General features: G+C 65.0%; 53 protein-coding genes (2 of these 53 cut by a window edge). 23 read left to right on the top strand and 30 right to left on the bottom strand.

Going from position 1 to position 57,671, the window contains the following annotated elements:
• The 3 genes from CH276_RS11220 to CH276_RS11210 form a co-directional block, all read right to left on the bottom strand.
• On the bottom strand, positions 1-792 hold the 5' portion of the coding sequence (locus CH276_RS11220) for a carbohydrate ABC transporter permease (protein WP_176459218.1). Its footprint begins 69 nt before the window's first position; the window shows 792 of its 861 coding nt (coding positions 1-792); it begins with the start codon at positions 790-792; its stop codon lies off the left edge, out of view.
• A gap of 26 nt (positions 793-818) precedes the next feature.
• Complete coding sequence (locus CH276_RS11215) at positions 819-1,751, bottom strand: carbohydrate ABC transporter permease (protein WP_176459206.1); 933 nt, start codon at positions 1,749-1,751, stop codon at positions 819-821.
• Positions 1,752-1,884: 133 nt separating this feature from the next.
• A complete protein-coding gene (locus CH276_RS11210; protein WP_094629190.1) occupies positions 1,885-2,793 on the bottom strand; it encodes a L,D-transpeptidase in 909 nt (302 codons plus the stop codon).
• Between the two features lie 295 nt (positions 2,794-3,088).
• Here CH276_RS11210 and CH276_RS11205 point away from each other — a divergent pair, with 295 nt between their 5' ends.
• Genes CH276_RS11205 through CH276_RS11190 form a run of 4 tightly spaced genes read left to right on the top strand, consistent with a single transcriptional unit; the run spans position 3,089 to position 6,187 of the window.
• Entirely contained in the window at positions 3,089-3,808 is a 720-nt protein-coding gene (locus CH276_RS11205; RefSeq protein ID WP_254923873.1) for a glycosyltransferase, read from the top strand.
• Positions 3,805-4,800: an acyl-CoA dehydrogenase family protein gene (locus CH276_RS11200; RefSeq protein WP_094629188.1), complete on the top strand. Its 996-nt coding sequence runs from the start codon at positions 3,805-3,807 to the stop codon at positions 4,798-4,800. Before CH276_RS11205 ends, CH276_RS11200 begins: the two co-directional genes overlap by 4 nt.
• Positions 4,794-5,543: a PIG-L deacetylase family protein gene (locus CH276_RS11195; protein WP_176459205.1), complete on the top strand. Its 750-nt coding sequence runs from the start codon at positions 4,794-4,796 to the stop codon at positions 5,541-5,543. Before CH276_RS11200 ends, CH276_RS11195 begins: the two co-directional genes overlap by 7 nt.
• Entirely contained in the window at positions 5,540-6,187 is a 648-nt protein-coding gene (locus tag CH276_RS11190) for an SAM-dependent methyltransferase (RefSeq protein WP_032396747.1), read from the top strand. The genes CH276_RS11195 and CH276_RS11190 overlap by 4 nt, the downstream gene beginning before the upstream one ends.
• A 6-nt stretch (positions 6,188-6,193) precedes the next feature.
• Here CH276_RS11190 and CH276_RS11185 read toward each other — a convergent pair whose 3' ends face one another.
• On the bottom strand, positions 6,194-6,931 hold the full coding sequence (locus CH276_RS11185) for a GAF and ANTAR domain-containing protein (RefSeq protein WP_094629187.1): 738 nt from the start codon (positions 6,929-6,931) through the stop codon (positions 6,194-6,196).
• 98 nt (positions 6,932-7,029) lie between these two features.
• A complete protein-coding gene (locus CH276_RS11180; RefSeq protein ID WP_032396748.1) occupies positions 7,030-8,055 on the bottom strand; it encodes a zinc-binding metallopeptidase family protein in 1,026 nt (341 codons plus the stop codon).
• Positions 8,056-8,277: 222 nt separating this feature from the next.
• Here CH276_RS11180 and nhaA point away from each other — a divergent pair, with 222 nt between their 5' ends.
• Positions 8,278-10,134, top strand: a complete 1,857-nt coding sequence (nhaA, locus tag CH276_RS11175) for a Na+/H+ antiporter NhaA (protein WP_094629186.1) — start codon at positions 8,278-8,280, stop codon at positions 10,132-10,134.
• 94 nt (positions 10,135-10,228) lie between these two features.
• Here the strand turns inward: nhaA and CH276_RS11170 are convergent, their stop codons facing one another.
• Positions 10,229-11,314: a DNA polymerase domain-containing protein gene (locus CH276_RS11170; protein WP_094629185.1), complete on the bottom strand. Its 1,086-nt coding sequence runs from the start codon at positions 11,312-11,314 to the stop codon at positions 10,229-10,231.
• A 2-nt stretch (positions 11,315-11,316) separates the two neighbouring features.
• The gene (locus CH276_RS11165; protein WP_094629237.1) at positions 11,317-12,366 is read right to left on the bottom strand and encodes an ATP-dependent DNA ligase; all 1,050 of its coding nucleotides are present in this window, start codon (positions 12,364-12,366) and stop codon (positions 11,317-11,319) included.
• 104 nt (positions 12,367-12,470) lie between these two features.
• Between CH276_RS11165 and lppU the strand changes: the two genes are divergently transcribed.
• Positions 12,471-13,070, top strand: a complete 600-nt coding sequence (gene lppU / locus CH276_RS11160; RefSeq protein ID WP_094629184.1) for an LppU family putative lipoprotein — start codon at positions 12,471-12,473, stop codon at positions 13,068-13,070.
• Positions 13,067-14,503, top strand: a complete 1,437-nt coding sequence (locus tag CH276_RS11155) for an MFS transporter (RefSeq protein ID WP_094629183.1) — start codon at positions 13,067-13,069, stop codon at positions 14,501-14,503. The genes lppU and CH276_RS11155 overlap by 4 nt, the downstream gene beginning before the upstream one ends.
• Before the next feature lie 14 nt (positions 14,504-14,517).
• Here CH276_RS11155 and CH276_RS11150 read toward each other — a convergent pair whose 3' ends face one another.
• The 5 genes from CH276_RS11150 to CH276_RS11130 form a co-directional block, all read right to left on the bottom strand.
• Positions 14,518-15,396 carry a universal stress protein gene (locus CH276_RS11150; protein ID WP_094629182.1) on the bottom strand — a complete coding sequence of 293 codons (879 nt, stop codon included), beginning with the start codon at positions 15,394-15,396 and terminating at the stop codon, positions 14,518-14,520.
• A 115-nt stretch (positions 15,397-15,511) separates the two neighbouring features.
• The gene (locus CH276_RS11145) at positions 15,512-16,126 is read right to left on the bottom strand and encodes an Rv1733c family protein (protein WP_094629181.1); all 615 of its coding nucleotides are present in this window, start codon (positions 16,124-16,126) and stop codon (positions 15,512-15,514) included.
• Positions 16,127-16,225: 99 nt separating this feature from the next.
• Complete coding sequence (locus tag CH276_RS11140) at positions 16,226-17,074, bottom strand: hypothetical protein (RefSeq protein ID WP_094657591.1); 849 nt, start codon at positions 17,072-17,074, stop codon at positions 16,226-16,228.
• Positions 17,071-17,958 carry a universal stress protein gene (locus CH276_RS11135; RefSeq protein WP_176459204.1) on the bottom strand — a complete coding sequence of 296 codons (888 nt, stop codon included), beginning with the start codon at positions 17,956-17,958 and terminating at the stop codon, positions 17,071-17,073. The genes CH276_RS11140 and CH276_RS11135 overlap by 4 nt, the downstream gene beginning before the upstream one ends.
• 140 nt (positions 17,959-18,098) lie before the next feature.
• Positions 18,099-19,121: an Acg family FMN-binding oxidoreductase gene (locus CH276_RS11130; protein WP_094629236.1), complete on the bottom strand. Its 1,023-nt coding sequence runs from the start codon at positions 19,119-19,121 to the stop codon at positions 18,099-18,101.
• A 258-nt stretch (positions 19,122-19,379) separates the two neighbouring features.
• Between CH276_RS11130 and ilvD the strand changes: the two genes are divergently transcribed.
• Entirely contained in the window at positions 19,380-21,095 is a 1,716-nt protein-coding gene (gene ilvD, locus CH276_RS11125) for a dihydroxy-acid dehydratase (RefSeq protein ID WP_094629178.1), read from the top strand.
• A gap of 172 nt (positions 21,096-21,267) precedes the next feature.
• Here ilvD and CH276_RS11120 read toward each other — a convergent pair whose 3' ends face one another.
• Positions 21,268-23,400, bottom strand: coding sequence for an MFS transporter (locus CH276_RS11120; protein WP_094629177.1), 2,133 nt, complete (start codon positions 23,398-23,400; stop codon positions 21,268-21,270).
• 138 nt (positions 23,401-23,538) lie between these two features.
• Between CH276_RS11120 and CH276_RS11115 the strand changes: the two genes are divergently transcribed.
• A complete protein-coding gene (locus CH276_RS11115) occupies positions 23,539-24,210 on the top strand; it encodes a TetR/AcrR family transcriptional regulator (protein WP_052049897.1) in 672 nt (223 codons plus the stop codon).
• Positions 24,211-24,295: 85 nt separating this feature from the next.
• On the opposite strand, the gene CH276_RS11110 is transcribed toward CH276_RS11115, so the two are convergent.
• Both CH276_RS11110 and CH276_RS11105 read right to left on the bottom strand, forming a co-directional pair.
• Positions 24,296-24,952 carry a hypothetical protein gene (locus CH276_RS11110; protein ID WP_032396769.1) on the bottom strand — a complete coding sequence of 219 codons (657 nt, stop codon included), beginning with the start codon at positions 24,950-24,952 and terminating at the stop codon, positions 24,296-24,298.
• A gap of 66 nt (positions 24,953-25,018) precedes the next feature.
• Positions 25,019-25,732 carry a DUF6319 family protein gene (locus CH276_RS11105; protein ID WP_094629175.1) on the bottom strand — a complete coding sequence of 238 codons (714 nt, stop codon included), beginning with the start codon at positions 25,730-25,732 and terminating at the stop codon, positions 25,019-25,021.
• A gap of 400 nt (positions 25,733-26,132) precedes the next feature.
• On the opposite strand from CH276_RS11105, the gene CH276_RS11100 reads away from it, so the two are divergent.
• The 3 genes from CH276_RS11100 to CH276_RS11090 are packed head-to-tail and all read left to right on the top strand — an operon-like array spanning position 26,133 to position 30,878.
• Entirely contained in the window at positions 26,133-28,430 is a 2,298-nt protein-coding gene (locus CH276_RS11100) for a glycerol-3-phosphate 1-O-acyltransferase (RefSeq protein ID WP_045197464.1), read from the top strand.
• Positions 28,427-29,854, top strand: coding sequence for an HAD-IB family hydrolase (locus CH276_RS11095; RefSeq protein WP_032396772.1), 1,428 nt, complete (start codon positions 28,427-28,429; stop codon positions 29,852-29,854). The genes CH276_RS11100 and CH276_RS11095 overlap by 4 nt, the downstream gene beginning before the upstream one ends.
• A complete protein-coding gene (locus tag CH276_RS11090) occupies positions 29,847-30,878 on the top strand; it encodes an adenylate/guanylate cyclase domain-containing protein (protein WP_032396773.1) in 1,032 nt (343 codons plus the stop codon). The genes CH276_RS11095 and CH276_RS11090 overlap by 8 nt, the downstream gene beginning before the upstream one ends.
• Here CH276_RS11090 and CH276_RS11085 read toward each other — a convergent pair.
• The 8 genes from CH276_RS11085 to CH276_RS11050 are packed head-to-tail and all read right to left on the bottom strand — an operon-like array spanning position 30,860 to position 38,238.
• Complete coding sequence (locus CH276_RS11085) at positions 30,860-31,921, bottom strand: MSMEG_0565 family glycosyltransferase (RefSeq protein WP_094629174.1); 1,062 nt, start codon at positions 31,919-31,921, stop codon at positions 30,860-30,862. The two genes, CH276_RS11090 and CH276_RS11085, sit on opposite strands and share 19 nt — an antisense overlap.
• Positions 31,918-32,769 (bottom strand): carbon-nitrogen hydrolase family protein, encoded by an 852-nt coding sequence (locus CH276_RS11080; protein ID WP_032396775.1) that lies wholly within the window; start codon positions 32,767-32,769, stop codon positions 31,918-31,920. The genes CH276_RS11085 and CH276_RS11080 overlap by 4 nt, the downstream gene beginning before the upstream one ends.
• A gap of 6 nt (positions 32,770-32,775) precedes the next feature.
• The gene (locus tag CH276_RS11075; protein ID WP_094629235.1) at positions 32,776-34,050 is read right to left on the bottom strand and encodes an MSMEG_0569 family flavin-dependent oxidoreductase; all 1,275 of its coding nucleotides are present in this window, start codon (positions 34,048-34,050) and stop codon (positions 32,776-32,778) included.
• A gap of 8 nt (positions 34,051-34,058) precedes the next feature.
• Complete coding sequence (locus CH276_RS11070) at positions 34,059-34,349, bottom strand: MSMEG_0570 family nitrogen starvation response protein (RefSeq protein ID WP_094629173.1); 291 nt, start codon at positions 34,347-34,349, stop codon at positions 34,059-34,061.
• Positions 34,342-35,235 carry a carbon-nitrogen hydrolase family protein gene (locus CH276_RS11065; protein ID WP_094629172.1) on the bottom strand — a complete coding sequence of 298 codons (894 nt, stop codon included), beginning with the start codon at positions 35,233-35,235 and terminating at the stop codon, positions 34,342-34,344. The genes CH276_RS11070 and CH276_RS11065 overlap by 8 nt, the downstream gene beginning before the upstream one ends.
• Complete coding sequence (locus CH276_RS11060; RefSeq protein ID WP_094629234.1) at positions 35,232-36,647, bottom strand: MSMEG_0567/sll0787 family protein; 1,416 nt, start codon at positions 36,645-36,647, stop codon at positions 35,232-35,234. Before CH276_RS11060 ends, CH276_RS11065 begins: the two co-directional genes overlap by 4 nt.
• A gap of 1 nt (position 36,648) precedes the next feature.
• A complete protein-coding gene (locus CH276_RS11055) occupies positions 36,649-37,704 on the bottom strand; it encodes an MSMEG_0568 family radical SAM protein (protein ID WP_094629171.1) in 1,056 nt (351 codons plus the stop codon).
• A gap of 9 nt (positions 37,705-37,713) precedes the next feature.
• Entirely contained in the window at positions 37,714-38,238 is a 525-nt protein-coding gene (locus tag CH276_RS11050) for an MSMEG_0572/Sll0783 family nitrogen starvation response protein (RefSeq protein WP_027495238.1), read from the bottom strand.
• A 272-nt stretch (positions 38,239-38,510) separates the two neighbouring features.
• On the opposite strand from CH276_RS11050, the gene CH276_RS11045 reads away from it, so the two are divergent.
• The 3 genes from CH276_RS11045 (at position 38,511) to CH276_RS11030 (ending at position 41,170) form a co-directional block, all read left to right on the top strand.
• A complete protein-coding gene (locus CH276_RS11045; protein WP_045197472.1) occupies positions 38,511-38,891 on the top strand; it encodes a hypothetical protein in 381 nt (126 codons plus the stop codon).
• On the top strand, positions 38,884-39,288 hold the full coding sequence (locus tag CH276_RS11040) for a hypothetical protein (RefSeq protein ID WP_032396780.1): 405 nt from the start codon (positions 38,884-38,886) through the stop codon (positions 39,286-39,288). Before CH276_RS11045 ends, CH276_RS11040 begins: the two co-directional genes overlap by 8 nt.
• 463 nt (positions 39,289-39,751) lie before the next feature.
• A complete protein-coding gene (locus tag CH276_RS11030; RefSeq protein WP_094689108.1) occupies positions 39,752-41,170 on the top strand; it encodes an HNH endonuclease signature motif containing protein in 1,419 nt (472 codons plus the stop codon).
• A 100-nt stretch (positions 41,171-41,270) separates the two neighbouring features.
• Here the strand turns inward: CH276_RS11030 and CH276_RS11025 are convergent, their stop codons facing one another.
• Positions 41,271-41,699, bottom strand: coding sequence for a type II toxin-antitoxin system Rv0910 family toxin (locus CH276_RS11025; RefSeq protein WP_032396781.1), 429 nt, complete (start codon positions 41,697-41,699; stop codon positions 41,271-41,273).
• A gap of 60 nt (positions 41,700-41,759) precedes the next feature.
• On the opposite strand from CH276_RS11025, the gene CH276_RS11020 reads away from it, so the two are divergent.
• The 3 genes from CH276_RS11020 (at position 41,760) to CH276_RS11010 (ending at position 46,556) form a co-directional block, all read left to right on the top strand.
• Complete coding sequence (locus tag CH276_RS11020) at positions 41,760-44,030, top strand: ATP-dependent DNA ligase (RefSeq protein ID WP_094629169.1); 2,271 nt, start codon at positions 41,760-41,762, stop codon at positions 44,028-44,030.
• Positions 44,031-44,258: 228 nt separating this feature from the next.
• Positions 44,259-45,473, top strand: coding sequence for a lipase family protein (locus tag CH276_RS11015; RefSeq protein WP_094629168.1), 1,215 nt, complete (start codon positions 44,259-44,261; stop codon positions 45,471-45,473).
• Positions 45,474-45,560: 87 nt separating this feature from the next.
• Entirely contained in the window at positions 45,561-46,556 is a 996-nt protein-coding gene (locus CH276_RS11010; protein WP_094629167.1) for an iron-siderophore ABC transporter substrate-binding protein, read from the top strand.
• Between the two features lie 36 nt (positions 46,557-46,592).
• Here CH276_RS11010 and CH276_RS11005 read toward each other — a convergent pair whose 3' ends face one another.
• From CH276_RS11005 to CH276_RS10990, 4 genes are all read right to left on the bottom strand, one after another.
• Positions 46,593-48,458 (bottom strand): ABC transporter ATP-binding protein, encoded by a 1,866-nt coding sequence (locus tag CH276_RS11005; RefSeq protein WP_032396785.1) that lies wholly within the window; start codon positions 48,456-48,458, stop codon positions 46,593-46,595.
• Between the two features lie 110 nt (positions 48,459-48,568).
• Entirely contained in the window at positions 48,569-50,884 is a 2,316-nt protein-coding gene (gene lon, locus CH276_RS11000; RefSeq protein WP_094629166.1) for an endopeptidase La, read from the bottom strand.
• Between the two features lie 109 nt (positions 50,885-50,993).
• Positions 50,994-51,695, bottom strand: a complete 702-nt coding sequence (locus CH276_RS10995; RefSeq protein ID WP_094629165.1) for a type 1 glutamine amidotransferase domain-containing protein — start codon at positions 51,693-51,695, stop codon at positions 50,994-50,996.
• Positions 51,696-51,760: 65 nt separating this feature from the next.
• Positions 51,761-52,543: a putative protein N(5)-glutamine methyltransferase gene (locus CH276_RS10990; protein WP_094629164.1), complete on the bottom strand. Its 783-nt coding sequence runs from the start codon at positions 52,541-52,543 to the stop codon at positions 51,761-51,763.
• A gap of 63 nt (positions 52,544-52,606) precedes the next feature.
• Here CH276_RS10990 and CH276_RS10985 point away from each other — a divergent pair, with 63 nt between their 5' ends.
• Together CH276_RS10985 and CH276_RS10980 are read left to right on the top strand one after the other, a co-directional pair.
• Positions 52,607-53,005, top strand: coding sequence for an MmcQ/YjbR family DNA-binding protein (locus CH276_RS10985; RefSeq protein ID WP_045197485.1), 399 nt, complete (start codon positions 52,607-52,609; stop codon positions 53,003-53,005).
• A 55-nt stretch (positions 53,006-53,060) separates the two neighbouring features.
• Complete coding sequence (locus tag CH276_RS10980; RefSeq protein ID WP_094629163.1) at positions 53,061-53,867, top strand: pentapeptide repeat-containing protein; 807 nt, start codon at positions 53,061-53,063, stop codon at positions 53,865-53,867.
• A 3-nt stretch (positions 53,868-53,870) separates the two neighbouring features.
• On the opposite strand, the gene CH276_RS10975 is transcribed toward CH276_RS10980, so the two are convergent.
• Entirely contained in the window at positions 53,871-54,080 is a 210-nt protein-coding gene (locus tag CH276_RS10975; RefSeq protein WP_094629162.1) for a DNA-binding protein, read from the bottom strand.
• 35 nt (positions 54,081-54,115) lie between these two features.
• On the opposite strand from CH276_RS10975, the gene CH276_RS10970 reads away from it, so the two are divergent.
• A complete protein-coding gene (locus CH276_RS10970) occupies positions 54,116-55,003 on the top strand; it encodes an oxidoreductase (protein ID WP_094629161.1) in 888 nt (295 codons plus the stop codon).
• 74 nt (positions 55,004-55,077) lie between these two features.
• Here CH276_RS10970 and CH276_RS10965 read toward each other — a convergent pair whose 3' ends face one another.
• Entirely contained in the window at positions 55,078-56,349 is a 1,272-nt protein-coding gene (locus CH276_RS10965) for a GGDEF domain-containing protein (protein WP_176459203.1), read from the bottom strand.
• A 312-nt stretch (positions 56,350-56,661) separates the two neighbouring features.
• Here CH276_RS10965 and CH276_RS28180 point away from each other — a divergent pair, with 312 nt between their 5' ends.
• On the top strand, positions 56,662-57,036 hold the full coding sequence (locus tag CH276_RS28180; RefSeq protein WP_141214692.1) for a hypothetical protein: 375 nt from the start codon (positions 56,662-56,664) through the stop codon (positions 57,034-57,036).
• Between the two features lie 87 nt (positions 57,037-57,123).
• Positions 57,124-57,671, top strand: the 5' portion of a protein-coding gene (locus tag CH276_RS10960; RefSeq protein ID WP_094629159.1) for a pirin family protein. Its footprint extends 337 nt past the window's final position; 548 of the gene's 885 nt are visible here — the first part of the coding sequence; the start codon lies at positions 57,124-57,126; its stop codon lies beyond the right edge, outside the window.

Below are 57,671 nucleotides of genomic sequence, written 5' to 3'. Positions count from 1 at the left end.
GATCGGCAGAATGGTCAGCACCGTCGCGGCCATCACCGCCCCCCAGTTGGTGTAGCCCTCGCTGTTCTGGAGCAGCGTCAACCCGACCGGAAGCGGTGCGACGGACGAGTCGTCGGACATCAGGAACGGCCAGAGGTACTCGTTCCATTCGGTGACGATCGTGATGATGGCGAAGGCGACCATGGTCGGGCCGGACAGCGGCAGGATCACCCGGAACATCAGCCGTACCGGTCCGGCACCGTCCATCCGCGCGGCCTCGATGATCTCCGGTGGCAGCGACAGGAAGTGATTGCGCATCAGGAACGTACCGAAGGCGACCCCCGCCAGCGGAATTATGATGCCCTGGAACGAGTTCCGCCACCCCAACTCGGAAATGAGCGAGTAGTTGGAGATGACGGTGATCTGATTGGGCACCATGAGGGCGGCGATGATGACGAGAAAGACGACGTTCTTGCCCGGGAAGCGCAGGAACACCAGTCCGTAGGCACTGAGAACCCCGAGGACGAACTTGATGGACGACACGGCCGTGGTGATGATGATGGAGTTGCGCAGATACGTGAAGAACGGCACCTCCGTCGTCGCCTCGTCGTAGTTCTGTGGATGGAACACGCTGGGCCACCACGTGACCGGCTGAACGTAGATGTCGGGTCGATCCTTGAAGGAGGTGATCAGGATCCAGAACAGTGGCAGCCCGATCATCAGCAGGACGGCGACCATGGCCGCGTATCCGAGGATGTTCGCGCTGCGTCGCGCACGTTGCTGGTCGCGCGGCCCTGGCACCTTTTCCGGCATTGCCGTCCGAGGTCTGTTGGTCACTGTCATCGTTGATCGTCTCGATCCATGATTCGTACCTGCACGAGGGTGACGATCAGCAGGACGAGGAACAGGATCGTCGCGACCGTGGCACCGTAGCCGGCCCGGAAGTTGCGGAACGTCTCCTCGTAGACCTGGTAGACCATCGTGGTGGTGCCGGTGCCCAGCGGGCCACCGCGCGTCATGACGTTGATGATGTCGAAGACCTGGAGCGAGTTGAGCAGCACCGTGATCGACAGAAAGAACGTCGTCGGGCGCAGTTGCGGCAGAAGCACTTTGCGGAACGTGGTCCAGCGACTCGCCTGATCGATCTCGGCCGCTTCCATCAGTTCCTTGCGCACACCCTGCAGAGCCGCGAGGTAGATGACGAAGGTGTAGCCCAGGTTCTTCCATAGGTACGTCACGGTGATCATGACCATCGCCCACTTCGGGTCCTGATAGAAGTCCGGGACGGTACCGAGGCCGAAGCGTCGCATCAGATCCTGGACGAGCCCGAAGTTGGGGTCGAAGACGAACTGGAATGCGATACCGATCGCTGCACCCGAGATGACGTACGGAGCGAACACGGCGGAGCGAACGAAGTTGCGGCCCCTGAGCTTTCGATCGAGCAGCAGCGCCAGCACGAGGCCGAGAACCAGTGAGCCCACCACCGCGGCGACCGTGAACACGACGGTGTTGCCGACGATCTGCCAGGTGTCCTCGCGGGAGGCCCACTCGCGGTAGTTGTCGAATCCCACGAACGTGGACGTGGGCGAGGACAGGTTCCAGTCGAAGAACGAGAACTGGAAGTTCTCCACCAGCGGCCGATACGTGAACACGCCCAGCAGAACCAGATTGGGGCCCACGAGAATCAGGAACAGTGCGTAATCGGTCCACGGCCGGGAGAAGAATCGCTTCTCGCGTGCCGTGGGCAGCACTCGTTCGGTTGTTGCACTCACCGCGAGGACTGTGCTCAGTCACGGCTAACGAATGGTGAACTCAGCCCCAACGCTCACCGTCGTACAGACCAACCTATGTGAGCGGAACTTCGTAGTGGGCTACGAAGTTCCGTGCACATGCGGCGAAGCCGCTCTAGCGGTTCCAGTCTCCGAGACCGTCGGATCCGCTGAGGGTGCCGCCGTCGGTGTTGACGACGATGACCGGGTCGCCCTTCTGGGCGTTCTCGAAGAACCACTTGCCGTCTTCGGTGCTGACGTTGAGGCAGCCGTGCGAGGCGTTGGAGTAGCCCTGCTGCGACTCCGACCACGGAGCAGCGTGCACGAAGATGCCGCTGTAGGAGATGCGCGTCGCGTACTCGACGTAGGTGCGGTAGCCCTCCTCGGAGTCCACGGGGACGCCGTAGGTGGACGAGTCCATGTACATGTCGCGGAATCGTTCGCCGACGATGTAGGTGCCGTTGGGGGTCTCGTGCCCGACCTTGCCCATCGAGGTGGGCATGGTGCGGACCACCTCGCCGTTGCGGGTGACGGTGATCTGTTTGGTGTTGTCGTCGGCCGTGGTGATGATGGAGTCGCCGGTGGAGAATTCGGCCTTCGCTCCGCCCGCCTCGACGGTCACCTGGGTGTGCGCCGGGTAGAACTCGTTGGGCAGCCACCGGACCTGGGTGTCGTTGATCCAGTAGAAGTGCCCGGGTACGGACGGGTTGGTGGTGACGCGGATGGCGCGCAGCGCGGCGTCACGATCGCCGATCGCCTCGTCGAAGCGGATGGCGATGGGCTGCGCGACTCCGACGACCTCGCCGCCCGAGGGGCTGATGCTCGGATCGGAGAAGTTCGCGGGCGCGAGCTGCGGGGTGAGCTGCTGCGGCGCGGGTGCAGCCGGATCCGACGATCCCGGCATCCCGGGGATGGAGACGTCCGGGCCGCCCGGCCACAGTGGCGCGGCCTGTGCCGAACCGAATGCGGCGGACGTGGCAAGGGCTGTACCTGCAACGATCGCGCCGATACGGGCGAATCTGCGTGTGCGAACCGGTGATGCCATGTAACCCGACCATCCTTCGTGCTGCGTCGCGACACCCGCGAACTGTGCTGCCGCGGGGCAACGCCCATTAACACATACCGCCCCGACATTTGCTAATCGGATATCCCCGAAACGGACGAAAGAAACCACCGGTACGGGTATCTTCTCGCAACCGGTCCCGGAGCCGTCTCACCAGGCTGCGGCGGATGTGTCGGCAGCCGGGGAACGGGTATGTGCGATGGGAGCACATCCCGTCCAGACACCGGCGGTTTCCGAAACGGACTCTTCTTCGTCCGGTGTCCGTAAAGGGTGGACCGTGATCTCCGATGCTTTCCCCCGCACCCCCGTCACCCACATCGTCGTCGTCGTACCCGCGCACAACGAGCAGGATCTGCTCGACGCCTGCCTGACCGCCCTGGTACGAGCACAACGCCGAGTCCGCGATGTGGCCTCGGTGTCCGTCTCGACGATCGTCGTGCTCGATGCGTGCACCGACGACTCTGCGCGCATCGCGGCACGTCACCCGTCCGTGTCGGCTCTCGAGGTGGCACACCGCAACGTCGGCGCGGCCAGAGCTGCCGGATTCGCGACGCACGGCCCCGAACACAGCGCATCGACGTGGTTCGCCACCACCGATGCCGACACCCGGGTGGGTGAGGACTGGCTGCTCGGCCATCTCCGACACGCCGCCGACGGCGCTCGGGCAGTGGCCGGAACGGTGGCAGTCGATTTCGAGGGTCACATCGAGGAGAACCTCGGGTTGCGGTCGTCGTACGACGCGCACTATCGAAACGAGTTCGGCCACCCACACGTGCACGGTGCCAACCTCGGCGTCCGAGCGGCGGAGTATCTCTCCATCGGCGGATTTGCACCTCTTACCACCGGCGAGGACCACGATCTGGTCCGACGCCTCGAGCTCGGCGGCTTCGAGTGCCGTCGGGTGTGCGACATTCCGGTCACGACGTCGGGTCGGCTGCGCGGCCGAGCGCCCGACGGCATGGCCGGATTCCTACGTGCCCTGGAGGCCACCGCATGAGCGAGACCGGTTTTCTCGAATCCACCGACCGAGCCGACGTCGACACCGGGCTGCGCGCCGCGTTCTTGGCGTTCGAGGCGGACGGTCGTCTCGACCTCGCGCTGCCCGGCTCGGGATACACCGATCTGCGCTGGCAATCGCTCGCCGCCCTGAGTCGGCACAACACGGTGCTGGGCCGGTGGTCCGAAGCGCATACCGACGCGATCGCGATCCTGCACGAACTCGACGGCCCGACGCCACAGCGTGGGCAGATCTGGGGCGTGTGGGCTGCGGAACCGCCTGCTCCGATTCTAGAAGCGGTGCCGGGTGATTCGGGCTGGGTTCTCACCGGGACGAAACCGTGGTGCTCGGGTGCGTCACTGTGTACCCATGCGCTCGTGACTGCACGCGTGGAGGGCAGCCCTCGGCTGTTCGCCGTCGACCTGACGCACCCGGGCGCAACTCCGGTACCGAACACGTGGCATGCGGTGGGGATGAGCGAGAGCGATTCCGGCTCGGTCGCCTTCGACAGTGTCCCTGCCGTTGCGGTCGGCGGCCCGACCGACTACCTCACACGACCGGGCTTCTGGCACGGGGCGATCGGGGTGTCGGCAGCCTGGTTCGGGAGCGCATGCGCGGTGGCGGACACGCTTCATGCTGCCGTCCGCGACAGACCCGATCCGCACCGTACTGCACATCTCGGTGCCATCGCGGCCGCACTCGGAGCGGCGTCGAGCGCACTGACCACCGCCGCAGCGGAGGTGGATGCCGATCCGTTCGACCGATCCGGTCGCGCCCGAACCAGGGCCCGCATCGTGCGGGCTGTGGTCGAGGATGCGGCAACTCAGTGCATCGACCGCGTCGGTCGCGCTCTCGGTGCAGGCCCGCTGTGCAGCGATTCCCAACACGCCCGACGCGTCGCAGATCTCACCGTCTACCTGCGGCAGAGTCACGCCGAGCGCGACCTGGAAGCCCTCGGGCACGACATCGCAGAGGAGGACAACCCTTGGTAGAGAACGCATTCGATGCCGAAACCGAAGTCGGCACAGCCGAGTCGGACTGGATGTCGGCCGACTGGTCCATTCCCGGCCTGCAGTGGAAGGACGTCCTCACCATGGTCGTCGTCGCCCCGCACCCGGACGACGAGGTGCTCGGCGTCGGCGGCCTGCTCTCTCTGGCTGCGGCATCGGGCGTCGATGTTCGGGTGGTCGCCGTGACCGACGGCGACGGCTCCCATCCCGGTTCCCCCACCGTCACGGCAGAGGATCTGCGTGCGCGTCGCCCCGCCGAGTCCGAGCGCGCGTTGGCCGAATTGGGGATCGACCACTCCCCGATCCGTCTGCAGATCGCGGACGGTGACGTCGAGAACCACGAGAGCGCGGTGGCCGATGCGCTGATGCCGCTGCTCGACGCCACCCCCGGCACCTGGTGTCTGACGCCATGGCGCGGGGACGGCCATCCCGACCACGAAGCCACCGCGCGGGCCTGTCTCACCGCGGCGAACGCCGTCGGGATACCGGTGGTGGAGTACCCGATCTGGATGTGGCACTGGGCAACTCCGAATCATCCTGCCGTGCCGTGGACACGTGGACGCCGCATCGACCTGCCGCCGCACACCCTGGACGCCAAACGAGCGTCGATCGAGCAGTTCGATTCGCAGATCCGCCCATTGTCCGATCACCCTGCGGACCGAGCGGTGTTGCCGCCGCACATATTGGCTCGGTACCGGCGACCGTTCGAGGTGGTGTTCGCGTGAGCGAGGGTTCTCGGACAAGCCTCGGTGCCGAGTACTTCCGCACCGTCTATGCGGACAAGGACGATCCGTTCATGCTCGACAGCAAGTGGTACGAGCGTCGCAAATACGCGCTGACCATGGCCTCGCTGCCGAAACCGCAGTATCGGCGCGCGCTCGAACCCGGCTGCTCCATCGGGGTGCTCACCGAACAGTTGGCGATCCGGTGCGATCACGTGGTCTCGACCGATGTGGTGCACAGCGCCCTCGATTCAGCACGGAGGCGCGTAGGTGACACTGCTGCAGTCGAATTCGCGCTGTGGTCGCTGTCCGACGACTGGTCGACCCTGCCCACACCCGAGGCGACGTTCGATCTCGTCGTCATCAGCGAGGTCGGGTACTACCTCGACGCCGACGACCTGTCGTCGGCGATGACGCGCGTCGTCGAGCACCTCGAGGCCGAGGGCACCCTGGTGGCTGCACACTGGCGTCACGACGTGGACGACTACCCGATCTCGGGTGACCGCGTTCACGAGATCATCTCCGCCACACCGGGATTGGCACTACTGAGTCGCTATCTGGACGAGGACGTCCGGATCGAGGTCTTCGTCGCCTCGGACGGACCGGCCGTGTCGGTCGCGAGCACCGACGGCCTCGACGTGCGGTGAATCGACTCAGTCGGACGATTCGGCCGCGTCGGCGACCAGCTGCGCGGCGAGGTCGGCGAGCTTGACGTTGGTGTCCTGCGAGAGCTTGGCCAACAAAGCGAATGCTGCCTGCGAGTTCAGGTTGTAGCGCTCCATCAGCATGCCCTTGGCCTGACCGATCAGGTCTCGGCTCGTCAATGCCGCCCGGATCTGCTGTTCTTCACGCGCGGTGGAGAACGCGATGGCCGCGTGCGCAGCGAACAGCGAACCGATCGATTCAGCCTCGGCCGAGAAGGCGTTCGTTCGGGTGGAGTGGAGGTTCAACGCGCCGAAGTTGAAGCCCTCGACGTAGAGCTGGAAGCAGATCATGCTCTTGACACCCAGCGCCGAGGCGGCGACGGTGAACTGTGGCCAGCGAGAATCGCTGTCCATGTCGTCGATCCTGATGGTGGTCTGTTCGATCGCCGATTCGAGGCAGGGACCTTCGCCCAGCTGCTCCTGAATCTTGTCGCAGTGGCCCGCCACCTCGCCGACGAGGGCCGCACTGTGCACGAACTTGCCCTGCAACACCGTCGTGATGGACGCGAATTCGGCGGACGGGATGTTGGCCACCGCCGCCTCGGTGATCGTGGCCAGGACCCGATCGGGATCGGAGTGCTGGCGACGTAGTCTCTCGGCGACCTCGGCCAGTCGTCGGCTGAGCTCGAAGTCCGTGACGCGCGGATGGGCGGTCGAGTCCAGTGTCTGCTCGCTGATGGCGGTCACCTCGTCCTGCTGCGCCGGGGCGCATCCCGGTATCGGCGAAGTGCCGACACCACAGGATACGCCCCGGTTGCAAAACTGCGAGGACCGTTAGCCGGGCATCAGAGTGTGCTGGGGGCGATCAGCGAGTGGACGAATCCGATCTTCTTCACGACGGTCGCAGGCAGCACGAACGGGTAGAGGTCCTGGTGGCCCATCGACCGGTTGATCTGGTTCAGTGCCCACGACAACGGCAGCCACCACTCGATGATCTGATCGAAACCGACGTCACCCGGCAGCGGGCTCTCCAGCGTCGAACCGGCCGGGGCCATACCGAAGGCTGCAGCCGTGTCGAGCGTGTCGCGGATGTGGAGATAGTGCGCGAACGTTTCGGCCCAGTCCTCGGCGGGGTGCATGGTGGCGTAGGAGGAGACGTAATCGTCCTCCCAGTTGGCCGGCGCACCCTCGCTGTAGTGGCGATCGAGTGCGGCCTGGTAGTCGGAATCCGGATCGCCGAAGAGCTCCTCGAACGCCGCGCGGTGCTCACCGTTGCCGACCAGCACCATCTGGTAGTAGTGGCCGATCTCGTGACGGAAGTGTCCAACCAGGGTGCGATAGGGCTCGGACATCGCCACACGCAACTGTTCGCGGTGCACGTCGTCGCCCTCGGCGAGGTCGAGGGTGATCAGACCGTTGTCGTGGCCGGTCATCACCTGCTGGTTCGCGCTCGAGAGCAGATCGAACGTCAGTCCCGTCGTGTCGTCCTCGTCCCGGCCGACGATGGGCAGGCCCAATTCGGTCAGTTCGAGTACGACGCGACGCTTGTTGGTCTCGGCATCCGCGTAGGCGGCCATCGCGTCGACGTCGTCGTCGGCGGGGCGAGTACGCGTGAGCCGGCACGACACGCAGAGATCGTCGCTGTCGTCGGTGTCGACGAGCCAGTTGCAGCGCGCCGTGTTGAGGTTGGCGCACATCTTCCACGTGGTGCCGTCCACCTCGGCCTCTGCGACACCGTCGTCGGCCTTGTCGGGGAGCACCAGCAGAGCTCTGCTCGGCAGATGGAAGCCGAGCGCGCTCGAGCAGCTCAGACACAGTGAGTTCTCGAACGACAGCTTCTGTCCGCATTTGCGGCAGATGAAATCACGCATGGATGTTCCTTCGTGGCAGGGGTGAGTCGGGCTCGTATTCCCGTTTCTGGACGGACTAATGCCGTTCATCGAATATGTTGTGCACATCTCCCTCGCCGTGCGGCGAGGTCGACAGCGCAATAACGTTACTCTGCGGGCTGTCACCTGCAAGGAAGCAAACCGTCGACCCACACGTTGGTACAGACTGCTTCACAACACTCTTCGAGAGGATGCGGGCCGCAGATGGCAGATCAGATCACGCCGACGAATCGGCCCATGGCACGTTTCGCCGAACGGATCTCGCGGGCCCGCGGCGAGAAGAACAGCGAAACCCTGGCGGCGGGCTTCCTGCTCGCAGCGACACTGATCGCGCTGATCTGGGCCAACTCACCCTTCGGCGAGACCTACCAGTCGTTCTGGCACACCGAACTCTCCGTCACCGTCGGCGAGCACGGCATCTCCCTCGACCTCGCCCACTGGGTCAACGACGGGCTCATGGCGTTGTTCTTCTTCGTCGTCGGGCTCGAGGTCAAGCGTGAGTTCGCGATGGGTGAGCTCACCGACCGATCTCGTGCCGCCATCCCGATCGTCGCGGCGGTTGCCGGTCTGGCCGCGCCGGCGTTGCTGTTTCTCGCCTTCAATCCGTCCGGGCCCGCCGCCCAGGCATGGGGCGTCGTGATCTCCACCGACACCGCGTTCCTCCTCGGGGCACTCGCCGTCCTCGGCCCGAAGAAGGCCGCTCGGTTGCGCATCTTCCTGCTCACGCTCGCTGTCGCGGACGATGTGGGCGCGCTGGCGATCATCGCCTTCTTCTATACCGACAACCTCGACGTGGTGCCGTTGGTGCTGGCGTTCGTCGGTCTGGGGCTGATCTTCCTGCTGCGTCGGCTCGAGGTGTGGCGCGGCGTCGGGTACTTCGTCGTTGCACTGTTCACCTGGGTTGCGATGTACGAGTCCGGAGTTCACCCCACACTCGCGGGAGTGATGATCGCGTTGATTCTTCCGGTCTATCCGCCGCGCCGCACCGAGGTGGAACGCGCGGCGGATCTGACACGCGCGTTCCGGCAGTCGCCCAATCCCGAATATGCCCGAGCCGCCCGTCTCGGACTCGATCGCGCGGTGTCGGTCAACGAACGTCTCATGCGGCTCTACCAGCCGTACACGGCCTTCATCATCGTGCCGATCTTCGCGCTCGCCAACGCCGGAGTCGTGCTGAGCTCGGACACTCTGAAAGCCGCGTCGACCTCGACGCTCACCTGGGGCATCATCGCCGGTCTCGTTCTCGGCAAGCTCGTCGGAATCACCGCTGCGTCCGCTGTTTTCGCGAAGTTGAGACCGTCCTCCCTGGCTCCAGGACTGACGCTCTCCCACATCGCAGGCGGTGCCGCGATGTCCGGAATCGGATTCACGATCTCGTTGTTCATCATCGATCTCGCGCTCGACGACCCGTTGCTGGCCGACGAAGCACGGGTCGGCGTGTTGGTGGCCTCGGTGATCGCCGCACTGCTCGGCTGGGTCCTCTTCCGGATCGACGAGAAGATCCATCCTCCGAAAGCCGAAGCATCCCTGCGCATTCTGCGTCCGGTCGACGCCAAGCGCGATCACATCCGCGGCCCGGTGGACGCACCACTGACCATCGTGGAGTACGCGGATTTCGAATGCCCGTTCTGCAGCAAGGCAACCGGCAGTGTCGCCGAGGTACGCAAGCACTTCGGCGACGACCTTCGGTACGTCTACCGGCACCTGCCGCTCGACGACTATCACCCACACGCTCGCTACGCGGCATACGCCAGCGAGGCCGCAGCCGCGCAGGGCAAGTTCTGGGAGATGGCCGACGTGTTGTTCCGTAACAGCGACGCACTCGAGCCCGACGACATCGACGGCTACGCACGTGAACTCGGCCTGGACATGGACAGATTCGAGGACGACATCCGCACCGGCGACTACGTGGTACGCGTCGAGGACGACGAACTCGACGCCACCTCCTCGGACGTCGACGGCACCCCGACGTTCTACCTGGGACGCGGCGACAAGAACCTCACCCGACACATCGGACCGTACGATGCGGCGACGTTGATCCGGGAGCTCGAATCCATGTGATCGTGGGCAGGGTTGCACGGAACGCGTTCGAGGCGACTGAATCCCGTCGATTCGACTTCGTAGCGTGCAACCTTGCCCGGCTCTGGCAGCTCCGTCAGCTGTCCGTGCGATTCCCCTCCGCATCCCAGTGCTCGGCAACCTTTTTCGAGGGCTGCACTCTCGGCGGTTCTCCGGGCATCTTGGGGTAATCGGGCGGAAAGTTCAGCTCTCCGCCGGGCAGGGTTTCCCACAGGTGCAGAAGAGGTTCGAGGGAGTAGGCCTGCTCGTCCATACCGGCCCACGGGTCGCCGTCCCGAACAAGCTCCGGCACCGTCACGAGGTTGTATTCACGTGGATCGGTGACGTCGGCCAACTGTGACCACGTCATCGGAGTGCTCACCGTCGCGCCCGGTCGAGCCCGCAGACTCCAGGCGCTGGCGATGGTTCGGTCGCGGTTGTTCTGGTTGTAGTCGATGAAGATGCGTTCTCCGCGTACCTCTTTCCACCAGTTGGTGGTCACCCCGTCGTCGCGTCGTTCGAGTTCTCGACCCAGACCGATGGCCGCATGACGCACCTGCTCGAAGGTGTACTGCGGCTCGATGCGAACGTAGATGTGGATACCCCGATTCCCGCTCGTCTTCGGATATCCCCGTAAGCCCAACTCCTCCAACAGCTCTCGCGTCACATCGGCTACTCGCAGCGCGTCCGAGAACGTGGTACCCGGTTGCGGATCGAGATCGAGACGCAACTCGTCGGGATGGTCGACGTCCAATCGACGGACCGGCCACGGATGAAACGTCAACGTACCCATCTGCGCCGCCCACACCAGCGACGCGGGTTCGGACGGACACAGTTCCTCGGCGGTGCGCTTGCTGGGGAACGCGATCTTCACCGTCTCTATCCACTCGGGAGCGCCCTTGGGCAACCGCTTCTGGTAGAAGCCGTCGCCGTCCTTGTCCTGGGGGCCGAGCGCCAACCGCATGCCCTCGCGATAGCCGTCGGGCCACCGTTCCATCGCGGTGGGGCGATCTCCGATCACCCGCATCAGCGGCTCCCCGACGGCCGCGAAGTACTCGCACACCTGCAGTTTGGTGATCTCCGGAGTACGTTCGGTCGCCTCGTAGATCACGCGATCGGGGCTCGACACTCGTACTTCGCGCTCGCCGACCTGCACGAACGCGGGAGGCGTTTTCGCGGCCATGTCTATCGTCCCCCGGCAATCACGTCGGCAACGTCGTAGCGCACCGGAACCTCGAGCTGGTCGTAGGCACACGAGCGCGGATCACGATCGGGCCGCCAGCGTAGGAACCTGGCCACGTGCCGCAGCCGCGCCCCTTCCATCTGGTCGTAGGCCACCTCGATGACCCGCTCGATGCGCACCGGAATCCAGTTGCGGTCGTTGGACGAATTCCAGCGGGTCGCCTCACCGTCGTACGTGACGTCGTCACCGAGTCGGAGCGGTTCGAGTTCTTCGAGCAGTTCCAACCGGCGCTTGTCGGTGAACGCCGACGCACCGCCGATCATCCGCAGATCGTCGCCATCGTAGAGACCGAGCAGCAAGGATCCGATACCGTTGCCGGACTTGTGGATTCGATAGCCGATCAACACGCAGTCCGCGGTACGCGCATGCTTGATCTTGATCATCTCGCGCTTGTTCGGCAGATAGATCCCGTCGAGTTTCTTGGCCACCACACCGTCGAGCCCGGCACCTTCGAAACGCTCGAACCAGTCCTCGGCCACGGCCGCATCATCGGTGGCGGAGGTGACGAAACAACTCGGGCCACCCGTTCCCACCGCGTCGAGCAATCTCGCGCGGCGGGTCGAGAACGGCTCGGCCGTCAGATCCTCGTCGCCGACGGCCAACAGATCGAAGCCGATGAACTGCGCCGGAGTCTTCTCCGCGAGCATCGTCACCCGACTCGCTGCGGGATGAATCCGTTCGGACAGCGACTCCCAGTCGAGGCGCGTGGAACCGTTCTTCTCGCGCGGTACGACGATCTCGCCGTCGACGACGATCTTCTCGGGTAGCTCGGCCTTGATCGCCGCCACCAACTCCGGGAAGTAGCGGGCCAGGTCCTTTCCCCCGCGTGACCCGAGCACCACCTCGTCACCGTCACGGAAGACGATGGCGCGAAACCCGTCCCATTTCGGCTCGTACGACCACACCGCAGGCCCGTCTTCGGGCTGGGCGGGCACCACTTTCGCGGCTTTGGCGAGCATCGGCGCGACCGGCACGGCAAGAGGAAGATCCACGCAGTTCATCCTGCCTCATGCAGCCGACAAGCGAGTCGGATATTTTCTACACGAGCACGGTCGACGGACACGGCACGCTCGAACCTACGAGGGCAGGACTCACCATGACGTCATCCAACCGTTCGGTCCGCGCTCTCGTTCTCGCGCTGTCGTCGTGCGCGGCCCTGATACTCGGCGGGTGCGCCTCCGAGGTGTCCGGTACCGCCGTCGCCATCTCCGGTGCCACCATTCCCGCCACCACGACCACCAACCCTCCCACCACACCACCGACCACCGACATCGACGACGGCGGCAGTGTCGACATCGACGTGGAGATCGGCGAGTGCGTCAACCTGGGCGGCACCGTCGACGAGGCGGCCATCGCCAACGCGACCTGCGGGTCTGCGGAGTCCAACTACGTCGTCTTCGCCAAGACGCCCACCTCGGCCGAATGCCCCGAGGACGCCGATCAGTACTACTACGAGACCTACTTCGACATCGAACAGGGAGCTCTGTGCCTCGACATCGACTGGCAGGTCGGCGGATGCATGGACCTCGTCGGTGAATTCGCTCAGCGGATCGACTGCGCCACCCCCGGTGCCGACACCCGCCGCGTCGTGACCATCCTGCAGGGCACCTCGTCCGTCGACGACTGCCCCGACCCGGCGCTGTACGGATTCGAGAAGGACTCACGCAACTTCGTCGTCTGCGTCGAACGGTTGTGACCGCTGAGGGCATCACACTCTCGAGCGCGAGGGGCCGCTGGATCGTCGCAGCCACGGTGCTCGGTTCGGCTCTGGCGATGCTCGACGCCACCGTGGTCAATATCGCGTTGCCTGCTATCGGCCGCGACCTCGGTGCAGGCGTCACCGGTCTGCAGTGGACTCTGAGCGGCTACACCCTGGCCCTGGCCTCGCTGATCTTGTTGGGCGGCTCCCTCGGTGACCGACTGGGGCGCAGGCGGGTGTTCGTCTGGGGCACCGTCTGGTTCGCGGCCGCATCGGTGCTGTGCGGGCTGGCTCCGAGTATCGAGGTGCTGATCGCGGCGCGACTACTTCAGGGCGTCGGTGCGGCCTTGCTGACGCCGGGTTCGCTCGCGCTGATATCGGCCTCCATCAAGGCCGAGGATCGCGGAGCTGCAATCGGTCTGTGGTCGGGGCTGGGCGGCGTCGCGTCGGCGGTCGGTCCGTTGCTCGGGGGCTGGTTGGTCGACGCCGTCGGGTGGCGTTCGGTGTTCCTGATCAACATCCCGCTCGCCGTCGTGGTGGTCTGGGTGGCGGCGAAACATGTTCCGGAAAGCCGAGATCCGCACGTGTCCGGCCGACTCGACGTACCGGGCGCGGTGACTGTCGCGGCGGCGCTGGGCCTGCTCACGTACGGTCTGATCGAGTCACACACGCCGACCCTCGCTATGGGTGTCGTCGCGGCCGGGGTGTTCGTGATGATCGAGCGTCGCTCGCACGATCCGCTGGTACCACCGTCGCTGTTCGCCTCACGAGTGTTCCTGGCGACCAACCTCGTCACCTTCGCCGTGTACGCGGCCCTGGGCGGCGTGTTCTTCCTTCTGGTGTTGCAGTTGCAGTTCGCCGTGGGCTACTCACCCATCGCGGCCGGGGTCGCCACGCTGCCGATCACCGCTCTCATGCTGGTGCTGTCCGCCCGCGCGGGGCGAATCGCCGGACGCATCGGACCGCGCATTCCGATGACCGTGGGACCACTGCTGGCAGCGCTGGGGTTGCTGTTGATGTTGCGGGTCGGGCCCGGATCCACCTATGCCACAGACATTCTGCCCGCGGTTGTCGTCTTCGGACTCGGATTGTCCGCTCTGGTGGCCCCACTGACCGGAGCGGTTCTGGGCGCGGTGTCCACCGATCGCGCCGGAATCGCGTCGGGAGTCAACAATGCCGTGGCCCGCACCAGTCAACTGCTCGCCGTGGCCGCACTGCCTGCGCTCGCCGGTATCGCAGGGTCTGATTACTCTGCCCCGGAGACGTTCTCGGACGGCTTTCACACCGCAATGCTGATATGCGCCGGACTGCTGGTGATCGGTGCGGTCATCGCGGCGGTACTCATCCGCGGCACCGGCGACGAGGCGTCGAACTGCCCACCGCACTGCGACATCGGCTCACCACCACCTGCCTCGCGTCGGACCGCGTGACTCATCGCGCTGGGTCATCGCACGATCAGCACCGAGCAATCGGCGTGGTGGACGAGATTCTGACTGACCGATCCCAGAATCGTTCCGAGTACAGCACCCCGGCCTCGGCAGCCCACCACGAGCATCGACGCCGACGCGGACATCGCCCGCAAACCACGCGTCGGACTCGACTGCGCGCTCACAGTGCTCAGCGCAACATCCGGATACTTCTCGTGCATGGTCTCCACATGCGTTTCGAGCCAATGCTTCTCGTGTGCGCGAATATTCGCCCAATCGACGTCCTCGAATCCGGTTCCGAGACCTGCCTGAGCCGCGAATCCCCAATAGTTCACCGCGACGACCGGCATTCCGAGGGTGTGGGCGATCTCGAGCGCGGCACCGAGCGCCCGATCCGACTGCTCACTTCCGTCGACCCCCACCACGATCGGACGAGCGGGGTCGACGCTGTCGACGGCGTTGCGCACGAGCAGCACCGGGCACTGCGCATGCGTCACGGCTCGAAGCGTGTTGCTGCCGAGAGTGAGGTCCCTCAGTGCGCTCGACTTTCTCGATCCCAGCACGACCAGTTCCGCGCCTGCATCCGAGACGTACGAGGCGATGGTTCCATCGGCGGTGACGGAATCGACGGACACCTCGGGTGCGGCCTCGTGGATCGCGGCCGCAGCGCGGGCGAGATGTTTGCGTCCGATCGTGCGCAGGTCCCTCTCCAGCGCACCGCCGTCGACGAATGCCGCCGATCCGTACCAATCCCCCTCGGGGACTGCATGAACCAAACGCAGGGGTGCGCGCACCTTCGCCGCATAGGTCGCCGCCCACTGCGCCGCGGAATCGGCCTCACTGGAGCCGTCGATGCCCACCAGGATGGGAAGCATGCGGTCGGTGGAATTGCTCATGATTCTTCCTCGTCTCGTGGTCGACTGTCTTTGCAGTCGAATCGAATCGAACGTAGATCTGCAACCGCGCCCACAGTCAGAGCACTCGGTCCATCATCGAAGTGGCCGAGGTCCCTCATGCCGAATCCCCCTTGGTTCGACCACGTTCGGTCTCGAACTTCAGCCAGTCGCGGTCCCACTGGCGCATTCTGGCGCGCCGGTCGAAGTACCGCGTCGCCTGAAGACAGGTGAGGACAACGACCGTGCATGCCACCCAGAAGCCAACGGCTGCAACAATTCCCAACAGGACATTCGACGTCGCGGACGACGGCTCCGCAACCCACCTGCCCTCGGTATCGACTCGCACCGACACTGTGGCACCCTGTTCGGCTTCGTCCGGAAGGCGAACCTCGCCGCTGTGCCGCTGTCCCGGTGGCCATTCCCAGGCGACGGTCGCGTAGTACTCGGTGTGGTCGAAGACGGCACCGTCTTCCGATCGCAGCGTGGGTTCACTCGTCACCAGGGCATCGATCTGCTGGGTGGTGGCGCTCGTTCGGGCCGCCGCGGCATCGAGATCGGCGTAGGTGAGCGATCCGAGCAGCGCGGCGAAGGGGACGAGTCCCAGAATCACCGCCATCGCGCACGCGAAAGCGAGAGCCGCAGTCCGATCACGGCCCCGCATCAGAGGATTGGTGCTCCACGGTGCCAGGCGCCACCAGCGAGCGAAGTCGTAGCCGAACACCGCAACCACCCACTCTCCCGAATCGTGTGTCCTTCGAGTGTTTCGCCGCGGACGAGGGGGCAACAGGGCACAAGGTCACGAACTGGAGTTCTCGGGGTCGAAGTTCGCTCAGCGGAAGAGGGCGGACACCGCTTCGAGATCGGCATCGGATCGGCGGCCGCTCGAGTCCAGTTCGACGTAGAAGCACTCGTAGCCACGCGGGTCGGCACCGCGGTCACCGGTACTGCGCCGCTCGAACACTCGTGCATTCGGCCATCGGTCGAGCACGGCCGTTGCGAGAACATGCCCGTCCGGTGAGACTCCACCGATCGGTCCGTACTCCGCGATCATCACCGCATGGACCGCGCCCCCGATCGCGGCCGTGGTCACCGGAAAGACTCTCGGTCCCGTGTCCGTCGGGATGTCGACCGTGATGGACTCGGACCCCAGCACCACCGCCCCCGACATCTCTGCTGCCTCGTCGTCGTTCATCGTCGTGGTCCTCCGCGGTGCATGGTTCGGTGTCGGATGGGTGGTGCGGCCGGGGCATGTCAGTTCGACGCCCGAGACCGACGTAGGAACCACTCCGACCAGGCGGTGCATCGGCGGTTCCTCCGAATGCGGCCGCGGCAGAGCCTGTTCGAGGACATCTCTTCGCACATCCAGGACGGGACGCGCGATTCCGTGCACAACGACGGTGGAGACTGTTGCGCGATCCGGATTCTCGGCGTCGAACTCCAGCACGACCGACGAGTCGAGCATGCTACGACCCAACTGCGACCGCCCCTCGGCGTAGAAGTACACCCGACTCCCGATCCAGATGCAGGGCACGACGTCGACGGTGGGGCCGAAGTGATCGTGGCCGATCAACCGAGCCCGCGTCGCGCTGCGTGCGAGCCGGTCCGCGGTGCTCGCGTCGAGAATGCGCCGGCGTTCTTCCCTGCGGCGCAGTCGATTCGGCACCGTACGGTTGGTCATCGGTCCCTGCAGATCATCACCGGGCAGTGTGCATGCCGGGTGAGGTTGCTGCTGGTCGATCCGAACAGGGCACTGGCGACGATTCCTCGCCCGTGGCTGCCGACCACCACGATTCCGGCCCGCTTGGACTGCTCTATCAGCAGGTGTGCCGGATTGCCCTGCTGTACGACATGTTCCACGGTGACATCCGGATACTTCTCGCTCCACCCGGCGAGGCACTCGTACAGCAACAGCTGCTGTTCGCGCTCGATCTCGATGTCGTCGGGCGATCCTGGCAGAGACAAGGCGGCACCCTGGGACAACGAGCTCCAGGCATGTGCCGCAATCATCGGCACGTCGAACCGCGAGGCCAGATCGAATGCCTGCTCGACCGCGGCTTCACTCGTCGCACTGCCGTCGATGCCGACGAGGATCGGTGCGTCGACGGCGTCGATTCCCTCGCGCCACACGATCACCGGGCACCACGCCGTGGTCGATGTCCGCTGTGCTGTGCTCCCGAACAGCGCCGACACGATCGGCCCGGAACCGGAATTGCCGACGACGAGCATGCGCGCGGTGCGAGAGAGTTCGACCATCATCGAGCACGCCGGCATTTCCTCCACGGAGGTGGTCACGGCGCTGTGTGGATGCCGGGCCAGCACTGCGGCAGCAACGTCGGTGACGATGCGTTCTGCCGCCCGACGCTGTTCGTCCCAGATGTCGAGGGGAACGACCGATGCGGACTCGCCCAGGTAGAACGCGGGATGCTGCACCGCCCCGGCGATGTGCAGCGGTGCCTTCAACCGCTCGGCGAGGGATGCCGCCCAGTGTGCAGCGCAGATGCTGCTCGGCGAACCATCCACGCCCACGACGATTTTCTGATGGTGTTCCAGAACCATGGCCATCTCCTGTCCTCGGTCCGGACGGACCACACGGCCGGGCCCGTCGACGGTCATCCGTTCTCGGATGCTCGCTTGCTATTGGACAGCTCGACAGCGGCCGCGCCACAGAGCCTTTGGTCACCGGTCCGACGCGTGATACCCGGTCACAGGGACGTGGTTCGGCGCGAGCCCCCTGCCGTACTGCGGGCAGCTACCGACAGCACCGACGACACCGCTCGTCGCGGGGTCGGGGCGAGAGGCGAGCCGACCGCCGGTGCACCGATCCGAATCAGCACCTGCGGCGCACCCTGTCCGGCGGCCAAGGACTTGACCAGGCGTCGACTGCCCGACTGCTCGGTCATATGTGTGAGAGGACAGGTCGCAAGACCATCGGCGGTTGCGGCCAGCAGGAAGGCGGACATGGCCCGCCCGCACTGCAACCAGTCGAGGCGTTCATCGGACGCGGTACCGAGAATCACCACCGTCGACTCGTCCGCCGCCGGCTCTCGTGTTTCCGTTCTGCCGACTCGGCGTGGTTCGGGAAAGGCTCGGCCCACCTGCACCCTGGAGGACTCCGCACGATCGGTGAGAGCCTCCGGCGGAATTCCTCCCGATCGGAACGAGTGCCCGGCCCACCACCGGATCTCGGCCTGATACGTCGCGTCGTACTTTCGTACGCTAGCGCTCAGCCTCGACGCCGTGGCCAGCGTCTCCTTGGCCTCGGCGGACAGGAACGTCGTTCGGATGTCGTCGGTTCCGTCGCCGCGACCGACGTAGCGCGCGGGAATTCGGTTGTCCGGCACCGGACCGAACGCCCGGCGATCCGAGTGGCGGCGATTGATCGCAGCCAACAGGTCGAACTCGTGCGATCGAGGGTGCGCGTCGTGGGTCAATCGAATACGAGCGAGATGGTCCGGCGCACCGGCCGTCGGCATCGGTTCGACGTCGGCCGTCCACCGAAAGGCAGCGGCTGCAGTGCACAGATGGTCGAGCGCTGCCCCACAGCTGAGCACCATCTGCCGCTCGGTCGGGTCTATCGCCCCGAGCAGTCGGGACCGATCGGTGAACAGGTCGAGTCCGTGTTCGGAGTACACCCACCTCCACGGTTGACTGTTGTGCACCGACGGAGCGCGGCACGCAAGCTCCACCAACATCTCCACCACGGCAGAATCCGGCTGATCGTTCATCGTCTCTCCTCGACCTCCCACCGCACGGTGATGGCTGCCCACCACTGTCGACCCGCGTTGGCAGTGCACGACAGGGCCGTTGGTCACTGTGTGGAGGGGACTTGCGGTGAAGAAATCCCGCCGAGGACTCACCTCGGCCACCACTGTTCGTGATGCGCCGAACCCGCGGGTTTAGGGTTGACGGTGAATGCGACCTCAGGAGCGGAACCTCCGGGACGCGACCGAGGAATTATTTTTCGCCGACCGCTCAGGAGTGTCATGACGACCCCGCAGAATCCCCACGAAGGCATCGACGTCAAGCCGCGCAGCCGCGACGTCACCGATGGACTGGAGAAGACCGCCGCCCGCGGCATGCTCCGCGCCGTCGGAATGGGCGACGAAGACTGGGGCAAGTCCCAGATCGGTGTCGCGTCCTCGTGGAACGAGATCACCCCGTGCAACCTCTCGCTCGAACGTCTGGCGAAGGCCGTCAAGAAGGGCATCCACGCCGCAGGCGGCTACCCGCTGGAATTCGGCACCATTTCGGTGTCCGACGGCATCTCGATGGGTCACGAGGGCATGCACTTCTCGTTGGTCTCACGTGAGGTGATCGCCGACAGCGTCGAAACCGTCATCAGCGCAGAACGTCTCGACGGTTCCGTTCTGCTCGCCGGTTGCGACAAGTCGCTGCCCGGAATGCTCATGGCCGCAGCACGTCTGGATCTGGCGAGCGTATTCCTCTACGCCGGCTCCACATTGCCCGGTTTCGCGACCCTGTCCGACGGCAGCGAGCACCAGGTGACGATCATCGACGCCTTCGAGGCCGTCGGTGCCTGTTCACGCGGATTGATGTCGCGCGCCGACGTCGACACCATCGAACGCGCCATCTGCCCCGGAGAAGGTGCCTGCGGCGGAATGTACACTGCCAACACGATGGCCAGCGCAGCCGAAGCGATGGGAATGTCGTTGCCCGGCAGCGCATCTCCCCCCGCTCCCGATCGCCGACGCGACGGATTCGCACACGCCAGCGGCGAGGCCGTCGTCGATCTGCTGCGACGCGGCATCCGCACCAGCGACATCCTCACCAAGGAAGCCTTCGAGAACGCCATCGCCGTCGTCATGGCATTCGGCGGCTCGACCAACGCGGTGCTGCACCTGCTCGCCATCGCGCACGAAGCCCAGGTGGACCTGACCCTCGCCGACTTCACCCGAGTCGGCGCAAAGGTGCCGCACCTGGCCGACGTCAAGCCCTTCGGCAAGCACGTCATGACCGACGTCGACGCGATCGGCGGAGTTCCGGTGGTCATGAAGGCTCTGCTCGACGCCGGCCTGATGCACGGCGACTGCATGACGGTCACCGGAAAGACCGTGGCACAGAACCTCGCTCACATCGCACCCCCGGACCCCGACGGCAAGGTACTGCGCGCACTTGACAAGCCGATCCACCCGACCGGCGGCATCACCATCCTCGAGGGCTCGCTCGCCCCCGGCGGGGCCGTGGTCAAGTCCGCGGGCTTCGACTCCGACGTCTTCGTGGGCACCGCACGAGTTTTCGAGCGTGAGCGCGCGGCCATGGACGCCCTCGAAGACGGCACCATCGCGGCCGGCGACGTCGTGGTCATCCGCTACGAGGGACCCAAGGGCGGACCCGGAATGCGCGAGATGCTCGCGATCACCGGAGCCATCAAGGGTGCCGGACTCGGTAAGGACGTCCTGCTGCTCACCGACGGCCGATTCTCCGGCGGCACCACCGGCCTCTGCGTCGGACACGTGGCCCCCGAGGCAGTCGACGGCGGCCCCATCGCCTTCGTCCGCGACGGTGACCAGATCCGACTCGACGTCGGCAAGGGCACCCTCGACCTGCTCGTCGACGCAGCCGAATTGGACTCCCGCGCACAGGGCTGGGCACCACTGCCGCCGCGCTACACCCGAGGAGTGCTGGCCAAATACTCCAAGCTGGTCGGATCGGCATCGAACGGTGCGGTGCTGATCTAGCACTCACCCCCCCTGTCCCCCCCGTTCGCGTCAATGGACCACTGCATACGTCTGAGGAGTGCAAGGGTCCATTGACGCAGCGATGCGCCGCGCGTGAATGAACCACTGCATACGTCTGAGGAGTGCAAGGGTCCATTGACGCGAACGGGGCGGGCGGGCGGACAGTGAAGAGCTACAGCGGCATTGCCCACATGGAGCTCGAGCGTTCCTTGAATGCGGTGCAGTTCGCTTGTTGTCTGCTGGCCCGTTGGTAGAAGGTCTGCAGCGGCGAGGTCGGTTCGACCGGCTCCGGTGCGGGTGCAACCGGAAGGTCGCTCAATTCGAGCGCAGCGTCGAGAGCTTCCTCGGCCTCGACGCGTCGGGTGCGCGCCAGGTTGGACAGGGCGAGCTGGTGGATCGTCACGCGGTCACCGGACTTGCTGTCCACCGTGGCCTGCCGGGCGACGGAGGCGTCGAGTTCGTACACCTTCGAGGCCAGCTGATAGATGCTGGGACGGTCGAGCTCGGCGTCCACCAGACCCGGCTCGGCCACGATGCGCGTAGCCGGCGGTGCGGTCTCCTCGGCGATTCGCAAAGCGTGTCGTGCACCGGATTTCTGGGGCTCGGCCGACGGCCACTCGAGGAGTTGTTCGAGCTCGGCGACCTCTCGATCTGCTGCCGGATCCTTGGCCGGCGGTGCGACGAAGGGGACGATCGGCTCGAACGCGATCTTCTCCGACGACGCCGTCGCAGTCTTGGCCGGGATGAGCAGCGCCACGATCACGGTGCCGACGCCGAACATCACGGCGGCAACGACACTCGTGTGCACCACTGCGTCACCGAACGCCGCGACGGCATTGGCTTCGAGATTGTCGGCGAACCCGCTGAGGAATGCATTCTGGTCGCGGATGACGTCGGAGACGATCACCGCACCGGCCAGCGAATCCTGAGACGCGGCAAGCCCTTCCGCCGCCTGCCCGGTGTACTGGCCGTTCGGCTGCTTGCCGGGGAAGGTCTGCAGAAACCCTTCGATTCCCTGACGGTAGGACGCGGCGAGCACCGATCCGAGCACAGCGATGCCGAGCGATCCGCCGAGTTCGAGGGCGGTGTCGTTGAGGCCGCCGCCGACCCCGAGCTTGCTGTCCGGGAACTCGCCCATGATGGAGTCGGTGCAGGGCGAGACGGACAGGCCGATTGCGAGACCGAGCAGCGTCAGTACGGGAAGGAAGTCGGAGTACGTTGCCGTCGCGTCGATCCCGATGAGCGAGACGACCGACAGCGTTCCCACGACCATGCCTGCGGTGACGGTGATGCGGGGTCCCAGTTTCGGCGTGAGCCACATCGTGATTCCGGATCCGACGAAGACTGCCCCGGCCAAAGGCAGGAGGTGAATGCCGGTGGACACCGGACCGAAACCGAGTGCGAACTGGAGGTATTGCGCGACGAAGTAGATGGCACCGAAGGTGACGAGGAAGAAGATCAACACCGCCAGGGTGGCTCCGCTGAGGACGCGGGACGAGAACATTCGGACGTCGAGCAACGGATTGGGATGGCGCAGTTCCCATCCCACGAAGCCCAGGACCGACAGCAGCCCGACGAGCGCGAAGTACAACGGCCCGACCGTCCAGCCGAAGTGCATCCCCTCGATGATGGCGTACACGATGGTCGACACGGCCAGCACCGACAGCAGACCACCGATCCAGTCGATCGCACCCGGGTCGACGGCCCGTGACGGCGGGACCAGTACGACGGCTCCGACGATGGCGGCCAACGCGATCGGAACATTGATCAGGAACGTCGAATGCCAGGTGTAGCTCTCGAGAAGCCAGCCCGCCAACAGCGGCCCTGCCGCGATCGCGAGTCCCGAGGTGGCCGCCCACACGGTGACCGCGGTGGCGCGCTCCCGTTTCGGGAAGGTCGCCACCAGCAACGACAGTGTGGCGGGCATGACGATGGCAGCGGCCACACCCATGACGATGCGGGCCAGGATCACCCCGAGGGTGGCATCGGTGAGCGCCCCGGCCACCGAACCGGCGACGAAGATGATGAGACCGATGATCAGAGCGCCACGGCGGCTGTAGCGATCTCCGATCACGCCGCACAGCAACATCAACGACGCGTAGGGGACGGTGTAGCCGTCGATCACCCACTGCAGGTCGCTGCTCGTCAGGCTCAGGTCGAGTGTCATCGCCGGTGCGGCGACCAGCAGTGACGTGTTGGCCATGACCACGATCAGCAGGCTCAGGCACAGCACCACCAGCGCCGACCAGCGTCGCGGGTACGGCTTGTGCATGTCTTGGACAGGCGTCATCGCAAGCAGTGTCATCGTGTGTTCCCCCCCGTTGGCAAAGTGCGAGACACACCTTGCACAGTGCTGTGCAGCTTAGGAAGCATCGGCTAGGATCGGCAATCTTTTGTGGCGGCAGCCACACTGACCGCCCGCGACCGTGCTAGATGTTGTCCTGTGCGCAAGACGACGGAGTCGAGTTCGATTGCACGGGACGCAGCAGCGCCGCCCGTGCAACGCCGTGACGCCCGATCCAACCGAGCGCGAATTCTGCACGTTGCGCAAGGGGTCCTGGCAGACAATCCCGATGCGACCATCAACGATGTCGCCGCTGCTGCAGGAGTAGTCCGGCGAACCGTGTACGCCCACTTCGCCTCTCGCGAAGCTCTGATCGACGGTATCGCCCTGGAGGCAGCGGACAGCATCTCGGCCGCACTCGGCCGGGTTCCCGCCGCGGACGAATCGGCCGTCACGGTGTTCGTCCGGCAGACACTCGCTCTGACACGCGTCGGCGATCAGTACCGACTGCTACTCGCCGTTGCCCGAACAGATCTGGGACACAACAGTATTCACGATCTCCTCGGACCGATGAGAGAATCGGCCGCCGCCGTCATCCGGCGCGGCCAGCGCGAGGGTGTGTTCTCCTCGTATCTCGCCGCAGAAGTACTGATCCTCAACATCGAGGCGATCGCACTGTCGATCCTCGATGCCACCAACGCCGGTGCGATCGGCGACCCGGCGGGAGCGACGACGACGTCGAGCCTGGTGCTGCTGGGAATCGCGCCGGACGACGCCGAACGCATCGTCGCCGACATTCGGTCGTCCGACTCGTCGGCCCGCGCCCGCTGAGAGCCTCACCTACCCCGCGAACGGCGAAGGCCCCGTTCGCACAACACATCGCGCGAACGGGGCCTTCGGCCGAAACCAGGTGGAGCTAGGGAGCCGGGACGAATCCTGCGCCGAGTCCGTTGCCCTGATCGACGTTGCGAAGGATCGCGTCGAAGTTGGTGCCGACCTCGGGTCCGAAGCACGCCACGCCGAGGTAGGCGTTGACCATGCCGACGAGGGTGTTGCCGACGACGACCGGGCTGCCCGAGTCACCTTCGACGACACACAGCTGAGCCCAGGTCTCCTGCGACTGCAGAATGTCGCCGTACGCGAGTCCGCAGGTGTTGCCGGTGGTACGGCCTTCCTTGCAGACGATGTTCGGGAACGCCGTCGGCGGGCCGACCTGAGAGATGGTCACATTGCCGACGCGGTTGATCGGTGCGACCTTGTCACGCTGGAATTCGATGAGGGCGTAGTCGTATTCCGGGTTCGAGAACGCGATGCGGCCGACCTCGCCGAGGGAGGTGTCGTATTCGGGAACGATGGAGGCACCCGCCTGGCCGCAGTGGCCGGCGGTGAAGCCGACCAGGTTTCCGTTGCGGTCGTTTCCGATCGTCGTCAGCGTGCACTCGGCCTGGCCTCCGACGATGATTCCCGAGCCGCCGCCGAGAGCAGCTGGAGCGGCCGCGGATGCGGTCCCCACGCCGACGCTGGCTACGATTGCAGCCGCCCCCACGACGACGAGCATGAATTTCTTGAACATGTACTCCCTCTCAGCGGTGTCGGCAGAACCCTAGCAACAACAGGTGTACGAACACGAGTGAGTCGTTCATACGTCCTGCTCGAGGGCGGCAAGCGTCGTGCGCGCCTCTTCGAGTTGCCGGCTCAGTTCTGCAACGCGCCGTGCGGCCTCCTCGCGCGCGTGGGAGATGACTGCCTCGACTGCGTCGCGTGCCGTGGGATCGCCCAACTCCCGAACAGCGCGGCTTACCGACTCCGGGCTCACCGGTTGCGCTTTGGTGGGCCGCTTCGCACCCTGGGTCACCGTGACCGACCAATCGTTGTCGGCCCCGGCATGAATGGTGACGCTGATTCCGCCCGGTGGCTTCTTGACTCGACGGGAAGAAGAACTCTGCGGCGACGCAGTCTTCGGTTGTTCCACCGCCTTGGGCTGTACCGGTTCTGCCTTGGGCGCCACCGCCGCGGGCGCGGGTTGCGGCTCGGCTCTTCTCACCGGCGGAGCCGCCGAGGTCTTCTTGGCAGGTACGCGCTTGGCCGGCGCAGGCGGAGTTGCCGCGTTGCGGGTGATGCGCAGTTCCTCGGCTTCGTAGGGCAATTCGTCGTTGACGCCCTTCGGGCTGATCGTGACCGTGTTGCCGTCGATCGACACGACCTTCGCCGAGGTGCCGTCGGGCAGCCCAAGGCTCGGGTTCGGTTCACGGAGATAGACGGTGGCACGACGCCCCTCGGCCAGCGCCGCCGCCAGTGTCGTCAGATTCTCGGGGGTCAACGAATCGTTCACGGCGCGCCCACGGGGTGGCATTCGACTACCGACCTTTCTCGAAAGTGTTTGCGAATACTGTCGCACAGATGCAGGTGAGATGCGGCCGGGCAGCGCAGAGCGCGTCGGATCGACGCATCGAGAGGCAATTTGTCTGTTAATCCAAGTAACTGTAACCACAAGTAACTGTTACTTGGATTAACACTTAGATTGAGGGTGACCGAGAAGGTCGATGACTCCGACCCTACACGACAGCCGTCGCGCGCGCCGCCCGAGCACACTCCAGGTGTCGTCGACCCTCACCGAGTACCGGCCGGTAGCTGCCCGACTCTCGGGGAGATCGGCGTCCGGGAACCACCCTCGCCGAACCACCCTCGCGCGCGGATTCTGCCGCGTAGCCTGGCGGCGTGCCTTCTTGCGGAGGTGCGGAACAGGAGTCTCGATGTACCACCTCGACGCGGACGAACAGTCGCTCAGCGACGGTCCGCACGTGTATTTGCTCGACGCCAAATCCACCCTCGAGGTGCAGGCTCTGAATCAGTGGATCGACGCCACCACACCGGACGGCGAGCCCCGTCCGCCCTCGGTTGTGCTCTCCGGTGAGGCGAGAACGTCACTGTCGGACAGTGTTCGCGGGTACGCCGACGATCCGCTGCTCATCCCGCTGCGGGTCACGTTGTCCGATCGCAAGAACGGCATTCTGCACCGCATCTTCGCGCCCCGTGGTCGGTCCAAGCCCACCCAGGTATGGCAGCGATGGGTGGCAGGCGACGACCCCGACCACTCCGCGGTACTGGTCGGGGAACCCGCGACACTCAGTGATCTGCGAGAACGGTTCGAACGCGGTGGCGGCACGTCCCTGTCGTCGTTCATTCTGCGTCAGGCCAGTCTGGCATTGGACAAGGCCGAGCGCGGCGTCATCGGCTCCGAGTACAAGATCCCGCGCTTCGTCGTCGAGGACATGACGGAGCAGAAGAAGTTCCGCGACGGGATCACCGAGCTCGCGGAAGAGGTCGGCCAGGATCGCGAGGCCGTCGACAAGCGCGTCCAGGACATCCTGGGCGAGATGGTGGCAACCGAGACCCGTCGTGCAGTCGAGATGTGGGGAACCCTCGGGGCGTACTTCTCGCGGGCGTACAAGGTGGACGTGGACCGCGATCAACTGCAGAAGGTGCGCGAGCTCAACAAGAACTATCCGTTGGTGTTCCTTCCCAACCACCGTTCCTATCTCGACCCGCTCGTGCTGCGTCCGGCGCTGCTGGCCGAAGGTCTGCCGCTCAACCACGTCATGGGCGGCATCAACGTCGGCTTCTGGCCGCTGGGTCCGATCGCCAAACGCAGTGGCGTGGTGCTCATCCAGCGGAAATTCTCGGACGCGATCTACAAGTGGACGCTGCGTCAGTACATGAGCTTCCTGCTGAGCAAGCGGTTCAACCTCGAGTGGTACATCGAAGGCGGCCGCAGCCGCACGGGAAAGCTCCGCCCGCCGCGGTTCGGGTTGTTGACCTATCTGGTCGACGCACTCGAGACCAGCGATGCCGAGGACGTCTACCTGGTTCCGACGTCCATCACCTACGACCGCCTCCACGAGGTCGGTGCGATGGCCGAGGAGTCGCACGGAGCGAAGAAGCAGGCCGAGGGCATTCGCATGGCCATCGGCTACATCCGGGCGCAGGGCACGTTGCGCGGCAACGTGTACCTGAACTTCGGCGAGCCGATGTCGGTGGCGTCGATCGTCGCCGACAATCCCGACAAGCGGGTGGCGGTGCAGAAGATCGCGCTCGGCGTCTCCCACGCGATCAACGACGCGACTCCGGTGACGCCGGCGGCGTTGGTCACCATGGCCCTGCTCGGCATCGAGGATCGCGCTCTCAACGTCAACGAGATGTGGGCGATCATCGCCCCGCTCGCGCGCTACATCAAACGCCGCAACCTGCCCACCGCTGGCGGCGTGGACATCGCCGACGTCGATGTCGTGCGCTCGGCCGTCATCGCACAGGTCAACGCCAACGTCGTCAAGCGTTTCGACGACGGCCCCGAGCCGCTGTTCTACCTGGCCCAGGACAAGCACCTGGTGGCAGCGTTCTTCCGCAACAACGCCATCCACTTCTTCGTCATGCGCGCCATCGGCGAGCTGGTGGTACTCCCGACCAGCGGCGATTCGACGCCGTTGACCCAGGAATCTCTGTGGCAGTCGGCACTGCAGTTGCGCGATCTGCTCAAGTTCGAGTTCTTCTTCGGCGACAAGAAGGACTTCGGCGAACGGCTCGAATCCGAGGTCGATCTCATCGATCCGGACTGGCGCACCCACATCAGCGACCCCGATTACGCTGCGCGACAACTTCAGTCGCAGGATCTGCATCTGGCACACCGCGTATTGCAGCCGATCTTCGAGGCCTACCAGGTGGTTGCCGATCAGCTGATGTTGCTGCCCCAGAGCGGTGAGTTCGACAAGCCGAAGTTCATCACCGAATGCCTCGGCGCTGCTCAGGCCAGACGGCTTCGTCAGCAGCTCGATCACAGCGAGTCGATCTCCGGCGAATTGTTCGACACTGCACTGCAATTGGCGGAGAATCGCGACCTGGTCGATTCGAGCGCAGACGGTATCGCCCGCCGCCGCAGGGCATTCGCGCTCGAGATCGACGAGTGGGCACGCAAGGTGCGCACGATCCGCGACATGGCGCACCGCATGCTGCGCGAGGTGGACCCGATCTCGGCCCCCGAGGAGAACAATTCATGACCGAATTCGACGATCGACTCATCGCGATCGCCGCCGCTCCACCCGGCCGAGACACCGTGGCATTCTTCGATCTCGACGGCACTCTGATCAACGGGTTCTCGGCCCGCGCAGTCTTTCTCGAACGACTCAAGACCCTGGACGTGACGGTCAAGGAACTGTGGGAGATATCGAGCGCCGTCGTCGAGATGCGGATGCGTAACTCCCCGGTCGACAACCTGATGGGCAAGGCAGTCCGCGGCCTCGAGGGCCGTCGGGAAGAAGACCTGATGGAGCAGGCGTACACGCTGTTCCGCAACGAGATCGCGCCGATGATCTACCCACAGGCCCGCGCGCTCGTCGAAGCTCATCGCCATGCCGGGCACCGATTGGTGATGGCCACCTCGGCCACGCCGTACCAGGCTCTGCCCGTGCAGCAGGACATGATGTTCGAGACTCTGCTCTGCACCACTCCGGTGGTCACCGACGGGATACTCACCGGCGAACTGGTCGGCGATTCGTTGTGGGGTCCGCGCAAGGCACAGGCCGCGATCGACTACGCCGAGCGGGAGGGCATCGCACTGGCCGGCTGCTTCGCCTACTCCAACGGCGGCGAGGACGTGCCGCTGCTCGAGGCCGTCGGGCGACCCGTCGCACTCAATCCGGACCCGGAACTACAGCGGTACGCGGCAAAGAAGAAATGGCCGTCGCTGACGCTGGAGAGCCCCAAACGCGGCACCGACCTCACCTCGGCCGTACGCAGCACCGCCGCTCTCGGTTCGGTGCTGGCCAGCGCATCGATCGGCCTGGGACTGGGACTGCTGACGCGCAGCCGCCGCAACGGAGCGAACATCACCAGCACCATCGCGCCGGACATCGCGTTGACCATCGCCGGCGTCAAGCTCGACGTGACCGGCACCGAGAACGCGTGGTCGGCACGCCCGGCGGTCTTCATGTTCAACCACCAGAGCACCGCCGACTCGATCATCGTCACCTCCATTCTCCGACGCGACATCACCGCGGTCGCCAAGCGAGAACTCGAACGCGACCCACGATTCGCATTGCTGGGCAGGATCTTCGACGTCGCCTACGTTGACCGCGGCGATCCCGCTCAGGCCCGCGAGGCGATGCGCCCGGCCATCGAGAAGCTGCACAGTGGCATCTCGGTCGCCATCGCGCCCGAGGGCACGCGGATGCCGACGTCGCGTCTCGGCCGATTCAAGAAGGGCGGATTTCACCTGGCGATGCAGGCCGGAGTGCCCATCGTTCCGATCGTCATCCACAATGCGGGCGACGTGATGTGGAAAAAGGATTTCACCGTCCATTCCGGTACCGTCAAGGTCACCGTCGGCGAGCCCATTCCCACCACGGACTGGGAGCCCGAGAAGATCGACTCGTACGTCGACGATGTCCGATCCTATTTCGACAGAACGTTGGGATATGCCTGAGAACCAGATCAACTCGGTGGTGCAAGCGGAGATCGAACGCAATCTCCTGGGGGGCACGCCGAAGTACAACCGTTCCGACATCGTCAGCAAGTCGGGGCTGCCGCTCGAGCGGGTCATCGCACTGTGGATCGGCATGGGCTTTCCCATCCACACCGACACCGAGGCCGTCGTCTACACCGACGCAGACCTCGAGGCACTGAAGCTGATCACCGGACTCACCGAACAGAAGGTCATCAAGCCCGAGATGGAGGTCGCGATTGCGCGCACTCTCGGCCAGTCGATGTCCAGGCTCGCCGAATGGCAAGTGGGCGTGGTGAACTCTCACATCCTCGAGCGCATCACCAGTAACGACGAGGACAAGAACGACATCGACGCCATCCGGCGCAACGCCAGGGACATCGCGGCCGAGACTGTGCCCACCCTCGAAGCGCTCCAGGGTTACACCTGGCGTCGGCATCTGGCCGCAGCAGCGGGACGGTCCATCGCCGCTCCCGACGACGCCACCGACAGCCCCGTCATGGCCGTCGGCTTCGCGGACATGGTCGGCTACACCAGCCTGACGCGTCGACTCGACATCGGCGAACTGACGACACTGCTCGAGGAGTTCGAGTCGCTCGCCACCAATATCATTGCGCGCGGGCGTGGTTCGGTGATCAAGAACGTCGGCGACGAAGTGATGTTCAGCGCGCAGACGCCCGAGGACGCCGCCCACATCGCCCTCGACCTGCAGGACGCGTTCGCCGAGCAGGAAGACATGCCGGACCTGCGCGTCGGGTTGGCCTGGGGACCGGTTCTCGCCCGCTACGGCGACCTGTACGGCTCGGTGGTCAACATCGCTGCGCGCCTGACCAGTTCGGCCAATCCCGGAACGACTCTCGTCGACACAGTCATGACCGAAGAGCTGCGTCACGATTCCGAGTTCTACCTCAAATCGATTCGCTCACTACGGGTCAAGGGGTTCCACAAGCTCAAGCCCCACGGACTCAGGCGAAACAAGCGCAACGGTCAGCGCAGCGAGGAATAGAACTCGAGGTGTCGACGCGCGGCCTCGTCCCACGTCAGGCCACGCGCCAGCGTCAGACCGGGTGACGGGTCCTGCGGGGTCGCGAGCGCACGTTCCAGTTCGGCCGCCATGGTCGCTGCCGTGGACGCGTAGGTAACACTGTCCCCGAACACTTCCCGCAAGACCGGCAGATCTCGCGCGACGACGGGAGTCGACGCCGCGAGAGCCTCCATGGCCGCCAACCCGAAACCCTCCTTGGTGGAGAAGAACGGCAGCACAGCGGCCTGCGCCACGAGGTGCGGCAACTCGTCGTCGTCGACGGTACCGAGTATCACCGGCTCGATACCGAGTTCTGCTGCGCGCCGGTCGAACTCGGAACGGTAGTCGCGGTAGTCGAACAGCGTCTCGCCGCCGGCGAAGACCAGGCGCAGATCGTGCGCAGCAAGCCGGGCGAAGGCGTCGAGCAGATCGAGACTGCCCTTGCGTGGTTCTATGCCCCCGACTGCGAGCACGTAGCGGCCGAGCTTCTCACGCCAGTGCGATCGACCCGATTGCGCAGCCGCAGTGAACCTCTCGGCGTCGACGCCGTTGGGTATGACCGTAGGCTCGAATCCCCATCCGCGGCGAACATCGCTCGCCACTGCCGCCGACACACAGATACGCGCATACGGCGCAGTGATCGCGCGTTCGTGGCATGCGGCCAGCTCGGGCGTGGTGAACTCGTCCAGGTGATGGATGGTCCTGATGCAGCGGCCGACGGCATTGGCGGAAATGCAGTCCTGCGCGTGGACGATGTCGTACTCGTCCGGTGTGAACGCCTGCCGCAGAACATCTATCGACCGCAGAATTCGTTCTCCGACGTTCTCTTCGTCCCGGTGCTCGAACGGGACCATTCTGATGTCGACGGCGGGGTCGACGGCACGGAAGAACGTGCTGTCGCCGCCGCGACCGAGAGACCACACCGAGACGTCCTGACCGGCGCGCGCCAGTGCCTCCGCCAACGCCAGCGTGTGCACCACTCCGCCGCGCGGCTTGGACGAGTACGTCAACAGGCTGATCTTCACTGGCCCGGCTTCTCCTGCAACAGATTCGGATAGGCATCCACCCGGCGTTCCGCCAGGTGATGCAGTCCCCGGCGGGCTCGGTCGACCTCGGCGTCGACATCGATCTCGTGCACCGCGAGCCCGCCCTTGGACCAGGTCCGCGCCAGTACGTCACCACCGGGACCGACGATCTTCGCCTGACCCAGAAAGCGGAGGGACCCCATCACCCCGGTCTGATTGGACGAGACCAGCACTACCTGGTTCTCGGCCGCTCGGGCTGCGTCGTACAGATCGAACAGTCGGGACTGTCGATCGTTCGGCAGCGAGGACGCCCGATCTGTGACGCTGGCGGGCCACGCCGACAGCGCCGCAATGATTCTCGCTCCGTCGAGCGCCAACGTCCGCGCCGACTCCGGGAACGTCTTGTCGTAGTCGATCAGCATCCCCATCCGCCCCACCGGGGTATCGAAGGCCTCGAAGTGGTCACCGGCCGCGTAGGCGAGCGACTCCCCGAGCGGCTGATGCACCTTGCGGTGACTACCCAGAATGCCGTCTCCCGTCAGACAGGCGGCAGCGTTGTACCGCAACCCTTTCGACAGCTCGGTGTACCCGATGCAGATCGTCATGTCTCCGGCCGCGGCGATGATGGCGGCCAATTCCGGACCGTCGGGATCGAGGGTGGGCGGCAGTTCCGCGGGATCCGGATTGCTCAGGCTGTTGATGTAGCCCCCGAGGGACGCGTCGGGCAGCACCAGGAGATCGATGCCTTCTCGAGCCGCACTGGAGATGATCGTGGTGATCTTCAGTACGGCCCGGTCGACATCTCTCCCGAAATGTGCTGCCAGCGCGCCGATCTTGATAGGAGCCAACGGGACTCAGACCATCTGGCTCTGCGGCTGCACTGAGCTTCGAGACTGTGCTGCACTGATCTCGAGACCGATCTGGTCGGCGAGGAACTGCGCGTCCCGGGCCACCGAGGCGAAGCGTCCCGAACCCCAGGTGTGCTGCCACGGCAGGCCGAGGAAGTACAGGCCCGGCACCGAGGTGACGCCCCGGTTGTGCGTCGGGTGCCCCTCACCGTCGAAGGTACCGACCTTCAGCCACCGGTAGTCGGTGCGAAAGCCGACCGACCAGACGACGGCCTTGATCTCGGTGGCGGCGAGGTCGAGTTCGGTGGTCTCGGTCTCCGGCCGCCACACCGGCACGTAGCGATCCTCGGTGGGGGCGCTGATTCCCTCGCGCTCGATGTAGGCGTCGATGTTGTCCTTGATGCTTTCGGCCACCCGATCCGCGGCATCGAGAGATGCCTCCAGGGTGGGTGCGAACTGCAGAACACCGTCCTCGACGCCGAGCAATCGGCCGTAGAGCTGCATCCCCTCGGTGGCGAATGCGCGCAGGTCGATGTCTCGACCACCGTCACGACCGGTGACGTAGTGGTTGGTGTTCTCGCGTTTGCCGACGCCACCGGGTTGATCTTCGATGGAGACATCGTAGACCCCCATATCGTGCAACCAGGCGACACAGTCGCGGCCGCGATAAAAGCGTGCGACGCGGGGAGCGGTGCCGGCCACCAGGTGAACACGTCGGCCGTCGAGGTGCAGGTCCTCGGCGATCTGAGCACCGGACTGTCCGGTGCCTACCACCAGCACGTCGCCGTCCGGGAACTGGTGGGATCCTCGGTAATCGGACGAGTGGATCTGGACGATGTCACGCGGTAGCTTCTCGGCGAACCGCGGGATGGTGGGGATGTGGTATCCACCGACGGCGACGACGATCTGGTCGGCATGCATGGGGCCGTCGGACGTCTGCAGGTCGAAGCCGCCATCCAGGCCCTGCAGAGCTCGGTCGACAGAAACATGTTCTCGTACAGGCGCATCGAAGCTCTCGGCGTAACGGCGCACGAAGGCGTACACCTCGTCGCGCTGCATGAACCCGTCGGGATCGTCACCGTCGTAGGAGTATCCAGGGAGTGCGCACTGCCAGTTCGGCGTGACGAGAGTGAAGTTGTCCCAGCGCGAGTCCTTCCACTCGTGCGCGATCGTGTCGCGCTCCAACACGAGGTGTTCGATGCCACGCTGCGTCAGATGCCAGCTGATCGACAGGCCGGCCTGTCCGCCGCCGACGACGATCACTCGGTGATGCTCGACGATGTCTCCGGTCACAGCAGTTCAGCTCCCGACATACTCAGTACGCGAACGGCACCGGCCTCGTACGAGGTACTGACACCGTGGATCTCTTCCATCTGCTGCGCGGCCGAGGTGCACCGCATGCCGAACTTGGCGAGAACTCGATCGCTGGCGATCGTCAACGCCTCCGACGTCCGCTGTACGAACTCCGCCACCGGGTACTCCCGCCCGGGTGTCAGGTAGTCGTGCATCACCAGAGACGGTGAATAGCAGGACTGTTCGCGACCATCGGGCCATCGGACGAGGAACGACATCTCAGGCATGGATCGGCTCCTTCGTGATGGTCCGATACACCGACGGACGGCGATCACGAAGGTTGTACATGCCGCCGCCACGTGCCGCGCCGATGAGTGCGGCGACGTCGACGGTGGCCGTGGCCAAGCCCGGTTCGACGCCCGTTCCGGCGAGGATCTCTCCGCCGGGTCCGACGATCTTCGCGCTGCAGACGAATCGAAGCGATCCGAAGGTGCCTGCCTGATTGGCTGCGACCCAGACGATCTGGTTCTCGAGAGCGCGGGCTCGGTCGTAGATGTCGAACCGCTGTTTCCACCGGTCCTCTTCCATGTTCTCGACGGTCGCGGTGCGGGCCGTCGGCCAGGCGGAGATGGACGCGACGATCTCGGCACCGTCGAGCGCGAGTTCCCGTGCTGCCTCGGGGAATCCCTTGTCGTAGCAGATCTGCATGCCCATGCGGCCGATCGGAGTGTCGAAGGCGGAGTAGCTGTCTCCCGCGTCGTAGCAGAGGTTTTCACCCAGCGGCTGATGCACCTTGCGGTAGGAACCCAGAATGCCGCTGCCGTCGACCGTCACGGCGGCGTTGTAGCGGGTATCGCCGTCCTTCTCGCAGAAGCCGAACGTGATGACGGTGTCGCCCGCCATGTCGATGACCCGCCTGATCTCGGGTCCGTCGAGTTCGAGGGCCGGGGGAAGTGCTTTCAGTCGACGCTGTCGCGATTCTTCGGTCTCGTCGCCGCCACCGAGGCTCGGCAGGTAGCCGCCGAGGCAGGCCTCGGGTAGGACGAGCAGTTGGCTGCCGCGGTTGCGTGATTCCTCGAGCAGGGCGGCGATGGTGGCGTAACCCTGTTCCATGTCGCGACCGAACTCGGCTGCGGCGACAGAAATGGTGACGGGCTTCGGGTGGGTGGTCATGCTTCTCCCAATCCGGTCACGGTGGACGTGACCGCGCGAGTGGTGATTCCGTCGGGCCATCGCAGCGCGACGCCCGGAATGTCGGTGAGCTCTCCGCAGACTGCGGACAGGGCAGGTCCCGACGGTGCAGTGGGTGCACCGGGACGGTCCGCGGTGATCATCGCGAACCCTGGAAAACACGTGATCCATTCACCCATCGACGCTGCGTCGGGCTTCGGTATCGAGGCGATGTCGAGTACGGCACCGGATCCGCTCGCCTCGGCGAGCATTCCGGTGGTGCCGGCCAGGCCCGCCATCGAGACGTCCTTGGCGGCCTTGGGTGCGGTGCGGGCTACGAACGACGCCATTTCTGTCAATTCGTCGGAGTTCCGGCGTGAAGACGAATCCCATTGCTGCCCATGGTATCCGCGCCTCCACTCGCCCTCGATGTCTGCGGTGAGCGTCAACCGATCGCCGACGCTTCCGCCGCCGGCACGCACCGGTCGAGAGGTCCGCCCGAGTGCGGTGACCGACAGCGATGACGGCACCCCGGCCTGAGTGTGGCCGCCGAGTACCGGGACCTGCCATGCCGCAGAGGCATTGGCGAGACCACGGATGATGCGGGTCAGCCGACTCTGGGTGGGGGCTCCGACGGAATCGAGCATTCCGACAGCGCGCGCACCCATCGCCGACAGGTCGTTCAGATTGACCAGCGCCGCGCACCAGCCGGCCCACTCCGGATCACGATCGACCATGGAAGGGATGATGGCATCGCACGCGGCGATCATGTCGCTACCTGGTACCGGAACGCCGTCGTCGCCGCGAAAACCTCTGGCTCCGAGCCCGAGTGGCTGCGCCTTCAGAGGTGCGAGCACCCCGGCCAACATTGACTTGGTCGACGAGACGAGTCGTTCGATGCGGTCGATCGGCCAGTACATCGCAACGTGCGGTGTGTTGGCCACCTCGACGTCGCCGCGGCGAATCCACCCGAGGCGGGTGAACAGTTGCTCGTTGCGCTTCTGCACCGTCGCGTCGAAGCGAAGTACGCCTCGACTCTCCGCATGGGCGCAGGCTGCCCGAACCAGGGCGGGCCCGACGCCGGACGTACGCGCCGCGGCGGAGACCACGAGGCGGCTCCCGGCCCACCACCCCAGATCCGTTGCGGTACAGGGTGCCAGCCGCACTCCGCCGAGCACTGTACCGTCCCGATCGGTGGCGACCAGAACGACTGCGCGGGAATCGTCGTCGACGTCGTCGTGATCGGTGCCGGCGAACAGGCCCTGCTCGGCAACGAAGGTCGCTCTCCTGAGGGCACGATAGGCGTCCAACTGCGCTGCGCTTTCGCACGGTTGGATGATGAACCTCGGCTCGACGACAGTGGTTGCAGTACCGGACAATCCGGCAAGGTCGCCCGCTTCTACGACACCGAACATGTCAGCCTCCCGCGTTCTGCAGAACGCTGCACGCACCGCATGCCGCGCAGCCTGCCTTCTGATCGGATCCGAGCATCGCCGCGGCCTGGAGTTCCTTGGCGACGCGTCGGGTGACGTTTTCGAGGACGTCCCGGTCGGGGGCACTCGCTCGGTCCACGTCCACCGCCAACGTTCCGGCGAGCGGACGGAACGGAACGACGAAGGGGTAGACACCCATGTCGATGAGTTCCGCTGCCCCGGCCACCAATTCGTCCGGATCCTCGCCGAGTCCCACCAGAATGTACGTCGAGACCTGGTTGCGTCCGAAGACACGAACCGCTTCTCTCCACGCAGCGCGGTACTCGTCCATCGAGACCGATGCCTTGCCCGGCATCCACCGGCGTCGAACGTCGTCGTCGAGGGATTCGACGTGGATGCCGATGGATTCGGCACCGGCGTCGTACAGATCCTGAATTGTCGAGAGGTCGCCGGGAGGTTCGCACTGCACCTGGATCGGCAGCTGCGGAACCACAGCCTTGATGGCTCGCACGCATCGAGCCAGGTGACGGGCACCGCGGTCCTTGGCGGCCGAGGTGCCCGTCGTCATGACCATCTGCGTGACGCCGTCGAGCCGCACCGCAGCCTCGGCCACCTCGGCGAGCTGCGCCGGGGTCTTGACGGCGATCGTGTCGCCGGCGTCGAGCGAGGCTTCGATGGAACAGAAGCGGCAGCGTTGATCGGCGTCGTAGCGGATGCAGGTCTGCACCACGGTCGTAGCGAGAACACTGGTGCCGTGCAGCTTCGCGATCTTCTCGTAGGCGATACCGTCGGCGGTTTCCAGGTCGTAGAACTGCGGGCGGTCGACGGCCTGCACATCGAGCCCGATGTCGTTGCCGTCGAACAGCACTCGACCCTCTTCGAGAACGTACGGACTGAGCGGATTGCGCGGAATGGCTGCGCCGAGGCCGTCGATGCGGACATGTCCGTCGTCACTCGGCCCTGCACCGGCAGTTCTGGAGACCGGCGTGGCTCCTCGGATACCGAGCAACGCCAGATCTACACGCGTACTGACCGACACGGTGCGCTCCTAGACCATGTAGGTCGAGTTGATGATGGCACCCTTGCGCGCGTAGTGGATCAGCGCGTCCTGCACGTCCAGGGGGTGAGCCGGGATGACGCCCTCGATGAGGTCCTCTTCGCGACCGCCGTGCAGGGCCAGTCCGAAGCGGCAGCAGAACACGGTGCCACCCTCGGCGATGAAGGTCGCGAGCGAATCGTTGATGTTCTGCTCGCCCGGGAACCCGGAGTCACCGGTGGTGGGAAAGCCGCGAGTGGCAAGGCAATTGATGGCACCGGGACCGTAGAAGTACATGGCCGACTCGAAGCCCTTGCGCAGAGCGCGGGTCGCCTGGAGTACCGCGACGAACGACACCGAGGACTCGTGCGCGATGCCGTGCACCAGCGTGAAGTAGCTCTCGCCGTTCTCGGCCTTGTAATCGGGGAAGATCTTGGTGGAGCCGTAGATGTTGCTGCCCTTGGGAAGTGAAGGGTGCGGAATCTCTTCGAGGGACTTCTTGATGTTCTCGGCGATGGACTGGTCGAGATCTGACACTGGTGTCTCCTGAGGTTCGCGGAACTGGCTGAATGCAGTGGGCAACTACTCGAGATGCGGTGGACACCGATGGCCACCTGAGGAAGAGAGGTCATGTCCGGCGAGAGAGCGGATCCTCTGCGGCCGTGGAACAAGTACAAGCCCCATCCATTTCCGATTGGTCACACCCGGAACAACGCCGTGTTTCGAGGGCCTCACAGTGTTGACGTGGCGTTACGCGGATAGTGTGGAGGCTGCATCACCCATCCACCACGAACTTGACGAGGAACTCGATGATCGGCGCCGTCACCGGCTTGTTGTATGCGTTGTCCCTGGTCGTCGGTGTCTGGGTGCTCGCGAAGCTCGTCATGAACCGACCGGTTCTGCTGAAGAACAAGTCCGATCGCGCACTGTTCTGGACCATCGCGGCCACCGAGGCCGTCGTCGCGCTGCAGGCCGTCATCGGGTTCGTCATGATGTTCACCTCGGACCGCGAGATACACCGGCTGACATTCGGGTCCTACCTCGTCGGGCTGCTGTTCCTTCTCCCCCTCGGCACGTGGTGGTCTCTGGGCGACCGCTCCCGCGGCGGCACTGCCGTACTCCTCGTTGCCGTCCTCACCCTCGCGGCCATGGTGCTGCGCCTGAGCCAGATTTGGGCCGGATATGCCTGACAACCTCCAGCAAGCGACGCGCACCGGATTCGGGCGCTTCCTCATCGCCGTCTACGCCGTGTTCGCCGTCGCCGCGACATCACGCTCGATCGTGCAACTCACCACGCGATTCGACGACGCACCGGTGGCGTACCTGCTCTCGGCGTTCGCTGCTGTGGTCTACATCGTCGCCACGGTAGGACTGGCCCGAGCAACAGAAGCGTCTCGACGAGTGGTGACGGTCTCCTGCATCATCGAACTCGTCGGAGTCATCGGCATCGGCACGCTCAGCTACATTCAGCCCCAGGACTTCCCGGAGCCGACGGTGTGGTCGCACTTCGGATCCGGATACGTCTTCATCCCGGTGGTGCTCCCCATCGCGGGACTGTGGTGGTTGCGAAAGACCCGACAGCTCTAGGGGTCCGTTCTGAATTTCGCCCAATTGGCGTAAGTCTCAATACTCGACATCCCGTGCCACTGACGTCGACAACTGATCTGGATGCGGTCTGGCCATGAAGGCGAGTCCTCCGATCATCGCGGCCGACCTCTCGCTTTCGATCTCCACTCAGGGCTCCCACGACGATCGGTCTCGCCGTCGCCGACATGGCGAACGGGCGAGTCGGCCATTTACGATGCAGGAGGCCGGCCGATGGGTACAAGTTGATGCACTGCTGTCCGTCGACTTCGGTTGGGAAGTCGAGATATTCGACGCGTTGCTCGTGACCGGAACCTGAGCCACGGCGACCATCATCCTGAAACGCGCGCGGCCGCACCTATCACACACCACTGACAGGTTTTCGATCACGAATAGTCAAGTAGCGCAATAGTTTTCGATTCAACAATGGTTGCTAGTCGAACGCACGTTCGATACACTTCATGGCATGACCACCGCGATCTGGCAACTGAGCGAGGCAGAACTCCTCGCCGAGTCTGCTGCGGTCTCCCACCAGATCCAGCTGCTCGAAGCCCGGCGCATCGCTCTCGTCGCCGACATCGACACCCGCGTCTCGCGCGAGAAACTCGGATTCCCCGGCCCCGCCGGCTGGCTGACCTCCACCACCCTGCTCTCGGCGGGTAAGGCGAACAAGATCGTCGCCCTCGCCCGCGGACTGAAGAACTTCCCCGACATCGCCGACGCCGTGAACGCCGGCGTCATGACCGTCGACCACGCCGCGTTGATCCTCACCTTCGCCGAAACCCCACCGAAGAACCTCCCCCAAGCCGGGCAGGACATAGCGCGGAAAGCGATGATCGCCGCCGCGACCGGGCCCGACGCGCGCACCGGCCGGATCCGCGAAGCGATCACCAAACTCCACGACAGATTCGGCGGCAAAAAGCCACCTCCCGAGGACACCGACCGCAACGAATTCTTCGCCTCCAAGACCCTCAACGGCCGGCTGGTACTCAAGGGAGACTTCGATGCGATCACCGGAGAAAAGCTGCTCACCGCACTCTCACCGCTGACCGAACCCCGCCCCGCTGCCGACGGCGACGGCGACGAGACACCCAAAACCGGAGACGACCGCAGCCCCGCCAAGCGACGAGCCGACGCCTTCGGACACATCCTCGACCAATACCTCGCCTCCAGTGATCGACCCATCGAAGGCGGTGAACGCCCGCACCTGAACCTGCACATCACCCTGCGTGATCTCACCGACCTTCGCGACAGTGCCGACGCCGACGATATCGCAGACGACATCGCCGACGACGAAACCAACCGCGCGGCAGCCGAATCCGATACAGACCGAGTCGATCCGGTCGACATCAACACCGGACACCCCATCCACCCCGATGCGGAAGACGGGACGAATCCACCTTGTGCCGCAGATCGTGGCGCGTACCGGGACCTGTTCGGCGACGGCACTTCGGTCGGGTGGCTGCCCTGGATGGGACCGCTCTCGCGCAACACCTCCCGGCAACTCGCCTGCGACTGTGTCCTGACCGCCATCGTCATGGACGAGCACGGATCCCCGATCAACCTTGCCCGCACCGCACGCACCGTCACCGCCAAACAACGCAAAGCCCTCATCGCGAGAGACCACACCTGTGCTTTCCCCGGCTGCGGAAAACCCGCCGCCTGGACCGAAGGACATCACATTCGGCACTGGGCCGACGGTGGCCCCACCGACATGAACAACCTCGTCCTACTGTGCGGATTCCACCACCGACTCCTCCACCACTCCGACTGGGAAGTGTTCATCGGCACCGACAACCACCCGTGGTTCATCCCACCGGCCACCGTCGACCCGTACCGACAACCCAGACGATCCCACGCCCGAGCAGGCCCCCACATCGCCTGACCCGCGCACCACACAAGCCCACAGACGACCCCAGCCCCGCACCGAGAACACGGTGCGGGGCTGGAAGAGGTTGTCGTGCAGCTAGTTCGACGAAGATCCGTCAGCTCAACGCCGCCAGGTTCGCAACGGATTTCTTCACATCGGTATCGAGTGCTCGCGCCACCACCGATCCCACCGGACCGAACAGCACACCCCCGCCGAACTTCGCATCGAGCGTCAGCTCCGATCCACCCTCGGCCTCACGTACATGGACCGTCAGCGAGATTCGCACTCCACCCTTACCTCGGCCGGACATCTCGATCAGCTTGGGTTCGTCGTACTCCGTGAAGGTCCAGTTGATCGTGTTCTTGAAGCCCTTCACCTTCACCAGTGACTCCACTTCGGTGCCCTTGCCGACCTTCTTGGGCGGTGGGCTGCACCATCCACCGTGGATGGTCATCCACTCGTCGAACCGATCGAGTGCGGAAGCTTTGTCCCACGCACCCTGCGGATTCTCGGGCATCTGTACTGAGACACTGATCGTCGCCATAAGAAAAGAGCCTGTCACAACTCCCCCGCATCTTCAGACGGCGGCCGTTAACCTGAGACGATGGCCACCCTCGAGATCGATGGTCGCAAGGTCTCCGTCACCAACCTCGACAAAGTGCTGTTCCCCGAAACGGGGACCACCAAGGGCAACATCATCGAGTACTACGTTGCCATCGCGCCTGCGATGCTTCCTCACCTCGTGGGCCGAGCGGTGACCCGTAAGCGTTGGCCCAACGGCGTGGACCAGTCGTCGTTCTTCGAGAAGAACCTCGCCGCCTCCGCACCCGACTGGCTCGATCGGCGTTCGATGCAGCATTCCGACCGCGTCGTCACCTACCCATTGTTCTCCACTGCAGCCGATCTGGCCTGGCTCGGTCAACAAGCAGCCATCGAAGCGCACGTGCCGCAGTGGCGGTTCGACGGCACCGAAGCCGGACCGGCCACCCGCATGGTCTTCGACCTCGATCCCGGCGACGACGTGGATCTCGCGCGATGCGCCGAAGTAGCCTGCGAGATAAGGGATCTGATCGGCGATATCGGGATGACCGCATATCCGGTCACCAGCGGCAGCAAGGGAATCCACCTGTACGTGCCGCTCGAGAAACCGCTGTCGACCTCCGGCGCGTCCACGGTCGCCAAACGTGTTGCCACGCTGCTCGAAGAGCGCTCGCCGGACCGGGTCACGGCCACGATGGCGAAGGCGAAGCGAACCGGGAGGGTGTTCGTGGACTGGAGCCAGAACAACGGCAAGAAGACCACGGTCGCCCCGTACTCTCTCCGTGGACGAGCACTCCCCACGGTCGCGGCACCACGCACCTGGGACGAGCTGGAAGCATCGGGGCTGCAACAACTTCGATTCGAAGAGGTCCTCGAGCGATTCCAGGATTTCGGCGATTTTCTCGCAGAGCTGGACCCCACCGTCGACTCGGCACCCGAAAGTAGTTCTGCCACGGACAAACTCGTCAAGTACCGCAGCATGCGTAGCGCCGACAAGACCCCCGAACCGATACCGGCCGCCACCGAACCGCAGGGCAACAACGACACGTTCGTGATCCAGGAACACCATGCCCGACGGCTGCACTACGACTTCCGACTCGAGCACGACGGCGTCCTGGTCTCGTGGGCCGTCCCGAAGAACATCCCGGTGGACCCGAAGCAGAACCGGCTGGCGGTACACACCGAGGACCACCCACTCGAATACGCGTCGTTCTCCGGTCGGATACCCAAGGGCGAGTACGGCGGCGGTGACGTCTCGATCTGGGACAGCGGAACCTACGAACTCGAGAAATGGCGAGAGGACGAGGTCATCGTCGTTCTGCACGGAAAGAAGGCGACCGGGCGCTTCGCCCTGATCCGCACCAAGGGCAATCAGTGGCTCATGCATCTGATGAAGGACGCACCCGACAAGCCCGAGCCGAAGAACATCTCGCCGATGCTCGCCACCGCCGGCGACATCCTCGATCTCCCGGACGACGAGTGGTCGTTCGAGGGCAAGTGGGACGGGTTCCGCATCATCGCAGAACTGACGCACGGTTCGATGACGCTGCGCACGCGAAGCGGTAACGACTACACCGAAAAGTTCGGCGCACTCCAATCTTTCGCAGATGACCTGGCCGAGCACGACGCCATCGTCGACGGAGAAGTCGTGGTATTCGACGACGACGGGGTCAGCAGCTTCGAGAAACTGCAGAACGCCACCCGTGACCAGATCCGATTCATCGCGTTCGATCTGCTTCACCTCGACGGCACGTCACTGCTGCGCAAGAAGTACTCGGATCGACGACGGCTGCTCGAACTACTGACCACAGGACTCGACTCGGTGCTGGTGCCACCGCGGCTGACGGGGACCGCTGCGGACGCCATCGCCGAAAGCAGAGAACGAGGCTGGGAAGGCGTCGTCGCCAAACGAACCGACTCCGTCTATCAACCCGGCAAGCGCGCCCACACCTGGATCAAGCACAAGAACTGGCGGACTCAGGAGATCGTGATCGGCGGGTGGCGTCGGGGGCAGGGTCGTCGTTCCGGTGGGTTCGGCTCACTCCTGATGGGCATTCCCGACGGGGACGGATTGCGATACGTAGGGCGCGTCGGAACCGGGTTCGACGACCGTGCGCTCGATACGCTCGCTGCCCTCCTCGCGCCACTCGAGGCGTCGGACAGTCCCTTCTCCTCGGTGCTGCCCGCGGCCGATCGGAACGGAGCGGTGTGGGTCGAGCCGGTGCTCGTCGGCGAGGTGCGGTACTACGAGGCCACGGAATCCGGCCATCTGCGGCATCCGAGCTGGCGCGGTCTCCGCCCGGACAAGGAACCGAAGGCAGTGCATCGGGAATGACGAGAAATGCCTCGGGTGAAAAACTTGGACCCGGTCGGAAAAACCAGGATAGGTAACGTTCGGTTGCCATAAAATGAGCCGATGCGTACCGTTGCGCCCATCGTTTCCGGGGGGAGCGTAACAACTCGAGCATCATCAGCTATAACGGTTTGCGGGCCGGCTCTACGGGGGCTTGCCAGATCGCCGCAGCGCTCGTCGCTTCGGTTCAGGCACGGAGGGGTTTACCACATGCGGGTTCTCAAGTTGGCAGGCGCTGTCAGCATGACGGCGGTTGCAGTTCTGTGTTCGTCACTCGTCGGCGCAGGTCAAGCTGCTGCTACGCCGCTGTACCCGACGCCGATCGCCGACGGCTTCTACGCACCGCCAGCCGATCTCGATGCGCTCGCTCCGGGCGACGTGATCTCCAGCCGCCCGATGCCACCGCCGCCCGGATTCTTCGGCGTGGACGTGTGGCAGTTGAAATTCCGCTCCACCAATTCGGCCGGCGATCCCATCGCCGCAATCAATACCGTGTTGGTTCCACAAAACAAAGCACCGAACGGCCCTTTACTTTCTTACCAACACATCATCAATGCACTCGGTCTCGAATGTGCACCTTCACAAGCGCTCTGGACCAACGATCCCAATTTGATGATTCGTGAGGCGCCTGCTCTGAACGCAGTACTGCAGCGCGGGTGGACGGTCGTCATCGCCGATCACCTCGGACCCAACAGCGCCTACGGTGCCGCCAAGCTCGGCGGGCAGATCGTGCTCGACAGCATTCGCGCCACTCAGCGCTTCGATCCCATCCAGGTTCAGCAGAGCCCCGTTGCGTTGGCCGGCTACTCCGGCGGCGGAATGGCCACGGCATGGGCAGCCGCGCTTCAGAACGACTACGCGCCCGAGCTGAACATCGTCGGCAGCGCGAACGGTGGCGCTCCGATGAACCTCGAGCGGATGGCCCGCGATCTCGGTTTCGCCCCGCACCCCATGTTCGGTCTGGCGTTCGCTGCCGCGCTCGGTATCGAACGCGAGTACCCCACCCGCATCCCGATCAGCTCTCAGCTCAACCCGCTCGGCAAGGAGATCGAGAACAAGATCCAGAACGGGTGCACCAACGACATCATCGCCGCGGGCGCGGGTAAGAGCGCCATGGAGGTCGCAGGCACGCTGGACCTCATCAACAGTCCGGAAGCGATCGCCGCCGTCAACGACAACAGCGTCGAGCTGTATCCCGGTGTACCGAAGGCACCGTACTTCGAGTGGCACAGCCCCACCGATGCGTTGATCCCGGTCAGCGCCATCGACAACACGATCGCCCGATACTGCCGCGCCGGAGTGCTCGTGACCGAGGTGAAGGTGCCCAGCAACGATCACCTGACCGCTGCCGTACTCGGCCTGCCACAGGCCCTCGAGTGGATCGACCAGCGATTCGCGGGAGTGCCGGCCACGACCAACTGCTGATCGCGCCGCCCGACCCCCTCGCACATGATCGACGCATCGGTGGGTCGGTTAGGCTAACCTCGCTAACTTCAGTTGCGAGGAGATCACATGAAGAAGACCGTCCAGCTCGTGGCCGCCGGTGCGTCCGTCCTGGCTCTGGCAGCGGGCTGTTCGTCCGATGCCGACACCGACGCATCCGGTGGCCCCGGTAGCGCCGCCGGCTTCCCCGTCACCATCGAGCACCGTTTCGGTGAGACCGTCATCGACGCCGAACCCACCCGTGTCGTGACGATCGGCTTCAACGAGCAGGACTTCGCACTCGCGCTGGGCGTCAAGCCCGTCGCGACACGCGGCAACCTGAGCTACGACTACCGACAGCGCCCGTGGGCTCGAGCAGCCCTGGGCGGAACCGAGATTCCCGAAGTCGGCAGTACCGACCTCGAGCTGGAGCAGATCGCGGCGCAAGCACCCGACCTGATCCTCGGCCCGTACTCCTTCATCGACCAGGGCCAGTACGACACCCTGTCCGGGATGGCCCCCACGATCGCCGACATCGGCGGCTACGACGACGTACCCGCCGCAACCTGGCAGCAGGAGTTCGCCGTGGTCGGCGAAGCCCTCGGCAAGTCGCAGGAAGCCCAGGATCGAACGGCCGAGCTGGAGCAGAAGTTCGCCGACACCGAAGCCGCGAACCCCCAATTCACCGGCAAGTCACTGTCTCTCGCGTTCGTCATGGACGACGGCAGCTACCTGCTTCTCGGCAAGGACGACATCCGTGCCCTGTTCTTCACCGACCTCGGCTTCGAGATTCCCGACGCTTCCGAGACCATCAGTGCGGAGAACCTCGATCGACTCGACACCGACGTCCTCGTCATCGCCGGCCAGAGCCGCGAGCAGCTGCAGGCCAACCCTCTGCTCGCCGCCCTCGACGTCGTCCGGCAGGACCGGACCGCCTACATCGGCTCCTTCAGTACGGACCTACCCTCGGCCCTCGGATACTCGAGCCCACTGTCGCTGGACTACGCGATCGACGGATTCACCCCGATGCTCGCCGCCGCAACCGACGACGACCCAGCAACCGTGGTCCCGGACCCGGTTTCGTAGGGTCACTCCGCAGGCTCCGATCCCGGCTTCGCAGGCTCACTCCGCCTGCGCGAATTGCGTCCGATGCAGCTCCTCGTAGCGGCCTCCTGCTGCGAGGAGCTCGTCGTGGGTGCCGCGCTCGGCGACTCTTCCGTCCTCGATCACCAGGATCACGTCCGCAGCTCGGATGGTCGACAGCCGGTGCGCGATGACAACCGATGTCTTGCCTTCCAGCGCCTCGGCCAACGCGGCCTGCACCGCGGCCTCCGACGTCGAGTCCAACGATGCCGTTGCCTCGTCGAGGATGACCACTCGCGGCTGTGCGATCAGCAGCCGCGCGATCGTCAGACGCTGACGCTCACCACCGGAGAGTCGATACCCGCGCTCGCCGACGACGGTGTCCAGACCGTCGGGCAGGGAGCGCACGAGGTCCGCGAGCCGCGCCCTCGAGAGCGCATCCCACAGTTCGTCGTCTGTGGCGTCGGGACGCGGCAGCAACAGATTCGACCGAATGCTCTCGTGGAACAGGTGCCCGTCCTGGGTCACCATTCCCACTGTGCCGCGGACGGATTCGGCCGTCAGGTCCCGCACATCGACGCCGCCGAGCCGGACCGAGCCGCCGTCGACGTCGTAGAGCCGTGCGATCAACTGCGCGATCGTGGACTTGCCTGCACCGGATGTGCCGACCAGCGCGACCATCTGGCCGGGTTCGGCTCGGAACGACACACCGTGCAGAACCTCCTCTCCCCCGCGCGAATCCAAGGTGGCGACCTCCTCGAGCGAGGCGAGCGATACTTTGTCCGCGGACGGGTACGCGAACCTGACATCATCGAGTTCGACGGCCACCGGTCCGGGCGGTAGCGCTGTCGCGTCGGGCTTGTCGGCGATCAACGGAACGAGGTCGAGGACCTCGAATACTCGCTCGAAGCTCACCAATGCGCTCATGACCTCCACGCGGGCGCTGGCCAGCGCGGTCAGGGGTGAGTACAGCCGGGCCAACAGAAGTGACAGTGCCACAACCGAACCCGGGTCCAGAGTCCCACGGAGGGCATAGAAGCCGCCCAATCCGTACACCACGGCGAGCGCCAGTGCCGAGACCAGTGTCAGCGCGGTGACGAACACCGTCTGCACCATGGCACTGCGCACTCCGATATCGCGCACCCTGGCCGCCCGGACCGCGAACTCGACCGATTCCTGTTCGGGATGCCCGAACAACTTCACCAGGGTTGCTCCCGGTGCCGAGAAACGCTCGGTCATCTGCGTACTCATCGCCGAATTGTGCGCTGCCGCTTCCCGTTGCAGCCGCGCGAGGCGTCGACCCATCCGGCGCGCAGGAAGCACGAACACCGGCAGCAGGACCAGTGCGAGAAGGGTGATCTGCCAGGAGATTCCGATCATGACCACCAACGTCAGTACCAGGGTCACGAGATTGCTGACGACACCGGACAGGGTGGTGCTGAATGCGCGCTGCGCTCCGATCACGTCGTTGTTGAGTCGACTCACCAACGCACCGGTGCGGGTTCGCGTGAAGAATGCGATCGGCATCCGTTGCACGTGGTCGAACACGGCCGTCCGCAGATCCAGGATCAGGCTCTCGCCGATGTTCGCCGAGAGCCATCGGTTGATCAGACCGACCACAGCGTCCACCAGAGCGATCCCTGCGATCGCCGATGCAAGCAGTACCACCACGCGTAGCTCTCGCCCGTCGACGATCGCATTGACCACCCGCCCCGCCAAGACCGGAGTCGCCACTGCAAGAACGGCCAGAGCCACGCTGAGCACCAGAAACCCGCCGAGTGCGCGGCGATGCGGTGCCGCGAACGTCAGGATCCTGCGGGCCGTCTCCTTCGAGAACGACGACTGGGTGTCGGGCCTGTTCATCGTGCGATACATCTGATTCCAGGCGGTCATCTCCATGCTCATCCCACCAACGTAGAACCTCGACATGACTCGAGGTCAAGCGCGGCACCCGAGACCGACGGGAGGGGCAGGCGGCCGAGCCACCTGCCCCTCCCACGACGATCACCGCGGCGCTATGCCGCAGCAGTTGCCGTCGCCGGCTCCAGCGCGAGCGCGAGAATATCCGCGACGTCGGTCATCGGACGAACATCCAACGCCTCCAACACCTCTGCGGGTACGTCGTCCAGGTCCGGCTCGTTGCGCGCCGGAATGAACACGGTCTTCAGTCCCGCACGCTGCGCAGCCAGCAACTTCTGCTTCACCCCGCCGATCGGCAGCACCCGACCGTTCAACGTGACCTCACCGGTCATGCCGACATCCGAGCGCACCGGACGCCCGGTGGCCATCGACACCAGGGCGGTCACCATCGTCACACCGGCCGAAGGACCGTCCTTCGGCACCGCGCCCGCCGGAACGTGCACGTGAATTCTCCGATCCAGAGATTCCTGCGTGACGCCGAATTGCGCTGCGTGCGAGCGCACGTAGGACAGAGCGATCTGTGCGGACTCCTTCATCACGTCGCCGAGCTGGCCGGTGAGCTCGAGCCGGGAGTCGCCTTCGGTCGCCGCGGCCTCGATGAACAGCACATCTCCGCCGAGTCCGGTGACCGCGAGACCCGTTGCCACTCCTGGTACTTCGGTGCGCTCGTGCGCCTCGGGTGTGAACCGCGGGCGACCGAGGTACGGCACCAGGTCCGGCTCGTCGATCTTCAGGACACCGGTGGTTCCCACCAGCTTCGTCGCCACCTTGCGAAGCGCCTTGGCCAGCAATCGCTCGAGTTGCCGCACACCCGGCTCACGGGTGTAGTCGGCCGCGATCTTGCGCAGCGCGGCGTCGGTGACCGTCACCTCCTCGGATGTGATTGCCGCCCTGTCCATCTGACGGGGAAGCAGGTAGTTCCGGGCGATGACGACCTTGTCGTCCTCGGTGTAGCCGTCGATGGTCACCAATTCCATGCGGTCGAGCAACGGCCCGGGAATCTGGTCGATCACATTGGCGGTAGCGAGAAAGACCACGTCGGACAGGTCGAGGTCCAGATCGAGATAGTGATCACGGAACGTGTGATTTTGAGCCGGGTCCAGCACCTCGAGCAACGCAGCACTGGGGTCGCCGCGATAGTCCGAGCCGACCTTGTCGATCTCGTCCAGCAGGACAACCGGATTCATCGATCCCGCCTCGCCGATGGCCCGCACGATCCGGCCCGGCAGCGCGCCGACGTAAGTACGACGGTGCCCGCGGATCTCGGCCTCGTCGCGGACGCCGCCGAGAGCGACACGTACGAACTTCCGACCGAGTGCACGTGCGACCGACTCACCGAGTGAGGTCTTGCCGACTCCGGGCGGACCTGCGAGCACCATGACGGCACCGGACCCACGCCCACCGACCGACTGCAGTCCACGCTCGGAGCGACGGGCCCGGACGGCCAGGTATTCGACGATACGATCCTTCACGTCGTCGAGTCCGTGGTGGTCGGCATCGAGAACCGCACGCGCCGAATCGATGTCGTTGTTGTCGGTCGTGGTGTTGTTCCACGGCAGATCCAGCACGGTATCGAGCCAGGTGCGGATCCAGCCCGACTCGGGGCTCTGATCGCTGGCCCGCTCGAGTTTGCCGACCTCACGCAGCGCCTGTTCGCGCACCTTCTCGGGTAGATCCGCTGCCTCGACGCGGCCACGGTAGTCGTCGGCACCGTCGGGCTCGTCCTCGCCGAGTTCCTTGCGGATGGCCGCCAACTGCTGCCGGAGCAGGAACTCCTTCTGAGTCTTCTCCATGCCCTCGCGGACGTCACCGGAGATCTTGTCGTTGACCTCGACTTCGGCGAGATGAGCCTTGGTCCACTCGATGAGTGAGGTCAGACGCGTTGCCACGTCCGGGGTTTCGAGAAGGTCCCGTTTCTGCACGTCGGTGAGGTACGACGCGTAGCCGGCCGTGTCGGCGATCGCGCCCGGGTCGGTGAGTTTGTTGACCGAGTCGATCACCTGCCACGCATCTCGGCGCTGCAGCATCGCAACGACGAGTTGCTTGTACTCGGCCGCCAGGGCTTTGAGGTCGTCACTCGGGGGCACATCTGCAACGGTCTCGGCCTCGACCCACAGGGCGGCACCGGGTCCGCTGACTCCGTGGCCGATGTGCGCGCGGCGCGTGGCCTTGATGACAGCGGCCGGGCGGCCGTCTGCGAGGCGTCCCATCTGCACGATCGTTGCGAGGACTCCGTATGCGGCGTAGCGGTCCTCGAGACGCGGCGCGACGAGCAGCGTGCCGTCGTTGCTCGCCTTTGCGGCGTCGACGGCGGCACGCGCTGCCTCGTCGAGTTCTACGGGCACCACCATGCCGGGCAGGACGATCGGGTCGGTCAGGAACAGTACGGGGACACGAACGGTTTCGGTCACTTCTCCTCCAAAGGATTGAGCTATAGAGGCTCAACTTCGAAAGCAGTAGTGATGTTCCCGCCGATGTTCCTTGTTCTCCGTGGGCAGAACGCCGACCGCCCCGCACCGGTTACTTCAGCGCGCTGACCAGCTTCTCCGCGAGGGGACGCGTCGACGCCGGGTTCTGACCGGTGTACAGGTTCCGGTCGACGACGACCTTCGGTGCCCACGCGTCGGTGGAGTCGAACTTCGCGCCGTTCTCGCGCAACCGGGACTCGAGCAACCACGGGGCCTTGTCGGCGAGACCTGCTTGGGTCTCCTCTTCGTCGGTGAATCCGGTGAGCTCGTACCCGTCGAACGCCCAGGTTCCGTCGCTGCGGACGGCGGGGAGCAGGGCGGCAGGCGCGTGGCACACCGCGGAGACCACCTTGTTCGAGTCGAGGAAGTCGATCACCAGTGCCCCGAAGCTCTCGGAGACGGCGAGGTCCTCCATCGGCCCGTGACCACCGGGCACGAAGACGACGTCGAAGTCGGACGCCTTCTGCTCCTCCAGCTTTGCGGGCGAGGACAGGATCGACTCGATGGAGGCGAGGTAGCTCTTCTGATCCGCCACCTTCTCCTCGTCGCCGCCGTTGGCATCGACGGCCAAGCTGCCCTCGTCGACGACCGGAGCCTTACCGCCCGGCGTCGCGACCGTGATGTCCCAGCCTGCGTCTGCGAACGTGCGATGGGACTCGACCAGCTCCTCGGCCCAGTACCCGGTGGGGTGCTTGCTTCCGTCGTTCAGGGTCCAGTGGTCGGCAGCGGTGACTGCGAACAGCAATGTCGTCATGGTCGAACAACCTCTCGTCGTCGGTATCCGATCCTGCATGCCACGCGGGAGCCCGATCGAAACCCTCACCGACTCGGAGTCGAACCGATCACCACGACGGCATCGAGTGCCTCGGATTCGTCGATGCGACCGGTGAAGCCGGCGTCCACTACAGCTCGTAGCGTCGAATGCGCCAGTGCTGCACTGGTTTCGATGAGGAGGTGGCCGCCGGGAGCCAGCCAGTGCGGCGCACCGACCGCGACCCGACGATGAATCCCGACACCGTCCGTACCACCGTCGAGCGCGATGTGCGGCTCGTGGATGCGCGCCTCTCGTGGCATCAGCCCGATGTCGGCCGTCGGAACGTAGGGCGCGTTGACGACGATCGCGTCGAATCTGCCGCGCATCTCCGGCGGCAGGGCGTCGTACAGGTCGCCGCGATGTACGTGACCGACCGGTGCCGTGCCTACGCCTGCGGCGACATTGCGAGATGCACACCGAACCGCCACCGCGTCGACATCGGCAGCATGCAACTCGGTGACACCGTCGACCGACAGGCCTATCGCCCCGGATCCACAGCACAGGTCCAGTAACACCGAAGGATGCAGCGCTGCAGCACATTCGACGAGAAATTCGGTTCGCCGGCGAGGTACGAACACGCCCGGTTCGACGGCGATGCGTCGACCACAGAACGCGACCCAGCCGACGACATGCTCGAGCGGTTCGCCGGCGACGCGGCGTGCGAGCATTGCGGTCAGCACCGCCGGGGTCGACGCGGACTCGACGAGAATGTCGGCTTCCTCTTCGGCGAACACACATCCGGCTCTGCGCAGCGAGGACACCACCTCGCCGTACTCGAGTTCCGACATCGACCGTGCCTTCCGGAGTGCTTTTCGCCCGCCTGCCCGCCCGCTGAAATACTGTAGTCCGGTATGTCGCACGACAGGACGAACTGGGAAGCCGCTGTCCGACGGATGTGCTTGGCCCTGCCCGAGACCTACGAGGAGCAGGCATGGGTCGGGACACGCTGGCGAGTTCGCGGGCGCACCTTCGCCCACGTTCTCGAGATCCTCGACGGCGCCCCGCCTGCATCCGCCGCAGCCGCCGGCACCGACGGTCCGGCTCACGTGCTGATCTTTCGCTCCAGCGGAATCGAACTCGACGCACTGTCCGCCCGTGCCGGGTTCTTCAAGCCCGGATGGGGTCCGCAGATCATCGGAATGCTGCTCGACGAGTCCGTGGACCGGACCGAACTCGGCGAACTGATCACCGAGAGTTACTGCGATCGCGCCCCGAAGAAGCTCATCGCACTGCTGAATCGACCGGAGTGACTGCCGCGAACAAACTCGCTTGACGCTGCCTCGCGTCGGGGGACAGAGTGGCCGCATGCGCGCGCCCGAGAACTTGCTGGCCGATTGCGGCAGTTGTTTCGGACTCTGTTGCGTCGCTCTGCCCTTCGCGAAGTCGTCGGACTTCGCTGTCGACAAGGCCGCCGGCGAGCCGTGCCGGAACCTCCTCGGGGACTCGCGGTGCGGCATTCATTCGACGTTGCGGGAGAAAGGCTTTCCCGGGTGCGCGGTGTACGACTGCTTCGGTGCGGGCCAGAAGGTATCGCAGTCCACGTTCGCCGGACGCAACTGGCGGCAGCAACCGTCGAACTCGTCGGAGATGTTCGCGGTGTTCCCGATCATGCGTGATCTGCACGAACTGCTGTGGTACCTCGCGGATGTGCGTGACCGGGATTCGACTGCGCCGCTGCACAATCGGATCGGCCACGAGTACGACGAACTGGAGGCGCTGACCGAGTCGGCTCCCGAGGTTCTACTGTCGGTCGACGTCTCCGGGCTGCGTTCGCGAATCAACGAGTTGCTGATCGAGGCAAGCGATCTGGTTCGAACCGAAGTGAAGGGCAAGAAGAAGAACTACCGCGGCCGCGACCTGATCGGCGCACAGCTTGCCGGCGCGGACCTGCGCGGAGCGAGCCTGCGCGGTACGTATCTCATCGGGGCCGACCTGCGCAGGGCGGACCTGCGTCTGGCCGACATGATCGGCGCGGATCTCCGGGGTGCCGACCTCCGCGGCACGGACATGCTCGGCAGCATCTATGCCACGCAGTTCCAGATCGGCGCGGCACGTGGTGACCGAGCAACACGGCTACCCGAATCCTTGGCCCGTCCCAGTCATTGGGCCTGAACTTCAGCCGAGCGAGCGACCGGTCTGCTCCAACGCCGCTTGGACGACCGTCAACGCCTTGGGACCGACACCGTGCAGTTTCTTCAGCTCGGCCGCGGGCACCCCCGCAAGATCGTCCAGGCACATGTATCCCGCCGCGCGGAATGCCCGAGACGCAGGATTTCCGGTGCCGTTCGGAAAGTCCGGACGTTCGTCGGCTTCTGCTCTGCTCACGGGCAAAGTCTAAAACAGACCGGTAACCTGGCGGCGTGCCCGAAAACAAGCAGAGACGCGTTGTCATCACCGGTGCGAACACCGGTATCGGCTACTACACCGCCCTGGAGTTGGCGAAGCGCGGCGACCACGTAACGCTCGCGTGCCGCAACAAGGACAAGGCCGATGCCGCCGCGGCCAAAATTTCGGCGGAGGCACCCCGCGGAACCGTCGACACCGCCACCCTGAACCTCGCGGACCTGGCCTCGGTGCGTGAATACGCCGCGTCGGCACCGGAGTCGATCGACGTGCTGATCAACAATGCGGGCGTGATGATGCCGTCAATGCGGACCGAGACGGCGGACGGCTTCGAGCTCCAGCTCGGCACCAATCACCTAGGCCACTTCGCCTTGACCGGCCTGCTGTTCCCCAAGCTCGCTGCGGACGCGAAGATCACCACGATCGCATCCGTCGCACACCGGCAGGGACCCAAGCTCGATTTCGACAATCTTCAGCTCGAGCGTGGGTACAACCCTCAGCGTGGATACGCCAATTCCAAGCTTGCGAACATCCTGTTCGCTCTGGAACTCCAGCGCCGGATCGACAAGGCCGGACTGAAGATCACCAGCAATGCCGCGCACCCCGGAATCTCGGCCACCGAGCTGTACTCGAGCCCCGACGGGCTGGGCAGCAACAAGATCCTGTCCACCCTCGCTCCGATCGGACTGAAGATCTTCTCGCAATCCGCCAGTGCCGGAGCACGTCCCACGCTCTACGCCGTCGACGTTGCGGGTGGCGGCACGTACAGCGGCCCCAAATCCCTGTTCGAGACGCGCGGCAAGCCGGGCCCGGCGAGCATGACCAAGACCGCACAGGACCCGGCTCTTGCCGCGAAGCTGTGGGACGCCAGCGAGAAATTGACGGGAGTCGGCTACCCGTTCTGACGGGGAACCGTCACCGGGCGGGCGCGGGCAGAGAAAGTCCGCGCTCGCTCATGACAGTACGAGCGAATTGAGCTCTACATCGTCTCGAGCATCGTCCGATTTCCACCGTCCGCTTTCGCTCGGTACATGAGAGAGTCCGCCGCGCGCGTCGCGTCGTTGACCACATCGACCCCTGATGACCATGCCTCCGAATCAGGAGCGATCACGACAGCGCCGGCACTGACCGTGACCGGTATCGGATCCGAGCAGTCCGTCAGCGTGCCGCTCACGTCGAGCACCAGGTCACACAATTGTTCTGCCTCGCCGACGAGGACGGCCACGAACTCCTCGCCCCCGGTTCTCGCCACCACCCCCACCTTCCCGAGGTGGGCGCGGAGTCGGTCGGCAACGAGGACGATGACGGCATCGCCCTGGTCGTGTCCATAGCGGTCGTTGACGCTCTTGAACCGATCGATGTCGACCAGAACGAGAACGAAAGCCAACTGCTCGCGGTGGGCGACCATGCGCAGATCTTCGATGGCATTCTGCAGTCCGCGTCTGTTCTTCATTCGGGTCAGCGGATCGATCTCGGACTGCCGCGCATCCTCGCACACCAACGACCAGGCGATCTGGGCGAAGATCGGGACACCCGACGTCGCCCCTGCGGCCACCAGCACGGCGGCGATCGCATCCCACGGACCCCACAAGCCCTGCACATATGCGGCCGCCCCGATGTAGACGATCACCAGATTGGCGAACACCAGGTGCGCGACGAGCAGTCTCGGACCGAGGAAGAAGGTGCACATCGACCCGGTCAGCGCGAAGAGGAACGTGCCGATCAGCGCCGACGTGGGGACATCGAGAAGAATCACCGACGCAAGACCGACGTCGCCGAAAACCAGGAAAGCCACCAGTTGCCACTTGCGGTCCGGTAGCGGCCCGACCAGCAACCACAGGATCGCGGCGAACTGCAGAACCAGGATGAAGATCACGTAGGCAACCGGACCCGATCCGGTCGGCCCGTTCGGTGACGCCAACATCAGCATCGACACGGCGGCGTACAGAGCCACACAGCTCGCGAACACGACTCGGATCAGTCGGTGCAGCGGACGAGTCGACTTGTGTACGAAAATCCAGTCGAAATCGTGCGGGGCAGCGAACCAGTGGCGAAGAACCTGAGCCGCACTCGGCTGGGGACCGAGCGGCGGAGCGGTGATACTCGAGATCGACCTCGGCGGCGAGGGCGTGCTCGACCGTTTGCGGTGGCGACTACGTGCCTGCCCGTGCGCCCGCGTCGAACGTGGTTGTACCGACGCATTCGATCGCTCGCCGTGCCGCGATGCGGGCGGTCGAAAGTCTTCGTACATGAGGCTCCCTCGAGAAACGACCTGCCCAGGTCCGAAAGCGTACCGATCACCGTTTCGGCTCGCCCGAAATCTCCCGATCCGGTCTCGAACGGCGGCCGGGCGGCGGATCGGGGAGTGGAGCCGAGGGCATCCATCACGATGTGGACGTCTTCCCCCCACACAGAAAGGGAGACACCCACTACTGACGGCGGTCGGGGGCGACAGCAGTAGCGGGTGTCTCATTGAGAATTCGCAGCCCCTCTCGAGGTGGATGGGTGCCGGATGAGAAATATTTTCGAAGTTTTTCCACAACCCGAGGAATAGCCTGTGACCATGCCTTTCACCGCAGCGAATCACTACGACTTCACCGGCGACGACATCGCCGGGACCGTCGATGCCCATCGATCCGCAGGCGTCTGGGCGGCGCAGCTCGTTCTGAGCGGACAGACGTTCGAGTCCACCGACGTCACCCGATCGGACCTGGGTTTCGAGATTCGCACCGTCGTCGACAATCTTTCGGACGGTAACCGGACCCACCTGCTTGTCGTATTACCGCGCGTGACCGTCGACTCCGACGACGACCTACCCGTCACCTTCACCTCCTACGCGGTGCTCTACACGGTCCACGGTGGATCGACCGAGGTGCACGGTGCGGCCGAGTCCTACGACGTGCGGCTGCTCAGCGGAACCGCGTCCCTCGTCGGTTAGTCCGGACCGGGAACAGCCCTCGCCGCATTCGGGTTGTTCCACGTAGTCGATTCGAGCGCCAAGACTTTCGTGCCATCAGGAGCAGACGTGATCGAAATTCTCACCCCACGCGAGGTTCCTCTCGGCGGCCCGCGCGCCCTGAAGGTTCGGCGCACGCTCCCGCAACGGCAGCGTTCACTGATCGGCGCGTGGTGCTTCGCGGACCACTACGGCCCCGACACCTCGTCGATGGACGTGCCACCCCATCCACACACCGGACTCCAGACCGTCAGCTGGTTGTTCTCCGGCGAGATCGAACACCGCGACAGCGTCGGATCACATGCCATGGTGCGGCCGGGTGAGCTGAATCTGATGACGGCCGGCTACGGCATCAGTCACTCCGAGACCTCCACCCCGGAGACCGAGATTCTGCACGGCATGCAGCTGTGGGTTGCCCTGCCGGCTCGATCGCGCTTCACCGCGCCCACTTTCGAGCACCACGTGCCACCGACCCACACGAGCCAGGGGCTGACCGCACGAGTGTTCCTCGGCTCGCTGCTCGGTGAGACCTCACCGGTGGCGACGTTCACCCCGCTCCTCGGAGCCGAGCTCGTGCTCGACGCCGGAGCCCGCGTCACCCTCGACGTCGACTCGAC

The sequence above is a fragment of the Rhodococcus sp. 06-470-2 genome, from assembly GCF_002258235.1.
In the GTDB taxonomy this organism is placed as follows: Bacteria; Actinomycetota; Actinomycetes; order Mycobacteriales; family Mycobacteriaceae; genus Rhodococcoides.
Note: the sequence above shows the minus strand (reverse complement) of the source record. Positions and strands in the feature narration are given on the sequence as shown.

What these genes read in the sequence shown, in the direction of transcription:
- CH276_RS11210 (WP_094629190.1), bottom strand. Translation starts at nt 2,793, where the DNA reads ATGGCATCACCGGTTCGCACACGCAGATTCGCCCGTATCGGCGCGATC.
- CH276_RS11200 (WP_094629188.1), top strand. Translation starts at nt 3,805, where the DNA reads ATGAGCGAGACCGGTTTTCTCGAATCCACCGACCGAGCCGACGTCGAC.
- CH276_RS11180 (WP_032396748.1), bottom strand. Translation starts at nt 8,055, where the DNA reads ATGCGTGATTTCATCTGCCGCAAATGCGGACAGAAGCTGTCGTTCGAG.
- nhaA (WP_094629186.1), top strand. Translation starts at nt 8,278, where the DNA reads ATGGCAGATCAGATCACGCCGACGAATCGGCCCATGGCACGTTTCGCC.
- CH276_RS11170 (WP_094629185.1), bottom strand. Translation starts at nt 11,314, where the DNA reads ATGGCCGCGAAAACGCCTCCCGCGTTCGTGCAGGTCGGCGAGCGCGAA.
- lppU (WP_094629184.1), top strand. Translation starts at nt 12,471, where the DNA reads ATGACGTCATCCAACCGTTCGGTCCGCGCTCTCGTTCTCGCGCTGTCG.
- CH276_RS11150 (WP_094629182.1), bottom strand. Translation starts at nt 15,396, where the DNA reads ATGAGCAATTCCACCGACCGCATGCTTCCCATCCTGGTGGGCATCGAC.
- CH276_RS11140 (WP_094657591.1), bottom strand. Translation starts at nt 17,074, where the DNA reads ATGACCAACCGTACGGTGCCGAATCGACTGCGCCGCAGGGAAGAACGC.
- CH276_RS11135 (WP_176459204.1), bottom strand. Translation starts at nt 17,958, where the DNA reads ATGGCCATGGTTCTGGAACACCATCAGAAAATCGTCGTGGGCGTGGAT.
- CH276_RS11130 (WP_094629236.1), bottom strand. Translation starts at nt 19,121, where the DNA reads ATGAACGATCAGCCGGATTCTGCCGTGGTGGAGATGTTGGTGGAGCTT.
- ilvD (WP_094629178.1), top strand. Translation starts at nt 19,380, where the DNA reads ATGACGACCCCGCAGAATCCCCACGAAGGCATCGACGTCAAGCCGCGC.
- CH276_RS11120 (WP_094629177.1), bottom strand. Translation starts at nt 23,400, where the DNA reads ATGACACTGCTTGCGATGACGCCTGTCCAAGACATGCACAAGCCGTAC.
- CH276_RS11110 (WP_032396769.1), bottom strand. Translation starts at nt 24,952, where the DNA reads ATGTTCAAGAAATTCATGCTCGTCGTCGTGGGGGCGGCTGCAATCGTA.
- CH276_RS11105 (WP_094629175.1), bottom strand. Translation starts at nt 25,732, where the DNA reads ATGCCACCCCGTGGGCGCGCCGTGAACGATTCGTTGACCCCCGAGAAT.
- CH276_RS11100 (WP_045197464.1), top strand. Translation starts at nt 26,133, where the DNA reads ATGTACCACCTCGACGCGGACGAACAGTCGCTCAGCGACGGTCCGCAC.
- CH276_RS11095 (WP_032396772.1), top strand. Translation starts at nt 28,427, where the DNA reads ATGACCGAATTCGACGATCGACTCATCGCGATCGCCGCCGCTCCACCC.
- CH276_RS11090 (WP_032396773.1), top strand. Translation starts at nt 29,847, where the DNA reads ATGCCTGAGAACCAGATCAACTCGGTGGTGCAAGCGGAGATCGAACGC.
- CH276_RS11070 (WP_094629173.1), bottom strand. Translation starts at nt 34,349, where the DNA reads ATGCCTGAGATGTCGTTCCTCGTCCGATGGCCCGATGGTCGCGAACAG.
- CH276_RS11065 (WP_094629172.1), bottom strand. Translation starts at nt 35,235, where the DNA reads ATGACCACCCACCCGAAGCCCGTCACCATTTCTGTCGCCGCAGCCGAG.
- CH276_RS11060 (WP_094629234.1), bottom strand. Translation starts at nt 36,647, where the DNA reads ATGTTCGGTGTCGTAGAAGCGGGCGACCTTGCCGGATTGTCCGGTACT.
- CH276_RS11045 (WP_045197472.1), top strand. Translation starts at nt 38,511, where the DNA reads ATGATCGGCGCCGTCACCGGCTTGTTGTATGCGTTGTCCCTGGTCGTC.
- CH276_RS11040 (WP_032396780.1), top strand. Translation starts at nt 38,884, where the DNA reads ATGCCTGACAACCTCCAGCAAGCGACGCGCACCGGATTCGGGCGCTTC.
- CH276_RS11030 (WP_094689108.1), top strand. Translation starts at nt 39,752, where the DNA reads ATGACCACCGCGATCTGGCAACTGAGCGAGGCAGAACTCCTCGCCGAG.
- CH276_RS11025 (WP_032396781.1), bottom strand. Translation starts at nt 41,699, where the DNA reads ATGGCGACGATCAGTGTCTCAGTACAGATGCCCGAGAATCCGCAGGGT.
- CH276_RS11020 (WP_094629169.1), top strand. Translation starts at nt 41,760, where the DNA reads ATGGCCACCCTCGAGATCGATGGTCGCAAGGTCTCCGTCACCAACCTC.
- CH276_RS11015 (WP_094629168.1), top strand. Translation starts at nt 44,259, where the DNA reads ATGCGGGTTCTCAAGTTGGCAGGCGCTGTCAGCATGACGGCGGTTGCA.
- CH276_RS11010 (WP_094629167.1), top strand. Translation starts at nt 45,561, where the DNA reads ATGAAGAAGACCGTCCAGCTCGTGGCCGCCGGTGCGTCCGTCCTGGCT.
- CH276_RS11005 (WP_032396785.1), bottom strand. Translation starts at nt 48,458, where the DNA reads ATGAGCATGGAGATGACCGCCTGGAATCAGATGTATCGCACGATGAAC.
- CH276_RS10995 (WP_094629165.1), bottom strand. Translation starts at nt 51,695, where the DNA reads ATGACGACATTGCTGTTCGCAGTCACCGCTGCCGACCACTGGACCCTG.
- CH276_RS10990 (WP_094629164.1), bottom strand. Translation starts at nt 52,543, where the DNA reads ATGTCGGAACTCGAGTACGGCGAGGTGGTGTCCTCGCTGCGCAGAGCC.
- CH276_RS10985 (WP_045197485.1), top strand. Translation starts at nt 52,607, where the DNA reads ATGTCGCACGACAGGACGAACTGGGAAGCCGCTGTCCGACGGATGTGC.
- CH276_RS10980 (WP_094629163.1), top strand. Translation starts at nt 53,061, where the DNA reads ATGCGCGCGCCCGAGAACTTGCTGGCCGATTGCGGCAGTTGTTTCGGA.
- CH276_RS10965 (WP_176459203.1), bottom strand. Translation starts at nt 56,349, where the DNA reads ATGTACGAAGACTTTCGACCGCCCGCATCGCGGCACGGCGAGCGATCG.
- CH276_RS28180 (WP_141214692.1), top strand. Translation starts at nt 56,662, where the DNA reads ATGCCTTTCACCGCAGCGAATCACTACGACTTCACCGGCGACGACATC.